We start from the raw sequence: 44,823 nt of genomic DNA, 5'->3' as shown, positions 1-44,823 counted from the left end.
AAACCAGTTACCCGGTGAGTCGACACATCGAGTGATCCTTTGAATCAGAAACAATCAAACTGACTTGAATCAAAAATAACTTCAAAGGAATCCGACACAGAACAACAGACAACCACCCACCCAAACCTCGAAGAGATCCAGGCAGAAAAGGTCACCCAATGCCTGTGTACGGGGATACTACTAATTTCGGCATTGACTTTCGGCACGCTGTTGAGTTCTCAAGAATCGGACGCACACCGCGTCATGGCCTCTCAGCCAGGACTCCGGGGCAACCTGCGTTACTCTACCGGACCAGATCCACCGAGTCAAGACTCGATTTTTCTGACCATCCACCCGCGAGGGAGCTACCGGCCCGAGTCAGACGACGCGGTTCGGCTCAGCTAGCCTTGGGGGGTTCGGAGCGACCGGCCGCTTTCGCGTCCCGCGCCTCGCTCCAACAAGAAGAACATTACGTGGCTTCCAGGTAGCCGGTCAAATCGGTTCCCGGTGGGCAGGATCACACGGTTGTAATTTGCCCTCGTCGTGCAGTTTGTGGGAGTGGACCGAAGCCGTCGACCCACGCGATCAGCTGCCCGTCGGCGACGCCAGAACCCCTGCAAACGAACGCTTTCCGCGGCGCAGCACCAGCACTCCACCCGGCAGCAGGTCGTCGGACCCCGGCACGTACTCGGCGTCCTTCACCTTCTCGTTGTTGAGGTAGCCACCGCCTTCGGCCACCGTCCTGCGCGCGGCCGACTTGCTGGCCACCAGGCCGGACTTCACGAGCAGGTCGCCGTACGTCGGCATCGGTTCGCCGGCGCCTAGTTCGACATGGGGTGCTTCGCGGAGTGCGGCGACCAGTGTGGAGCCGTCGAGTGAGGCGAGTTCGCCCTGGCCGAAGAGCGCCTTGGACGCCTCTTGCACTCTCCTGGTCTCCTCCTCGCTGTGTACCAGCGTGGTGATGTCCTCGGCGAGCAGTCGCTGGGCCTCACGTGCGTGTGGTCGTTCCGCGGTTGCCTGCTCGAGTGCGGCGATCTCCTCTGGTGTGCGGAACGTGTAGAACCGCACCAGCTGCATGACGTCGCGGTCGTCAGTGTTGAACCAGAACTGGTAGAACGCGTACGGCGATGTCAGCTCCCGGTCCAGCCACACCGTGCCGGACTCCGTCTTGCCGAACTTGGTGCCGTCCGCCTTGGTCACCAGTGGTGTGGCCAGTGCGTGTGCTTTGCCGGCCTCGGTACGACGGATGAGCTCGACGCCGGCCGTCAGGTTGCCCCACTGGTCACTGCCACCCGTCTGCAGAGTGCAATTGTGACGGCGGTAGAGCTCTAGGTAGTCCAGCGACTGCAGCAACACGTAGCTGAACTCCGTGTAGCTGATCCCCTGCTCCAGCCGCGCCTTCACCACCTCGCGCCCGAGCATCCGGTTCACCGGGAAGTGCTTGCCGATGTCACGGAGGAAGTCGAGGGTGTTGAGGTCCTTGGTCCAGTCGTAGTTGTTGACGATGCGACCGGGGTTCGGCAGGGCCGGGTCGAAGTCGATGAACTTCTCCACCTGGCCGCGGACCCTCTCGACCCACTGCTGGACGACGTCCTTCGGGTTCAGCACCCGCTCGGAGCTCTCCTTGGGGTCGCCGATCAGACCGGTGGCGCCACCGACGAGGCCGATGGGGTTGTGGCCGGCCAGCTGGAGGCGGCGGAGCGTCAGCAACTGCAGCAGGTTGCCCATGTGCAGGCTGGGCGCAGTGGGGTCGAAGCCGACATAGGAGGTGATCGGTCCCGCCGCCATCGAAGCCCGCAGAGCGTCTGGATCGGTGGAGTGCGCGATCAGGCCACGGCTCTCCAGGTCGTCGAGTACCTGGGTGCGGCGTTCGGTCCCGCTGTCGGTCACTTGTCTCTCCTCGAGTACGTCGGTCAGCTACAAGTGTCCTGTATGTGACCTACGTGGGGTCTGGGCGGGTCAGGACCGCTTGGAGCTGGGGGCGAAGCGCATGGCCGTCGGGAGCGTGGACTGTCGCGGCGGTGGGGCGGTGCGGGTCGTGGGCGCCCGGGTCCGGGTTGGGGACCGGCAGACCGTGAGACAGCACCTGCTCGGCCGGGGTGAGCTGGCGGATACCGATGGCCCGTACGTGGTCCGGGTGGGTCTGTGCGAAGTCGCCGTACAGCTGGGGGTCATGCTGACCGTCGTCACCGATCAGTACCCACCGGACGTTCGGGAACTCGGCAGCGAGGCGGCGTAGCGCCGTGCGCTTGTGCTCCTGCCCGCTGCGAAACCACCCGGTGTTGGTCGGCCCCCAGTCCGTGAGCAGCAACGGCCCAGCCGGGTACCCGTGCCGCGCCAGGAAGCGGGTCAGCGTAGGTGCGGTGTTCCAGGCCCCTGTGGAGAGGTAGAAGATCGGCGCACCCGGGTGGTCCTCCAGTAGCTCGGCGTACATCTCTGCCATGCCTGGTACGACGCGACGCGCCTGCTCGTCGCGGAGGAACGTGTTCCACGCGGCGATCAGTGGACGCGGCAGCATCGTCAGCATCACCGTGTCGTCGATGTCGCTGACCAGTCCGAGAGTGGCGTCCGGGTCGGGGACGTAAACGCGGGCACGGGCCTCTCGCTCGCCGTGCACACCCAGGTTGACCTCGTGCCAGCCCGGCGGCAGCACCACCGGCACACTGAGGTCGACGAAGCCGCCGCGGTCGGTCATGGCCTCGAACGTCTGCCCGCTCACGGTGACCGTCACCTTGACCTTGGTCGCCGGTGCGGTGACGAAAACGCGCCAACCGCGCACGACCTGGTCCTCGTCGTACCTGGGCTGGTTGCGGGGGTCCCTACTGAGTACGACGCGTGCCAGCACCCGGACGAACTGTGTGGTGCCGTAGCCGACGTGCGGGATGATCCGTTCCCGCCAGCCGCGACGCCGCAGGATCGCCTGCACCCCGATGTTGAACCAGTCCTCGAGACGGGACGCGTAGTGCGGACGGGCCATAGTCCGAAACCTACCCGGAGCAGGGGCCGCTACGCCTGCTGCCCCCACGCCCTGGGACGACCTTTACCGAACTGCCGGAAGTCCTTTCGAGATCTGCGGGAACTCCTTTGAGAACTGTCGGCGGCGCCCTCTACGGTCTTCGCATGACACAGACCTCCGCCGCTCTCGGGATGTGCTTCCCGCGCACCTACCCCGCCGCCCTGGTGACCGACGTGGCCCGCCGCCTGGACCAAGGCGGCGCGGACGAGTTGTGGATCATCGAGGACTGCTTCTACACCGCCGGACCGTCGCTCGTGTCCGCCGCCCTCACCTCCACCGAGCGACTCACGGTCGGCCTCGGCATCCTGCCTGCGGTCGCCCGGACCGCGGCCGTCACCGCGATGGAGCTCGCCACCCTGGACGCGCTCGCGCCCGGCCGGTTCCTGCCCGGTATCGGTCACGGCGTGCAGGAGTGGATGGGCCAGATGGGTGTCCGGCCCAAGTCGCCGCTCACTGCACTGGAGGAGGTCACCACCGCAGTCACCAGACTGCTCGCCGGCGAGACCGTGAGCTTCGAGGGCAAGACGGTCTACCTGCAGGACGTGAAGCTGGACGCGCCACCGGTCGAGCCGCCGCCGATCCTGCTCGGGGTGATGGGCCCGAAGTCGATGGCGTTGGCCGGGCGGGTCGGGGGTGGGCTGGTCCTCGCCGAGCCGGCCACGCCGTCGTACGTGCGGCAGTCGGTCGAGTACGCCGGATCGCCGGAGGGCTTCGTGGTCGCGGTGTTCAGCGCGTTCTGCGTGCGGAGCGACCGCAAGACGGCGTACGAGTGGACCGCGCCGTGGCTCGGGTCGCGGATCGAGGACAACCACCCGGGGCTGAAGGCGATGCCGTTCTTCGACGACCTGAAGAAGCTGTACGACGAGTCCGGTACGGCGGGCCTGGTCGGGATGCCGGTCGACTGGTGGACCGAGATCGGCGCGGTCGGGACGCTCGACGACGCAGCCGCGCACATCGAGGCGCTGGAGGCGGCCGGAGTGCACCACATCGGCCTGTTCCCGGACCCAGAGGTCGAGCACGGGCTCCCCCAGCTCGACCACGTCCTGGAGCTGGCCAAGCGCTGATCGATTCAGCCGCCGCGGCGGGGCTCAGGCGGCAGCCTCCCCCGCAGCGGTGCGGCTCAGCTGGCGGCTGGACCGCGGCGTTTGGGGACGTGGGGCCGGTACGGCGAGACCGTGGGGTCACCCGGGATCCAGAAGCGCCACGGGCGGTCGGCGGCTTGGCGGAGGCCGACCCGTGGCCCGGTGGACGGTTCGCCGTCGAAGCCCGGGCCGGGGAGCAGTTGGACGTGGGAGGTCTTGGAGAGCAGGTCGGCGCCGTTGTCGTCCCGGCCGATGCCGAGAGCAACGCACATGCGGGCCGGACCGCGAGCGAGATCGCGGTCCGGGTTCCCGTTCGACCGCTTGCCCACCGGCCCCGGCAGCACGCCATTCGACCGAACACCGGTCACGCCAGGCGACCGCGCGGGTTCCAGACCGTTCGACTGGTTGAACTTGCCCGGTGGGGTGATGGGTAGGCGGCGGGCGCGGGCCAGGTCGAGGCCTTCGACGATCTCACCGGCCCGGAGCAGGATGGCCGACGGCTGTCCGTCCGGCCCGGCGCTGATGTTCATGCAGAAGTGCATGCCGTAGGTGAAGTACACGTACAGAAATCCGGGCGGCCCGAACATCACCGAGTTGCGGGGCGTCTGGCCGCGGTACGCGTGTGACCCGGGATCGTTCGGCCCGTCGTACGCCTCGACCTCGGTCAGCCGGACCGCGACCGTGCCCTCGTCCGTGGTGCTGCGCAGGACCATGCCGAGAAGCTTCGGGGCCACGTCGAGGACGGGGCCCGCGAGCAGCGAGCGGCGGACAGGCATGCGCAGCACCCTAAGCGACGCCCCGTATCAGGCGAGGCGTTCGGCGTGAGCGGTGGCGCGACCCCGGAGTTCGGTGAGTTGCTCGGCCACGCGCTCCCCCGCCGTACCACCGCGGGTGTTGCGGGACGCCAGCGAACCCTCGACCGTCAGCACCGAGCGGACCTCAGGAGTCAGCGAGGGCGAGATCGCGGCCAGGTCGGAGTCGGTGAGGTCCCACAGCTCGATGCCGCGCTTCTCGCACTCCTGGACACAGGCGCCGGCCACCTCGTGCGCGACTCGGAACGGCACCTTCTGCCGGACCAGCCACTCTGCGATGTCGGTGGCGAGCGAGAACCCCTGCGGCGCCAGCTCCTCCAGACGCGCCGTGTTGAAGCGCAGCGTCCGGATCATCCCGGTGAACGCGGGCAGCAGCACCTCGAGAGTGTCGATGGAGTCGAAGACCGGCTCCTTGTCCTCCTGCAGGTCCCGGTTGTACGCGAGCGGCTGGGCCTTCAGCGTGGCCAGCAGGCCGCTCAGGTTGCCGATCAGCCGGCCGGCCTTGCCGCGGGCGAGCTCGGCGATGTCCGGGTTCTTCTTCTGCGGCATGATGCTCGACCCGGTCGAGAACGCGTCGTCCAGCTCGACGAAACCGAACTCCTTCGTCGCCCAGATGATCACCTCCTCAGCCTGCCGGGACAGGTCGACACCGATCTGCGCGGTGACGAACGCGAACTCCGCCACGAAGTCGCGCGCGGCGGTCCCGTCGATCGAGTTCGCCGACGAATCCGTGAAGCCGAGCTCGAGAGCGACGTACTGCGGGTCCAGGCCGAGCGAGCTGCCGGCCAGGGCACCCGATCCGTACGGCGAGTCAGCGGCGACGCGGGCGTCCCAGTCGGCGAGCCGGTCGAGATCGCGGATCAGCGGCCACGCGTGAGCGAGCAGGTGGTGAGAGAGCAGCACCGGCTGCGCGTGCTGCAGGTGGGTGCGCCCGGGCATCGCGACGCCGAGGTGCTTCTCCGCCTGCTTGGCCAGGGCGTTCACCTGGTCCAGCACCAGCCGACTGACGATGCGGCCGTGCTCACGCAGGTACCCCTTGAACAGCGTGGCGACCTGGTCGTTGCGGGACCGGCCGGCCCGGAGACGTCCGCCGAGCTCAGTGCCGAGCCTGTCGAGCAGACCGCGCTCCAGCGCCGTGTGCACGTCCTCGTCGTCCTCGGCGGGGAGGAACTTCCCAGTCAGTACGTCGTCCAGCAGCCCGTCCAGCCCGGCCAACATCGCAGAAAGGTCCTCGTCGGTCAGCAGCCCCGCTCGGTGCAGCACCTTCGCATGCGCCTTCGAGCCGGCGATGTCGTACGGCGCCAGCCGCCAATCGAACTGTGTCGACTTGCTCAGCGCCGCCAGGGCATCCGCCGGCCCGCCCGCGAACCGGCCGCCCCACAGGGCCGCACTCTCACCAGAACTCACACCAACATCCTCTCAGTCACTTGCTCAGTAGCTTTCGCCAGGTCGCGGCATCGTCCGGGGTGTAGGCACGGCTGAAGCCACATCCCCAGGCGTACGCGTCCTTCAACGGGTTCGTGCCGCCCCATTGCGGCTCACCGGTGATCAGCAGCCGGGTGCCGACGGTGTAGTCGGGGAAGTCGACTGACACGTCATAGCCAGATCCCTCCGGTGGGGTGATGGTTCGCACCGTCACGGTGTCGCCGCCACCGATCGGCTTGAACCACTCGTGGACCTGGAGCGTCAGCAGGTAGCCCCGCATCGGCCCACCCGGATCCGCGACGATCTTCAGGACCGTGCCGTCGAACGCGAAGCCGCGCTTCTTCAGCTCTGCCGGGGTGTACCCGGACACGCAGGAGGCGGCGACTCTGTCGGTGGGTGTGCCGCGAGGCGCGGGGGTGGATCCGATTCCGCTGGGCGGGACTGCCGGCCCAGGAGTCGCGGTGGGGCCGGAGCTAGTTTGGATGACGGCGACGGCGCCCACTACTACAGCCGTGCTGCTCACTGCGGCGACAACGGGAGCCAGCACGCGGAGCACGGTCCGGCGACGGCGAGCGGCTGATCGCAGTTGGCGGTTGGCGTGGGCGAGGACTTCCGGGGAAGGCGGTGGGACCTCGCCAGCGGTCTTCAGGGCTGTCCAGTGGTCGGTCATCGGTCGGCCTCCTGTCGAGTGGGTTCGTCCTGTATTTGGGGCGAACCGGAGAGGCGTTCGTCCATGCGTTGTCTTGCTCGGTGGAGCCGGGAGCGGGCGGTTCCGGCCGGGATGCCGAGGACCTGGGCTGCTTCCGTCGGGCTGAGGTTCTCCCAGGCGACCAGCAGGAGCAGTTCCCGCTCGACGGCCGCCAGCTCGCGGAGTGCCTGGCGGAGCTGCGGTGCGAGTGCCGTCGCGTCCAGCCGGGCGTCGACCGCGGCGGTCTCGTCGATCGGGCGATCACTCCGGAAGGCCCGCGCGATCGTCGTACGCACCCTGTTCTTGCGGTAGTGGCCGTGCAGGACGTGGCGTGCGATGCCGAAGAGCCAGCCGCGGGCCGAGCCCAGGTCGGGGTCGAAGCCGGACCGGCCCGCGTAGGCGGCCAGCCAGACGTCGGCCAGCAGGTCGTCCGCGACCCCGTCCACCGTCCGCCGGCTCAGGTACGCGTGGATGTCAGCGCCGTGCTGCTCCACTTGTGCCACGAACCAGTCGTCCATGCCCGCTCCCCTCCCACGCCCCAGTGCCTTCGCTGAGTACTTGGCACATCAGGGCGCGAGCGTTCGCGCTACTTCGGCTCGGAGCGGGCGGCCAGGGACAGGAAGCGGGTGGCCAGGGCGGGGCCGCCGGTCGGGTTCCGGGAGACGACCATGACGGTGTCGTCGCCGGCGATGGTGCCGAGTACGTCGTCCAGTCCCACGTGGTCGATCGCCGACGCGAAGTACTGGGCCGCACCCGGCGGGGTTCGCAGGATCACCAGGTTGGCACTGCCTTCCGCCGAAACCAGGAGCTCGGACGCCACCCGCGCCAGCCGGGCCTCGAAGGCAGCCGCCTCACCGGCTCGCGGCGTACGGTCACCGCCTTCACCTGGTACGGCGTACACCAGCTGGCCACTCGAGTCGCGTACCTTCACCGCACCGATCTCGACCAGATCCCGTGACAGCGTCGCCTGGCCGACGACCAGCCCGGAGTCTGCAAGCAGGTCAGCAAGCTCCGTCTGTGACCGCACCGGCTGCCGCCCGAGCAGATCCACGATCCGCTGCTGCCGCGCAGTCTTCGTTGTCGGTACGGCGATACTCATGCCTCGAAGCTCCTCGCCAGCAGCCACGACAGCAGCGCCTTCTGGGCGTGCAGCCGGTTCTCCGCCTCGTCCCAGACGACCGACTGCGGACCGTCGATCACGGCCGCCTCGATCTCCTTGCCCCGGTACGCCGGCAGGCAGTGCAGCACGATCGCGTCGGCGCTTGCCTTCGACATCAGTTGCTCGGTCACCGCATACGGAACGAACGGCGCCTCCCGCGACGACGCCTCGGCCTCCTGCCCCATCGACACCCAGGTGTCGGTGGCAACGACATCCGCACCGTCGACGGCGGCGTAAGGATCCGCGGTCCAGCTCGCGGATCCACCAGTCGTCAAAGCGATCTCGGCCGCGCGCGCCAGTACGGCGGGATCCGGCTGGTACTCGGCGGGCGACCCCACGACCACATGCATCCCGGCCGTGACTCCGCCGAGCAGATACGAGTGCGCCATGTTGTTCGCACCGTCTCCGAGGTAGACCAGCTTCAGCCCGGCCGTCGACCCCTTGTGCTGCCGCACCGTGAGCAGGTCGGCCAGGATCTGGCACGGGTGGAACTCGTCGGTCAGCGCGTTCACAACCGGCACCCGGGACGCCGCGGCCATCTCCTCGATCCGGGTCTGCGCGAACGTCCGCCACACGATTGCCGCGACCTGCCGGTCGAGCACCCGCGCGGTGTCCGCGATCGGCTCGCCACGACCCATCTGCGACGTCTGCGCGTCGATGATCAGCGGTACGCCGCCCAGCTCGGCGATCCCGACCGCGAACGAGATCCGGGTCCGGGTCGACGTCTTGTCGAAGATCACCGCAACGGTCTTCGGCCCGGCCAACGGCTGATGCCCGAACCGGTCCCCGGCCAACTGCAGCCCGAGCGTCAGAACCTCGTCCTGCTCGACCGGACTCAGGTCGTCATCCCGCAGAAAGTGTCTGGTCATCCCGCCTCCACCTGGTCCAGCAAGCCCGGGAGGGCCGCGACGAAACTGTCGGCATCAGCCTTGCTCAGGATGTACGGCGGCGCCAGCCGCAACGCGTTGGGGATCGGGTTGTTGATCACGAACCCGGCCTCCAGCGCGAGGGCGGCCACCTGGTCGGACACCGGCTGGGTGAGCTCGATCGCGAGCAGCAACCCGCGACCCCGCACGCCGGCGATCAGCGGATGGTCGAGCGCGATGATCGACGACGCGAGGTGGTTGCCGACAGCATTCACGTTGGCCAGCAGCCCGTCCCGCTCGATCACGGTCAGCACCGCGAGCCCGGCGATCGCGGCGACCGGGTTGCCGCCGAACGTGGTCCCGTGATTGCCCGGCTGCAGCAGGTCCGCGGCCGCGCCCAGCCCGATGCACGCGCCGATCGGGATCCCCGCGCCGAGGCCCTTCGCCACCGTCACCAGGTCCGGCGTGATCCCGTCGGCCTCGAACGCGAACCAGCTCCCGGTCCGCCCGACCCCGGTCTGGATCTCGTCGATCCACAGCAGCGCGCCGTGCTCGGAGGTGATCCGCCGGGCCGCCTGCAGGTACCCGGCCGGCGGTACGACGACGCCGTTCTCCCCCTGGATCGGCTCGAGTACGACGGCCGCCGTCTCGTCGTCGACCGCGGCGGCCAGCGCCTCGGCATCGCCGTACGGGACGAACTCCACGTCTCCGGGCAGGGGCGCGAACGCTTCCCGGTACGCCGGCTTCCAGGTCACCGCGAGGGCGCCCATGGACCGGCCGTGGAACGCGCCGACAGCGGAGACGATCTTGGTCCGGCCGGTACGGCGGGTGATCTTGAACGCGGCTTCGTTGGCCTCGGTGCCGGAGTTGGTGAAGAACACCTTGCCCGGGGCATCGAAGAGCCCGAGCAGTTTCTCGGCCAGCGCGATCTGCGGTGCGGAGGCGAAGAAGTTCGAGACGTGGCCGAGGGTGGCGAGCTGCGAGGTCACCGCGGACACCACGAACGGGTGCGCGTGGCCGAGGCAGTTGACCGCGAGCCCGCCGAGCAGGTCGAGGTACTTGTTGCCGTCGGCATCCCACAGGTACGCACCCTCGCCACGGACGAGCACCCGCTTCGGTGCGCCGAACGTGTTCATCAGCGCATTCGAGTACCGCTCAGTGAGCGCACTCTGCGTCCCGTCGACGGTGAGCAGTTCGGTCATGACGGAATCACCTGGGTTCCACTTCCGGCGTCGGTGAAGATCTCGAGCAGCAGCGAGTGCGGCACCCGACCGTCGATCACGGTCGCCCGGGAGACGCCCGATTCGACCGCGCGCAGGCAGGCCTCCATCTTCGGCACCATGCCGGACGCCAGCGACGGCAGCAGCTCGGCCAGTTCGGCGGCGTCGATCTGGGTGATGATCTCGTCGCTGTCCGGCCAGTTCCGGTAGAGCCCGGCCACGTCGGTCAGCACGACGAGCTTCTCCGCACCGAGCGCGACGGCCAACGCCGCGGCGGCAGTGTCGGCGTTGACGTTGTGCGCCAGGCCGTCCTCGTCCGGCGCGATCGTCGACACGACCGGGATCCGACCCGCGTCGATCAGGTCGACGACCGCCTCCGGCCGTACGTCGACCACGTCACCGACCAGCCCGATGTCGACCGACTCCCCGTCCACCATCGCCGTACGACGCTCAGCGGTGAACAGACCGGCGTCCTCGCCGGACATGCCGACCGCGAACGGGCCATGCGCGTTCAGCAGGCCGACCAACTCACGGCCGACCTTGCCGACCAGGACCATGCCGACGACGTCCATCGCCTCCGGGGTGGTGACCCGCAGCCCGCCGCGGAACTCGCTGTCGATGCCGAGCCGGTGGAGCATGTCGCTGATCTGCGGACCGCCGCCGTGCACGACGACGACCCGGACCCCGGCGTACCGGAGAAAGACGATGTCCTCGGCGAAGGCCCGCTTGAGCTTGTCGTCGACCATCGCGTTGCCGCCGTACTTGACCACGATGGTCTTGCCGTGGAACTGCTTCAGCCACGGCAGGGCCTCGGTCAGGACGGCAGCCTTCTCCACCGCATCCGCGTGACTAGTGCTCATGACGAGTACGCCGAGTTCTCTTCGACGTACGCGTGTGACAGGTCGGTCGTGAGCACGGTCGCCGATGCCGGGCCGGCGTGCAGGTCGATGACCACGTCGATCTCGAGACCGCTCAGGTCGGCCTCGGAGCGGTCGACGCCCTTGCCGCCGGCCACGCAGATCGGGGCCCCGTTCAAGGTGATGTCGAGCAGCGACGGGTCGAACGCGGTGGGTGCGTTGCCGACCGCCATCGCGATCCGGCCCCAGTTCGGGTCGGAGGCGAAGAACGCGGTCTTGCAGAGGTTGTCCTCAGCAACGATCTTCGCGGCCGCGATCGCTTCCGCCTCGGTGGCCGCGCCCTGCACCGTGATGCTGACGTGCTTGGTCACGCCCTCGGCGTCAGCCTGCAACTGCTTGACCAGGTCGCCGGCCAGAACCGTCAACGCGGCCTCGAAGTCGTCCGCACTCACGGCCACACCGGACGCGCCCGAGCTGAGCAGGAGCACCGTGTCGTTGGTCGACGTACCGCCGTCGACGTCGAGCCGGTTGAACGTCTTGCCGACCGCGTTCCGCAGCGCGTGGTCGAGATGCGGCTGATCCAGTACGGCGTCGGTCGTGATGACGCTGAGCATCGTTGCCATGTTCGGCGCGCACATGCCGGCGCCCTTGGCGAACCCGCCGATGCTCCAGCCGTCCTGGTGCTTGAGCACAGCCTGCTTCGGCACGTTGTCGGTCGTCATGACCGCCGTGGCCGCGGCCAATCCAGCCTCAGGGCCATCACTGAGAGCGTCCACGGCCGCGTCGATGCCCGGGATCAGCTTGTTCATCGGCAGCCGTTCGCCGATCAGGCCGGTCGAGCAGACCCCGATCTCGGCCGCGCCGACGCCCAGCACCTCGGCCAGTTTCTCGGCGGTCTTGTGGGTGTCCTGGAAGCCTTCCGGACCGGTGCAGGCGTTGGCACCGCCGGAGTTCAGCACGACGGCCTTCAACTTACCGGCGGTAAGTACCTGCTGCGACCACAGGACCGGGGCGGCCTTCACCTTGTTGGTGGTGAAGACACCGGCGGCGACGTCGTGCGGGCCGTCGTTCACGACGACGGTGAGGTCCGGCGTGCCGGCCGGTTTGATCCCGGCGATCACCCCCGCCGCACGGAAGCCGGCCGGCGCGGTGACCCCGGCGCTCCGATCGACTTGGGTGCTGGGGGTGACTGCGACGGTCACGGTGCGACTCCATTGAGGGGAAGGGCCAGGGTCTCGTCGAGCCCGGTGGCCAGGTTCATGCACTGCACGGCTCCGCCGGCGGTGCCCTTGGTGAGGTTGTCCATCGCGGCCACGATGACGGCGCGGCCGGTGCGCTGGTCGAGAGCGAGCTGCAGCTGCACGGTGTTCGCACCGAGGGTGGCCTGCGTCTGCGGCCACTGCCCCTCGGGCAGCACATGCACGAACGGCTCGTTGCGGTACGCGTCCTCGTAGGCCTGCCGCAGCGCCGCCAGGTCGGTGCCTTCGGCAATCGGTGCGCTGCAGGTGGCGAGGATGCCGCGGGACATCGGCACGAGTACCGGGGTGAATGAGACGCTCACCGGCCCTTCGGCGTACGGCGTGAGGTTCTGCTCGATCTCCGGGGTGTGCCGGTGGACGCCGCCGACGCCGTACGCGGTGGCCGAACCCATCACCTCGGCGCCGAGCAGGTGCGGCTTCGGTGCCTTGCCGGCGCCCGACGTACCGCTGACCGCGACCACCACCAGTTCGCCGGGATCAACGAGGCCGCTCTGTACGGCGGGCAGCAGGGCGAGCGTGGAGACGGTGGGGTAACAGCCCGGTACGGCGACCCGGTTCGTACCACGGAGCTTCTCGCGTTGACCGGGGAGCTCCGGGAGCCCGTACGGCCAGGAGCCCGCGTGCTCGCCGCCGTAGAACTCGGTCCACACCTCGGCCTCGGTCAGCCGGAAGTCCGCGCCGCAGTCGATCACGGTGACGTCCTCGCCGAGCTGCTCGGCGATTCCGGCGGACTGTCCGTGCGGAAGGGCCAGGAACACCACGTCGTGACCGGCGAGATTCTCCGCCGTGGTCTCGACCAGGGTGCGCCCGGCCAGTGGCACGAGGTGTGGATGGTGCTGCCCGAGCGCCGTACCGGCGTTCCCTCCGGCGGTGAGCGCGCCGACCTCGACCTCGGGATGCGCACTCAGCAGCCGAAGCAGCTCACCCCCCGCATATCCGCTGGCTCCGGCCACCGCCACCTTCACACTCATATGAATGAGTATGCCATGGGTTGGAAAAATATCCAAGATCCGCCAGCGCCGCGGGGATCAACTACCCACCCTCGTCAGGTAGAACCATGTGACCCAGGTCATGTCACAAGAGTGCTCCCGGGGCGTGTCCGGAAGGGTGACGACGAACTCTAGGAGGTTGTGATGGCCCGGATCGCGCTGGAGCACAAGCGGACCTGGTTTGTCCGGTTGGCGGAGTGGGGCAGCCGGCGGAAGTTCGGGAAGGTGCTGGACCCTGGGCAGGCGGCGCTGCACAACCGGCGGGTGCTGGTGTCGATGCTGCTGATGGAGGGGTCTGCCGGCCGCTGGAACAAGCTCGACCCGACGCTCAAGGCACTCGCGGTGATGGTGTCCTCGGCGCAGATCGGGTGCAGTTGGTGCGTGGACTTCGGCTACTGGGAGTTCCACCACCAGGGGGTCGATCCGAGGAAGCTGCGCGATGTGCCAGGGTGGCGGGACAGCGACGCCTACACGGATCTGGAGCGCGCGGTAATGGAGTACACCGAGGCCATGACGGCGACCCCGCCGCAGGTCACCGACGAGCACGTCGAGCGGCTGCGGCGGGACCTCACCGACGAGCAGGTGGTCGAGCTGACCGCGTGGGTGTCGTTGGAGAACTACCGCTCGCGCACCAACGCCGCGCTCGGTCTCACCAGTCAAGGCTTCAAGGAGCTGTGCGAGCTGAGGCCGGCGTGACCGATGAGGAGCTGGCACGGGAGTTCGACACACACCGGGCGGTTCTCGTCGGTGCGGCGTACCGGGTGGTCGGGAGTGTGAGCGACGCCGAGGACGTGGTCCAGGAGGCGTGGCTGCGCTGGGCCGCGGTCGACCATGAAGAGGTGCGGGACACGCGCGCGTACCTGATCCGGATCACCACCCGGCTCGCACTCAACCGGCTGCGCCAGCAGAAGGCACGACGGGAGGAGTACGTCGGTCCCTGGCTGCCTGAGCCGATCGCGTCCGACGACGACCCGGCCGCCGCGGTGGAGATGGCGGACTCGGTGAGTATGGCGATGCTCGTCGTACTCGAGACGCTGTCACCGCTCGAGCGGGCCACGTTCGTCCTGCGAGAGGTGTTCGATCTGCCGTACGACGAGATCGCGGAAACGCTCGGCCGGTCGGAGAGCGCCGTACGGCAACTGGCGCACCGGGCCCGCGGGCATGTGCATGCGCGGCAGCCGCGGCATCAGGTGGACAAGGAGCGGCACAACGAGCTGACCATGCGGTTCATGGCGGCGGCCGGGTCCGGCGACTTCGACCAGGTCGTCGCGCTGCTGGCACCGGACGCGGTCCTGATCAGCGACGGCGGCGGCAAGAAGCAGGCGGCGCTGCGCCCGATCCACGGATCCGAGAAGATCGCCCGCTGGCTGTCCGCGGTGACGGCGAAGAACCCGAACTTCGAGATCCGGATGGCCACCCTCAACGGCGAGACCGCCTTCATCATGTACTTCGACGACGAGCCCGACACGGTCGCCTTCCTGGAGACCACCGACGGCCTGGTCACCAGCCTCTACATGATCCGCAACCCGGACAAACTCACCACGGTCCCGAACCGGCACGAACTCGACTGAGGAACGGCCGGATCCGGGCGACCACCTGGTCGAGGTGCGTCTCGAGCAACCAGTGACCACCGTCCTCGAACAGGTGCAGCTCGGCATCCGGCACGTCGGCCAGGTACGCGCGGGCCGACTGCGCCGGCATGTACCCGTCCTGCGGGCCCCACACGATCAGGGTCGGCGGCCGGTGTTCGCGCAGGTACGCCTGGTACTGCGGGAATCGCCGGACGCTGTCCGCGATCTCGGCGAAGAAGCCGACCATGATCTCGCGGTGCTCCCGCATCAGCGGCCAGGCCAGGTGCCACAGATCCGGGCTGATCCGCTCGGCGTCCTCGACTTCGCCGAGAATCTCCTCACGGAGCCCGTCGAACGGTATCCGTGCGGCAGCAGTACGACGGGTGCGTCGGGCGGGCCGGCTTCACGGTAGAAGATCTCGACGCCGCCCACGTCGATGGTTCGGTGTCTGACGGTAGCCATGCTGCACGCAGTACCCAGTTGACTCCGTCCGTAGACTATCTGCAACTCAGTCGCATCTGGAGGTGGCGTGAAGTACCTGGTGGCGGAGCCGGACGAGGCACTCGAGCCGGGATTGCGGGCTGATCTGCTGGACACGTGGATCGCGGTGACGGACGCGGGTGGTGCGGTCGGGTTCACAGCGCCGGCTCCGGTGGAGTTGATCGCGGAGACGCTGGACGAGGCGCTGGGGCGGGTCGCGGCCGGGCTGGATCTGCTCGGGGTGCTGCACAACGGCGAGCGGTATGTCGGCATGGGCCTGCTCGTGACTCGCGGCAGCGCGTTGCAGCCGCACTGGCGCACGGTGCTGCGGGTGATGGTCCATCCGCAGCACCAGGGCAGCGGCGCCGGCCGGATGCTGATGGAGGGTTTGCGCGGTTCGGCGGTCGACCTCGGCCTGCAGCAGTTGCAGCTCACGATCCGCGATGGTCTCGGCCTGGAGAGGTTCTACGAGTCGCTCGGCTACCGGATCGTCGGTCGTCATCCCCGGGCGATCCTCGTCGCGGCGGACGATTACCGCGACGAGGTCATGCTGGTGCGGGATCTCTAGCGGGACCGCCGCGAGATCGCGGCGAGTGTCGCACCCAGCGCCGTGAGCAGCGCACCGAGGGTCAACAGCACCGGCGGCGGACCACCCGTCGCCGGGATCTCGGCCCGATTGACCGAGCGCAGATCCGCGGCCGGCGGGGCGCCGATCGTGAACTTCACCGGCGCCGCAACAGTGGAGCCGGTCGCGTCGGTCTGCTCGTAGGTCGCCTTCGCGTTCCCGGTGAACCCGGCGGCCGGAGCGAGACTGATCGTCCCGTCGGACGCGACGGACCAGGTGCCCGACGCATCCGTGACCCGCTTCGAGCAGGTCGCCGGTCCCGTCCGCAGGCAGACCGTGGACGGATCGGGTGCGCCACCGTCGTTGAGCAACGGATTCACGGCGACCGGGCTCCCCGGAGTGCCGGTCGCTGTGTCGGTGGTCGCCTTGGCCAGGATCGGAGCGGCGACGGTGACCTCCAGCAGCGCGGCGTTGGAGGTGCCGTTCGCATCGGTGATCCGGTAGGCGACGGTTCGCGTCGTACCGATGAAGTCCTTGGCCGGGGTGAACGTGATCGCGCCGTCCGCACCGACCACGAAACCGCCCTCGCCCGGAACTGTCACCGACTTCTTGTCCTTGCCGTCCGCCGGATCCCGCAGTACGACGGAACCCGGGACCAGCGGCGCGGACGGGTCACCCGCCCTGTCGTTGCCGAGCACGGCCACGACGACCGGCTTGCCGAAGCCCGTCCGGGCGCTGTCGTCGACAGTGACCGGACGCACCGGCGCTACCGTCACGGTGATCGTCGCGCGGGCCGCGTTCCGGTTGCTGTCCTTCACCACGTACGCCGCCGGCCGGGCGGTCCCGGTGAACGTCGCCACCGGACTGAACGTCACCTTGCCCTTGGCAACGACCCAGTCGCCTTCGCCCGCGATTGTCACCTGGTCGACCAGCGCCGCGTCCGGACCGATCAGCAGCAGGGTCTCCGGATCGAGGGTCGCGCCCGGACCCGGCTTGTCGTTCACCAACGGGTCCACCGCCACCGGCACGTGCTGCTTGGTCTGCGCCGCATCCGGTGCCGCCACCGGTCGCGCCTGGACCGTCACCGTCACCGTGGCCGCCCCGATCGTCCCGTTGCGATCGGCAACCTGATACCCGACCGGAATCGCAGTTCCGACAAACCCGTCGACCGGCGCGAACCGAATCCCGCCATCAGGCTGGAGCGTGTAAGCGCTCTGCCCCGGCACGTCCAGCGACGCGACAGCGTCACCGGTCGCCGAATCGACCAGCCGCACGTCGCCCAGCGGCGCCGACGCATCACCCGGCTTGTCGTTCTTCAGCACGGCGACGGTGACAGCGGTGTCGTACGGCGTGGCGATCGTGTCATCCGCCGCCACCGGGACGATCGGCTGGACCGTCACCGCGACCGTCGAAGCGGCCGTGTTCCGGCTCGTGTCGGTCACCCGGTAGGCGATCGAGGCGACCCCGCGGTACGTCGGCGCCGGGTCGAACGTGATCCGCCCGGTCACCTCGTTCACCGTGAACACGCCCTGGCCGGCGATCGTTGCCTTCCGCCCCCAGTTCCGCGCGGTCACGCCGTACAACTGGACCGTCGCCTTGTCGAGTTCCGCGTCGGTCCCCGGTGCGTCGTTGGCCAGTGGATCCACCGTCGCGGTGACGTTCTGCTTCGTCGTGGCTGTGTCGACGGCGGCCTGCGGTCCCTTGCCGACGGTCAGGAAGAGCAGCCCCTCGGCGGTCGACCCGTTGTCGTCGGTGATCCGGTACGTCGCCGGCGTCGTCACCCCCTGGTAGTCCTTGACCGGCGTGAACGTGATCGATCCGTCGTCCGCGGCGGTGTAGGTGCCTTCACTGGGTTGCGTGACCGTCTTGCGGTATCCGCCGGCCGGATCCTTCAGCACCAGACTCGACCAGACCAGCGGCGCGGACGGATCACCGGCCTTGTCGTTGGCCAGCACGTTCACCGTGATCGCCTGGTTGTACGGCGTGATGTCCGAGTCGTCCACGGTGACCGGCCAGACCGGCGTCACGTTCATGGTCAGCGTCGAGGCGGCAAGGTTCTGGTTCGAGTCGGCGACGCGGTAGTTGATCGCCAGCGCCTTCCCGCGGAAGGCCGGCAGCGGATCGAACACGACGGCACCACTCGGCTGGACCGTGTACGTGCCCTGACCCGCGACCGTCACCTTCTTCACGTAGCCCGTCGTCCGGGCCGCAGGATCGAGCAGGCCGACCGACGACGGGTCGAGCTTCGCATCGGTCCCCGGGCTGTCGTTCGACAGCAGGTTCACGGAGACGGCGACGTCCTGCAGCGTGGATGCGGTGTCGGCCACCGCGATCGGCGGCAGCCCGACCGTGATCCACAGCTTGGCCGTGGTCAGCGTTCCGTTGCTGTCGGCCACTTGATAGGTCAGCTGCGTGCCCGGGCCACGGAACGTCGCGCCCGGATCGAAGGTGACCACTCCCCCGGCGGCGGTGTAGACACCCTCGTTCGGGATGGTGACCGTTGCCTTGAGCAATCCGTCGGCCGGGTCGGTGAGCAGCAGGCTGCCCGGCATCAGCGGCGCCGACTCGTCCCCCGGCTTGTCGTTCGTGAGCACCTTCACCGCGACGGTCTTCTCGTACGGCGTCTTCGCGGTGTCGTCGGCCGCGACCGGCGTGATCGGCGTGATCGTGACGGTGATGGTCGACCGTGTCGCCTGGTCGAACCAGTCCGACACCCGGTAGGTCAGCGTGGTCGCCGTACCCGTGAAGCCCGGCAGCGGGTCGAAGAGGACCGTGCCCTCGGGGTTCACCTGGTAGCTGCCCTGGCCGGGGATCTTCACCAGTTTCTTCATCGATCCGTCGGCCGGGTCGATCAGCACCAGGCTGACGGGATCGAGCCCAGTGCCCTGGCCGGCTGTGTCGTTGGCGAGCGGGTCAAGCAGGAGCCGTACGTTCTGCTTGCTCGTCCCCGTGTCGGGCTTGGCGGTCGGTGCCGGCGGCTTCGCGATGGTGACGGTCAGCGTCGCAGTGGCGAGAGTGCCGTTCACGTCGGACACGCTGTAGGTGATCGGCGCGGCGACTCCGGTGTACGTCGGCAGCGGGTCGACCTCGATCTTTCCGTCCGGTGTCACCGTGTACGACGCCTCACCGTCGACGACGACTGTGGTCTTGGGCTCGTGCGTCTTCGGGTCGAGCACTCGGACGCTGCTCGGCACCAGCGGAACCGCCGGGTCACCCGCGCTGTCGTTCGTCAACACGGCCACGGTTACGTTCGCGTCATACGCCGTACTGGCTGTGTCGTCCGTCGCGTCCGGCTGCACCTTGGTCACCTTGACCACGAGCGCCGACTTGCCGATCGCGCCATTGCCATCGGCAACCTGGTAGGTGATCGGCTTCGCCGTACCGCTGAAGGCCGGTACCGGTTCGAACAGGATCTTGCCGTCCGGTTTCGCCGTGTACTTGCCCTGACCCGCGATGATCAGCGTCGTCACCGGCTCACCTCGCGTCGGCGGGATCAGCCGCACGCTGTCCGGAACCAGCGCCGACCCGGTCGGCCCCGCCTTGTCATTGTCGAGTACGGCGACCACGACCGAAGCACCCTGCAGTGTCGTGATCAGGTCCGGATTCGCCACCGGCGGACCGGGCGCGTCGACGGACACCGTGAGCTCCGCCCGCGCGGGCGTCCCGTTCTTGTCGAGCACCTGGTAGGTCAGCGGCGTACCAACGCCTTGGAACCTCGGGACCGGCTGGAAGGTGACCTTGCCGCCGGCCACCAAGTACGACCCCTGTCGCGCGACGGTCACCTTGTCGACGAGCTTCTGGCTGACCGGATCGACCAGCCGGAGACTGGCAGGATCCAGCGGCGCATCCGGTGACCCGGGCAGGTCGTTCTCGAGCACCGGTACGACGACATCGGTGCCGAACGCGGTCGACACGGAGTCCCCGTTCGCCGTCGGCGTGACCGGCGTGACCGTGACAGTCAGCGTGGACTCGGCGGTCTGTTTGGTGCTGTCGGTGACGCGGTAGCCGAGTTGGGTTCCGACGCCGGTGAAGCGCGGCAACGGTACGAAGTCCACGCCGCCGTTCGGCTTCACGACGTACTCACCCTGGCCGGCGATGACGACCTTCTTCTTGAAGGTGGTGTCGGCCGGGTCGCGGAGGACAACCGACGCCGGGACCAGGTTCACGCCGGGCGCTGCGCGGTCGTTGCCGAGCGGCTTGAGCGCGATGCTGACGTTCTGCGGGGTGGTCGCGGTGTCGGGGGTCGCGACCGGCCGAGCGGGCAGGGCGACTGTGAGGGTGAGCTTCGCGGTCGCCGTGGTGCCGTTGCTGTCGGCCACGCGGTAGGTGACCGGTTTGGCCGGGCCGACGAAGCCGGGCACCGGTTCGATGTCGATCTGGCCGTCCGGTTTGGCGACGTACTTGGCCTGGCCGACGACATTTACCATCACGACACACTTGTCGCCGTCGACGAGACACAGCGAACCAGGTTTGAGGGGCGTGTCCGGATCACCCGGCTTGTCGTTGCCGAGCACGTCGACCGTGAGACCGGTATTGAACGCGGCCGTCGCTTTGTCGTCCAGCAGGACGGGCGGAGGCGGCGGCGCGATCAGGATCGGGTGGTCCTCGACCTCACCGGAGTCGGTCGCACCGGTCGGTTTGTCGAGCTGCGCGTTGTTGTAGCCGACCCGCACCCGGGCGTACGACGCGCCGGCGGTCGGGCGCGCGTACTTGGTCCAGTTGAGGGCGACGGCACTCTGACCCGAGGCGAACGTGGCACATGCGCGTTCGGCCGGCGCGAAGGCTCCGTCGCGATCGAGGTCGATCCAGGCACAGGCCCGGCCGGCCTTCGAGGCGCCGGTCAGGGCGAGCTCGGCCGAGTACGCCGTGGAGTTGGTGCGCAGCGGTTTGAAGGTGACGCCATCGTCGGCCTGGTCGGGCGTGGACGGGCCGGTGGTGCCGTTGGCAACGGTCGCGTTGTCCTCGGTCACGTCCTTGCCGAGTCGCACGTCGCTGAGCACGGACCACGCCGCGCCGTACGACGCCGGGGCATCGCCGAAGTCTTCGCCGGTGGACGCGAGGACGGAGAAGGCGTCACCGGAGGACGAGGTGTTGAACGCCGGGAGCTTCGGGTGTTTGGTGAAGAGCGCGGTGAGGTCGAAGGTGATCTTGGTGGCGACGCCGTTGACCCGAACCGATCCACAGGCCGCCGTCGCGGAGGCGTCCGGGCCGGTGCCGGTCTTGTTGTTGATGCAGTTCGGACCGGCGTCGTGGTTGGTGGCGGTGATCGTGTCGCTGGTGACGGCCAGGTTGTTGCCCTGGCCGACCTTGCTGAGGCTGAGGCCGGCGGTGGTGAGCTTGAGGACCGAGTGAAACTCGGACTGAGCGGTCGGTTTGCCGCTGACGGTCTGGGTGACGGCACCACCGATGCCGGCGAAGTGCAGGACCGGGTTGCGCACTGGCTGGCTGAACGCGATCGTCACCGTGCCGCGGTCGCCGCAACTGCCGGTCGACGCGCAGGTCCCGGTGTTGACCAGGAGATCCTGCGCGGGCGTCGTACGCGCGATCGGCGGTGCATAGGTCGTCGGGCCGGTACCGCGGACGCCCGCGGTGGTTGCGTCGAGCAACTCGGTCTGCCCGGTCACGGTGATGGTCTGCTGGAGCCCGGACCCGGGCATGGTCGCCGTCGCGGAGTCGCCCTGGGTGAAAGGTGCCGCGGGCACCTGGTACGCGGCGGCATCGATGGCGGTGAGATCGATCGTGGTGAGGGAGAGGAGGCCGGAGGCCAGCACGATGGACAGGCCCGGTCGTGTTGCCCGCATGTAGCCGCCCTCCCGAGCATTCACGTCGTGCGCGTGCGTCGGCCACAGGGCGGGCGGCCAGCGTAGAGGTAACGGTCTACGCCGACTCGATGTTACGGGGTAATCACTCTCCGAGGTCGTAGATCCGGACCTTGCCGACGCTGTGTCGCAGCACGGCCAGCCGGTCCAGCGCCGGTGACACGGTCCCGTCGCGTGCGTCGGCGTACAGCCAGCGCACCTGGTACTCCTCGCGCAGCCGCCGCAGCAGGTCCGGCGTCGGCGCGGCGAGGGCCTGATTCGTCAGCGCGACCCGCTCCGGCCACGGCGACGGCTGCTCGGTGTACCGCCGGCCGCCGACTCCCTGCTCGGCCATCGCCTCGTTCGTGTAGGCCCAGCCCTCGATCAAGGTCCGGCGACCGGCGATCCCACTCACGATGTAGCCGCGCGCGTCACACCCCGGCGTCTGCTTGCCGGCCGGGCGGCACCACGTGTTCGCGGCGACGACATCGGTCGGCGCGGAGACCTTCCCCAACCACAGCGCCGCCGACTCCTCGTCCGGATACACCCACCACCTGGCCGCGGTGAAGGTCTGCGCCCGCTCGGAGTCACCGTGTACGGCGCTCTGCGCGAACGACTTGATCGGCCCAACAGCCAGCAGAGCCAGTACGACGACCAGCTCGGCACCCGACCGTCGTCGCAGCAACCACCAGAGCCCGGCCAGCACAGGAATGACCAGTAGCGGTCGGGCGACCAGGAGCAGTTGGTGTCCCGGCGAGCCGACCGGTTTCGCATCGGCTGCCAGCAGCATCCCGGCGCAGACCGTGCCGAGCACCAGGGAGCTTGCCGCGACAGTGATGAGTGAACGCCGCCTCGTGCGCGCCGGGAAGTCGCGGGCAAGCGTCGCGGCCAGCCACCCGGCCGCGGCGAGGCTGAATGGGATCGCGGTGTGGATGAAGTACGACTCGCTCACCGAGGGATGGTCGATCAGCAGGTACCCGGCCCAGCCGGCGATCAACGCACCGACCAGGAACCACGCCATCGGGTCCCGCTTCCTGAGGACCCCGAACCCGACCACCGCGGTTGCCTGATTGATCAGCAGTAGACAGAGCAGCACGAGTGTCCCGACGACCGCTCCCTGCGTCAGCGCCGGCAGGATCAGTCCGCCCTCCCCCGCCGGCGTCATGTCCCCGGTCGCCGCTGCGTAGTCACCACTCGACTTCAGTACGGCGAGAAACTGCAGCCCCGACCCGCTAGTGCTCCCGGCAACCGTCAGCATCGTCCCGACCCCGGTCGCCACCAGCAGGACCCCGGCCACAACCGCCCGCACCGGCACCCGCCGCGTCTGCACCAGCAACACCACAGCCGCCAGCCCCACCGCCCCGACCAGGATCGGCAACACAGTCGGCTTCGACCCGCCGCCCAGCACCGCCACAGCGAACGTGACCACCCACAGTCCGCCCGGTCCACCCCGGAACAGCAACTCGATCAAGAAGACCGCCGCCGCGACGCACGCGACCATGCCGAAGGTCTGCGACGGGCTCAGGAAACTCAGTGGCGAGGAGAGGTTCACACTCGTGTCGAGGAACAGGTACAGCTGCGGCGCGGCCAACGCGAGAGCTGCGAGTACGCCGGTCCACCAGGTGCGACTCACAGTCCGCGCCAGCGTCGCGCACACCAGCAACGCGACCACGAGCCACGGCAGCAGCCACAGCCGGAACAACACAATGACCGGCGTCAGCCGCGTGATGTCGACCGCCGCAGCCATGTCCGCGTTGGCGAACCAGTGGTACTCCAGCCGCTCCCCCGCCACCTGCGGCAGCTCCGGCGGCACCGCCCGCATCAACTCGTTCACCATCGACAGGTGGTAGAGCAAGTCCTGGTAGTACGCCGACCCCTGCGGCGGCACCTCGTGAAACGCCATCACGCCCAGCGTGGTCGCGCCCAGCACCACCGCCGACGCGACCGCCAACCCCCAGGTCCACAGCGTCGGCAATGGCATCGGCTGTGTGATGCGCCAATGCACGCGCAGACGTCGTACCGATGCAAAGGCGAGGAGCACCAGCGCGGGCCAGATGATGAGCCAGCGTTGCCAGCCGAGCGCGGTGAACACGGCCCAGCCGATCAGCTGCCAGGTCGCACCGACGACGGCACCGAGGCCGAGGTCTTCAGCCCAGTTGCCCGTACTACGCCAGGCCGCGCGCAGCAGGAGCGTGCCCGGGAGCGCGATCGCCAGCGCGAAGTAGACGCAGTACTTGACGATGGGTCCGGGCGGTACGTCGATCGCAGCGAGCCCCGTAACCGCCACCACAAAAGGCAGCAGCCATGGAAGGGACCGCTTCATCTCTGGTGTACCGGTTCCTGGTGTCCTTGGTCTTCGAGGCTGTCGTAGCCGACGAGGAACTGCGGCCGGCGCTGACTCGATTGGAACAGCCTGGCCACGTACTCACCCAGCAGGCCGAGACACAGCAGTTGGATCGCGCCGATCACGCTCACCGCAAGCACGGTCGAGGTCCAGCCGGGGATGCTGCGGCCGGTCAGCTTGATGATCAGCGCACCCACGACGAACAGCCCTGACATCACGCCACCGAGCAGCCCGAGCCAGGTCGCCAGCCGGAGCGGCGCGGCCGAGAACGCGGTCACGCTGTCGAAGGCGAGCCGCAGCATCTTGGACAGGTTGTACTTCGTCGTGCCCGCGGCCCGCTCGGCCCGGACATAGGCGACCTCCGTGCTCGGGAAGCCCAGCCACGGGATCACGAGCCGGAACACCCGGCCGTCCTCCGGCAACGCGTTCACCGCATCGACGACCCGCCGCGACACCAGCCGGAAGTCGGCGGCGTCGAACGGGATGTCCTTGCCGACCAGCCGGCACATCAACCGGTAGTAGAGCCGGGCTGTCGTCCGCTTCGCCCACGAATCGCTCGACCGGTCCGACCGCACGCCGTACACGACATCGACATCCTGCTCCCGCGCCGCCGTCAGGAACTGCTCGATGACCTCCGGCGGGTCCTGCAGGTCGGCGTCGATCGTGACGACATACCGTCCGCGGGCCCGGCGGAAGCCGGCCGACTGTGCGGCCTGGTGACCGCTGTTCCGCAGCAGTCGCACGACGCGCAACTGCGGCCAGTCCTTCGCAGCCTCGAGCAGCAGCGCGGCCGTCTTGTCCCGGCTACCGTCGTCGACGACCACCAACTCGTAGGTGATCCCGAGGCCGTCGAGCAGCGGATGCATCCGGTCGAAGAAGATCGGCAGCACTTCCTCCTCGTCGTACATCGGTACGACGACGGAGAGCTCGGGGTCCGTGTCCCGCATGCTGCAGACCTTCCAGTCAGGTGTCGAAGGGATGACCTTACTAACGACCAAGTCGGGTGATGGGCACGATCAGAGTGGCGGCGAGATCGCGACGGCACCGGTACGGCGTGGGTCGCCGACCGCGACCAGGCCGTCGGCGGGATCCCAGAAGGCAGCCGCGACTCCGCCGAAGTACATCGAGTGCGGCGGCATCGGCCGGGTCGGCAGCGCGGTCGAGCCGGAGACCGGCAGCTCGTCCTCGTAGTCGACCACCACGTCCTGCCGGACCCGGACGTGCAGCCGCGGATGGTCGACCGCCTCCGCCAGCGGTAGCCCGCCGTGCGTGTAGAGCGCGTAGACCTGCGCCAACGCGGTCGGGATCCGGTCCGAACCAGGCGAACTGATCGCGAGCACCGCGCCGTCGCTCTCCCGGCGGGCGACACTCGGCGCCATGTTCGAGGTCAGCCGTGTCCCCGGCGCCAGGCTGTGCGGCCCGCCGTGCAGCAGCTCCTGCTCGCCGAGCGCGTTGTTCAACCAGATCCCGGTGCCCGGAGTCAGCACACCCGAGCCGTACCCGGACGACACGGTGATCGCGCACGCGTCGCCCTCGTCGTCCACCACCGAGACAGTCGCCGTACTGGGCGAGCTCAACGCCCTCAGGTCACCGGACGCGGCGAGGTCGAGCAGCCGCTTGCCCTCCAGCTGCCGCTGATCCTCCTCGTCCAGCTCCGCCAACCGCTGGCCGAGTACGGCGTGCTGCACCTCGATGAGCCGCTCCAACTCGGACTGAGTCCAACTGCCGTCAGCCGGTACGCCGTCCAGCAGCGCGAGCATCGCGGCCACGGCAACGCCCCCGACCGCGGGCGGCGGGTTGGTCGCGAGGCGCCACCCGTTCTGCCGGACGATCAGGGCCGGGCGTACGACGGCCTCGTACGCGGCCAGGTCCTCCGCGGTGAGAATGCCTTCGTTCTCGGCCATGTCGCGGACCAGCAACTCGGCCAGCTGGCCGGTGTACATCGTCTCTGCGCCGTCGCGGGCGATCAGCTCGAGTGCCTCGGCCAGCTCGGGGATGACGATCGTGGTGCCGGCCTTGATCACCGAGCCGTCGTCGCTGTGCACGACCCGATGGCTCGGCTGATGCCAACCGAAGATGATCTCGTGGGTGTACCCGAGGTAGTAGCCCGACGTCCGGCTGAGCGGGAAACCGCGCCGGGCGACGTCGATCGCGGGCTGGACGACCTCGTGCCACGGCGCCTTCCCGGATCGCCGGTGGGCGAGGTCGAGCGCCTTCATCCCGCCGGGGGTGGCGACGGATCCGTGGCCGACCGTGGTCGTCGTACCGCCGCCGTAGTCGGTCGTGATGTCCCAGACGCCGCGGCCGAACCGATCGGTCGACAGGCCGCGGCCGGGCATCTCCACCCAGCCGTCGATGGTGACCGCCTCGCCGCCGGCCACCTGCAAGGTGACGAAACCGCCCGAGGCGGGCGACACCACGCCGATCTCGTTCACCATCGTCACCAGCGTGGCCGCGATCGCGGCATCCACCGCGTTCCCGCCCTCGGCCGCAACCCGAACGCCAGCCTCAGCCGCCGCGGCGTTCGGAGCAGCAACCGCCACCCGCGGATGACCGCCGGTCATGACGTCCGGCCTCGCCGGCTCGAGCCGACTGCCAAACCGTCGCGCGGGCGTAGCCTGGCCGAACCCGCCCCGCCCCGGCTCATGATTGTCAGCCGACCCGTTGGACGGCGCCGAAGCGGTCGACCGCGACCTGGACCGCGGCCTGCCGTACGTCCGCGACCTCGTTCTCCTTCAAGGTGCGGTCCGGCGCCCGGAAGCGGAGCGCGAACGCGAGCGACTTCTTGCCCTCGCCGATCTGCTCGCCGGTGTAGAGGTCGAACAGCCGGATCGACTCCAGCAGCTCGCCCGCACCCTCGACCAGCGCCGCCTCGACCTCCGCCGCGGCCACCTCGGCCGGGACGATCAGCGCCACGTCCTCCTTGGCCACCGGGTACGACGAGAACGGCTTGGCCGCGATCGACGACGGACCGGCCGCGATCAGCGCGTCCAGGTCGAGCTCGACCGCACCCGATCGCGCGGGCAACCCGAACGCCTGGCACACCTTCGGATGCAGCTCACCGGCGTGACCGACGACCTTGCCGTCGACCGAGAACTCCGCACACCGACCCGGGTGCCACGGCGCCAGCTCGACGTTCCGCAGGACCGGCTCGACGCCGACCGCGTTCGCCACGGTCCGGGCGATCTGCACGGCATCCGACCAACTGGTCGGCTGGCCCTTGCCCCACCAGCCCGTCGGCGTGCGCGCCCCGGTCAGCACAGCACCAAGGTGTAGCGGCTGGTCGGGCAGCGCGTCGTACAAGGACTGGATCTCGGCGTCGCTCGGGCGCTGCGCGACTGACGGCAACGGCGCGGGCTTCGACTCAGCCTTCGGCAGGAAGACCAGGCCGGTCTGGAAGATCGCCAGGTCGGTGTTGCCGCGGCCGACGTTGCGCTCGGCCGTCCGGAGCAGGGTCGCCAGCAGAGTGGTCTGCATCGACGGCTCTTCGTCGGACAGCGGGTTGACGAGCTTGACCGTCATACGGCGTGGGTCGTCGGCGGGCAGGCCCATCGCGTCGAAGTCCGCGACACCGGTGAACGGGTACGAGACGACCTCGGTCAGGCCGGCGCCGACGAGCGCGGTCGCCACCCGGCGACGGCGCGTCTGCGACACGGTCAAGCCCTGACCGCCTGGCGCCGACGGCAGGATCGACGGCACGTTGTCGAACCCGAACAGCCGGATGACCTCTTCGGCGAAGTCGTTGGGGTCACGCAGATCCGGTCGCCACGACGGCGGCGTCACGGTCAGCAGGTCGTCGCCGGCCAGAGCCGCGACACCATGCGGCATGTGGTCGCCTCCGACTGGCGCGCCGCCCCGAGCTGCTGCCTCGGCCGCCGTACCAGTGCCGGCTGCGCCCGGGCGGGGCTCGACGACGAGCGCCGGTGCGTGAACGCCCGCGGCCAGCGGCGCCGGGCGGGCACCCGGCTCAGCCGGAACCACCGCGCAGCCGACCGACTGGAGGTGACGGACGGTCTCCTCGATCGAGATCGGCGCACCCGCGACCCGAGCCGCATGATCGGCCCGGAACGTCACCGGCTCCGGCAACGAGTGGGTGTCGACGACGGTCTCGTCGGACTCGATCGTGCCGCCGGCCAGCTCGGCCAGCAGGTCGGCGACGCGCTGAGCAGCGCGGCGCGGGAGCAGCGGGTCCACCTCGCGCTCGAACCGCCGGGACGCCTCGGACGACAGCCTGTGCCGCCGCGACGCCCGGGCGATCACGATCGGGTGGAAGTGCGCGGCCTCGATCACCACGTCGGTGGTCGAGTCCGAGATCTCGGTCGTCGCGCCACCCATCACACCCGCGATACCGATCGGACCCGAGTCGTCGGTGATCAGCAGATCCTCGGCGTCCAGTTCCCGGGTCTGGTCGTCCAGCGTCATCAGCTTCTCGCCGGCGTTGGCACGGCGTACCACGATGTCTCCGGACAGCCGGGCCTTGTCGTAGCCGTGGATCGGCTGACCGAGCTCGAGCATCACGTAGTTGGTGACGTCGACGCCGATCGAGATCGGCCGCATCCCGGCCGCGAGCAGCCGCTTCTGCAGCCAGCGCGGCGACAGCGCCTTCGGGTCGATCCCGGTCACCGTGCGAGTGACGAACACACTGCACGCCTCGGCGTCGTCCACGCGGACCGGGTAACCGCCCTGCCCCGCACCGGTGAGCTCCAACCCGGCCGGGTCCTTGAGCGGTACGCCGTACGCCGTCGAAGCCTCCCGCGCGACACCCCGGATGGACAGGCAGTAGCCCCGATCCGGCGTGACCGCGATGTCGAGTACGTCGTCCTGCAGCGAGAGCAGCTCGATCGCGTCGTCACCCGGCACGGCCTCACCCGGCTCGAGTACGACGATGCCGTGCGTACCGTCGTCACCGAGGCCGAGCTCCGAGCTGGAGCAGATCATGCCGTTGGAGACATGCCCGTAGGTCTTCCGCGCCGAGATCGCGAACCCGCCCGGCAGGACCGCACCCGGCAGCACGACGACGACCAGGTCGCCGACCTCGAAGTTGTGCGCACCGCAGACGACCCACTGCGGCTCGTCGTTGCCGATGTCGACCGAGCACCAGCGGACGGTCTTGCCGTTCTTCTGCGGCTCGTTCTCGTACGTGAGCACTTTGCCGACCACCAGCGGGCCGGTCAGGTCCGACTCCTCGACGGTCTCCACCTCGAGCCCGGCCCGGATCAGCTTCTCCGCGACGTCGCGACCGGTCACACCGGCCGGGAGGTCGACGTACTCACGAAGCCATGACAGTGGGACTCGCATCAGATCTCCATCCCGAACTGGCGGCTGAACCGCACGTCACCCTCGACCATGTCCCGCATGTCCTCAACCCCGTTGCGGAACATCAGCGTCCGCTCCAGGCCCATGCCGAAGGCGAAGCCGGAGTACCGGTCGGTGTCGATGCCGCAGGCCTGCAGGACGCGCGGGTTCACCACGCCGCAGCCGCCCCACTCGATCCAGCCCTCGCTGCCACAGGTGCGGCACGGGCGGTCCGGGTTGCCGACGGACGCGCCGCGGCAGACGAAGCACTTGAGGTCGACCTCGGCCGACGGCTCGGTGAACGGGAAGAAGTTCGGCCGCAGCCGCGCCTCCAGGCCCTCGCCGAACATCGAGACGACGAAGTGGTCGAGGGTGCCCTTCAGGTGCGCGAGCGTGATGCCTTCGTCCACGACCAGGCCCTCGACCTGGTAGAAGACCGGCGTGTGGGTCGCGTCCAGCTCGTCGGTGCGGAACACGCGGCCCGGGCAGATCACGTAGATCGGCGGCTTGCGGGTCAGCATCGAGCGCGCCTGCACCGGCGAGGTGTGGGTCCGCAGCACGGTGCCGGAACCGGCCGGCTCGACGAAGAAGGTGTCCTGCATCTGCCGGGCCGGGTGGTCCGGCTGGAAGTTCAGGGCGTCGAAGTTCAGCCACTCGGCCTCGATCTCGGGGCCCTCGGCGACGTCCCAGCCGAGCGCGGTGAACACGTCCGCGATCTGCTCGGAGATCAGCGACAGCGGGTGCCGGGCGCCGAGCTCGGGGGTCGGCCACGGCAGCGTCACGTCGACCTGCTCGGTGGCCAGCATCCGCTCCTCGTGCTCGGCCTCGAGCACCGCAAGCCGGGCCGCGAAGGCCTCGCTGATCGCCTTCCGGGCCGCGCCGATCCGCTGACCCGCCTCCTTGCGGCCCTGCGGTGGCAGCGCCCCGATCTCGCGGTTGGCGAGCGCGATCGGCGACTTCTCCCCGAGATGCGCGACCTTCGCCTCCTGCAGGGCAGCCAGATCGGCCGCCTCGGCAAAGGCCTTCAGCGCCTCGTCCCGGGTCCGCTCCACCTCTTCGGCGTGCAACGGCGTCACTTCGACCGGGTCGTAATCAGTGTTGGGACCGGACATGGCTCGCTCTCGGGTTCGGAACTTCTGCGGAAGCAGTCTAGGAACCTCAGCCCGTCAAGCGTGAATCGGCCGTCCACAGCCCCACCGACTTTTGAGGGGTCAACCCCCCAGTTGGTGGGTTGCGGAGGCGAATTCTCCTTCCGCAACCCACAACATGCGGGGTTGACCCCTCAAATGGGGCAGGGGGTGGGGCAAGGGTGGTCAGCGGGCGGGGGTCTCTGCCAGGGCCGGGTCCTGGGGCGTGCTGTCTGCCTTGCGGCGGGGTAGGGCGACCAGGGCGACGACCGCTCCGGCCAGGGCGCCGATCAGGCCGGCGGTCATGGCGATGGACATGGCGTCGGTGAACGCGTTGCGGGCGGCGGCGACGAAGTCCGGGCCGAGGGCGAGAGTCTCGGCGATGGACTTGCGGGCGGCCTCCGGGACCGAGTCAGGCAGTGACGATGAGTAGGCAGCGGCCAGGACACTGCCCAGGACAGCCACCGACAGAGCGGCACCGGTCTGCTGGACGGTGTCGTTCATGGCCGACCCGACACCTCGGTGCTCGGCCGGCACCGACTGCATCAACAAGGTGTACGCCGCTGGCCCAGCCAGACCACCGCCGACACCCATCACCAGCAGCCCGACGATCAGCAGCCCGTAGCCGGACGTCGTACTGACCTGAGTCAGGATCGCGAAGCCGGCCGCGATCACCACCAACCCGGTCGCGATCAACGTCCGATCGGCCAACTTCTTCCCCAGCGTGGCACCGAGACCGTTGAACAGCATCGCCGAAGCCGCGTACGGGATCAGCGCCAGACCGGCCTTCAACGGGGTGTACCCGAGGACGAACTGGAGGTACTGCGTCAGCGCCAGCAGCAACCCACCGGCGGTGAACGACAACAGCACGATCGAGAAACTCGTCCCGCTGAAGTTCCGGTCCCGGAACAACGCGAGCGGCACCATCGGGTGCGCACTCCGCTTCTCCCACAACGCGAACCCGGTCAGCGCGACCACACCGGCGGCCAGACCACCGAGCACCTTCGCGGAGCCGAACCCGTCGGCGGGGATGGAGATGATCGCCCACACCACCGCGGTCATCCCGACCATCGACAGCACCGCACCACCCGGGTCGACGGCACGCGCCGGCCCACGGGACTCCGGGATCAGCGCGACCGCACCGACGATCGCCAGCACCGCGATCGGCACGTTCAGCAGGAAGATCGAGCCCCACCAGTAGTGCTCCAGCAGTACGCCGCCGACCGTCGGACCGGCGACCACACCGACCATCGCGACAGTCGACCAGCCGGCCATCGCCTTGCGCTGCTCCTCCGGCGGGAACACCGTGAACAGCAGCGACAGCGTGCTCGGCATCAGCAGCGATCCGCCGACGCCCATCAGGAACCGGCAGCCGATCAGCTGCCACGGCGTCTCGGCCAGCGTCGCCAGCAGCGAGGCGAGCCCGAACAGCACCAGCCCGAGGATCAGCATCTTCCGCCGGCCGAACCGGTCGGACAGGCTTCCCGCGGTCAGCAGCAGCCCGGCGAACGCCAGGATGTAGGCGTCGATGATCCACTGCACGTCGGCAGGAGTGGCATCCAGGTCGCGCATCAGCGACGGGATGGCCAGGTTGAGCACGGTGTTGTCGACGACCAGCACCATCAGGGCCAGGCACAGGATCAACAGAATCCACCAGCGTCGCGGGTGACCGGTCGCGGTGGACTCGAACGGTGTACTAGTCACTCGCACACTGTACGACAAACTCGTACGATGTGCGAGCCCCGGCTAGGATGGGCCCGTGAAGGAATCGATCTGGACCCGGACGCGAGCTGCCGCACCCACCCGGGAGACGCTCAGCCGGGAGCAGATCGTGCAGGCCGCGATGGAGACCCTGGACTCCGAGGGCGTGGCCGGGCTGAGCATTCGCAAACTGGCCGCCAAGCTGGGTGCGGGTGCGACCAGCCTCTACTGGCACGTGCCGACCAAGGACGACCTGGTCGACCTGCTGATCGACGAGATCTGGGGCGAGATCGACGTACCGAGCCCGGAGCTGGCCGGCTGGCGGAACGGGGCGATGCTCTTCGCCCACAGCCTGCGCGCGACCGTCCTCCGGCACCCCTGGCTCCCCGAGGTCATGTACACCAGGCCGAGCATGGGACCGAACGCGTTGACGCTCGGCTCCCGCGGCCTGGTGCTGTTCGGCGCGGCCGGGTTCGCCGGCAACGAGGTCGACTATGCGATGGGCAGCGTGATGTCCTACGTGCTCGGCACCTCGAGCGCCGAGGTCGCGACCCGCGAGATGGTCCGAAAGTCTGGCCAGTCCCCGGAGGAATGGGCCGACGAGATGCTCACCCAGGCCGAAGAAGCCTCCGCCGACCACCCCGAGATGCGCGCCTCAGTACGACGCCGTTCGCACCAGGACCTGAACACAGCCCTGACCGAACACTTCGTCTTCGGCCTAGAAGCCCTCCTCGACGGCCTTGAGGCCAGACTCAAGAAGTAGCGCTCGGCTGGGGTGGTAGGTGGATCGGGTTGGTCCAGGCGCGGGCGCCGGTGGGGTCTTCGATGGTGATGCGGCAGTGGGTGCCGTGGAACAGGCGCAGCGGGAGCGAGCACTCGGTGAGATCTGTGCCCTGGGCAACCTCTGCGCCTGGGTGGCCGCCGGTCAGCAGGATCTTCGTGGCGGGCGAGCAGCGGACGACGACCACGTCGCCTTCGATGCGTACGTCGTACAGCTCGGGGCCTGTGCTGGAGTAGAAGTGGCCGGCCTTGAGGGCGGTCAGGAGGGCGTCCGGTTCGAGTGCTTCGGCGCGGACCTGGACCCATGCCTGGCACGGGGGCGGGTCCTGGGGTTGCAGGTGCGCGTCGTCGGCGGCGTACGTCGTCAGCCGGTGACCGCGGTTCAGCAGGACATCGGTGAGGTGCCAACTGTCGCCACGGTTCTCCCGGTCGGCGAGCGCGTTGTAGACCTCGACCGAGTGCGCCGCGTCCAGGCTCTCGGCATCGACCGCCGTCAGTAGCGACGCCGCCGGATGGGCCATCCCGACGAACGCCCCCACCGCCCGCGCCCGCCGTGCCAGCTCAGGCCCGGTCTCCGTCTCCCCCGGCGGCGCGAAATCCAGCGGCAACCCCACCGCCACGATGTGCCACGACTGTCCTGCCTCGGTGCGCGGGGCATGCAACTCGGCGCCGACCAACGTGGTGAACCCGTCTGAGCGCAGCTCCCGTGTGTCCGTCACCGGGAAGCCGTACTCCGGCCGGAAGTGGTCGGTGATCGACACGAAGTCGTAGCCGGCCTCGCGATATATCCGGGCGGTCTCCGAAGGCGACAACGCTCCGTCCGAGCAGTTCGAGTGCGTGTGCAGATTCCCTCGCCAGAACCGCCCCGGCAGGTCGAACGGCAGGCCCGTCATCGTCGCTGCGCGCGCGCCGACGCGTACAGGCAGATGGCTGCGGCAGTGGCCAGATTGAGGGACTCGGCCCGGCCGTAGATCGGGACTTTGACCGAGCGGTCGACGATGGCGTCGTACCCGTCGGGCAGACCGTGGGCCTCGTTGCCGAAGAGCCAGACCGTGGGCTTGGCGAGAGTGCCGTCGTCGATGCAGGTGTCGAGGTCGGAAGAGCCGTAGCCGTCTGCCGCGAGCACCTGCAGGCCTTGGTCGCGCCACGACTTGGCGGCCGCGGCGACGTCCACATCGACCGTGATCGGGACGTGGAAGATGCTGCCGACGCTGGCCCGGACCGCCTTCGGGTTGTGCGGGTCGACAGACTCCGACGACAGTACGACGGCATCCGCGCCGGCCGCGTCCGCCGTACGGATCAATGTCCCGACGTTGCCGGGATCGCGGACCTGGACACCGACCGCGACGAGCCGGGCAGTACGTCGTACCGCTTCGTCCAACGGGACGTCGACGAGGGAGCAGACGGCGACTACGCCTTGAGAGGTGACGGTCTCGCTCAACGCCTCCACGGCGGCGCGGTTGACCTCGAACCAGGGCACCCCGGCCGCGCGGGCCAGGTCGCGGAGATCGCGATGACGGGTGGCGACGTCGGGTTCGCCGTACACCTCGAGGACGAGTTCGCGGTGCTCGAGGGCTTCCCGGACGGCCTGTGGGCCCTCGACCAGGAACCGCCCGGTCTTGCGCCGGAACGCACGAGTGGCGAGCCGCCGGGCCTGCTTGATCCGCACGGACTGCGGGGTCAGCAGATCAGGGCTCGCCACTACTGCGCTAACTGAGGTCTTGCTCAGGCCGCGGAAGCGTCGCTCTTGGGCGCGTTCACGTCGGCCGGCAGCGCCGCCTTCGCGACCTGGACCAGCGCGGAGAACGCGGCCGGGTCGTTGACCGCCAGGTCGGCGAGGATCTTGCGGTCGACCTCGACCTCGGCCAGCCGCAGACCCTGGATGAACCGGTTGTAGGTCAGGTCCTCGGCGCGGACCGCAGCGTTGATCCGCTGGATCCACAGCTTGCGGAAGTCGCCTTTGCGCGCCTTGCGGTCCCGGTAGGCGTAGACGAGCGAGTGGGTGACCTGCTCCTTGGCCTTGCGGTACAGCCGCGAGCGCTGGCCGCGGTAACCGCTGGCCTGCTCGAGTACGACCCGGCGCTTCTTGTGGGCGTTGACTGCCCGCTTCACGCGTGCCATGAGGTGTTACTCCTTGTATTTCTGCGCCGGAGACAGAGGGTGCCCACTCGGCGGGGGTGTTCGGGGGGTGGTGGTGCTCAGATGCCGAGAAGCTTCTTGGCCTTCTTCGCGTACGACGGGGCGACCTCGACGGTGCCGCTCAGACGGCGCTTGCGCCGGGACGACTTCGCCTCGGCAAGGTGACGAATGCCGGTCTGCTCACGGCGGACCTTGCCCGAGCCGGTGATCCGGACGCGCTTCTTCATCCCCGAGTGGGTCTTCATCTTCGGCATGGCTGTTGTGCTCCTGATTATCTTTCGTTGACTCGATCTTCGGTTGACGGTGCTCCGGCCTCACGACCGGAGCGATTCGTCACTCCGGGTCGAGGTTGTCTGCCGGACCCTTCGGCTTCTTCGTGGCGCCGGCGGCGCGCTCGGCCTCGTGGGCCTGAGCCTGCTCGGCACGCTCCGCGCGCTCTGCCTGCTCCTCGGCCTCGCGTTCGGCCTTCCGCTTCGCCTTCTCGGCCTCCACGTCCACGCGCGCCTCGGACTTCTTCTTGTGCGGTCCGAGCACCATGATCATGTTCCGGCCGTCCTGCCGCGGCGAGGACTCGACGAAGCCGAGCTCGCTGACATCCTCGGCCAGCCGCTGCAGCAGCCGGAAGCCGAGCTCCGGCCGGGACTGCTCGCGACCACGGAACATGATGGTGATCTTGACCTTGTCCCCGGCACGCAGGAACCGAACGACGTGACCCTTCTTGGTCTCGTAGTCGTGCGGGTCGATCTTCGGCCGCAGCTTCATCTCTTTGATGACCGTGTTGGTCTGGTTCCGGCGGGACTCGCGCGCCTTCTGCGCGGTCTCGTACTTGTACTTGCCGAAATCCATCAGCTTGCAGACCGGAGGGCGGGCTGTTGCTGCGACCTCGACCAGGTCGAGATCGGCCTCCTGTGCCAGCCGAAGTGCGTCCTCGATCCGGACGATGCCTACCTGCTCACCGTTCGGTCCGACCAGTCGCACCTCGGGAACGCGGATGCGCTCGTTGACGCGCAGTTCAATGGTGATGGGTCCTCCTGGGTTGTGCTCGTTTTCGTGCCACCTCGTGACCGCCGCGAACCCCCGGAAACGACGAAGGCCCTCGTGCGATCACACGAAGGCCCAATTCCCAGATCGACGGCGCTCCAACCCTTGCGGGAGGTACGCCGTACGATCGCCGACATCACCGGAAAGGCTCCGGAACCTCGGCGTGACCGGGACCCGCCGACTGTTCATCGACTGGGTGGGAGGTGGCCCTCCGCTTAGACCAGAACCGCTGGATCGCCTCGAGTATTCCACTCAGGGGTCACCACCAGACCGGGTCGGTCGCCATGCAAGAGTAGCAGCATGAGCGATTCAGGTGCCACTTCGCAGCCAGACCCCTACTCGACGGTGTCCCGCGACATCGCCGACGTACCCAGTGTGGAGATCATCTCGACGGCGGCACTGCACCTGATGAGCGCGGCCGCGGTCAACCTCGGCCTGGCCGAAGACCTGCCCGAACACAAGGACCTGGACGAGGCCCGCTCCCTCATCGACGCCCTGGCCGGCCTCCTCGACGCCTCCGCCGCCTCCCTCGGCCACCACCACGCAGCCCCCCTCCGCGACGGCCTCCGCTCCCTCCAACTCGCCTTCAAAGAAGCCTCCACCATCCCGGACGAGCCAGGCCAGGGTCCCGGCGAGAAGTACACCGGCGAAGTCCACCCCACCGCCGCGCGCCGCTGAACCCGGGGGCGGACCGCCAGGCCATCACAATCGCCGGCCCGCAACGCCGCCCAGCAGGCGGCAGGGCAAGGCCGCGTCATTGTGATGGCGTAGCGGTCCGGACCTCGGTCAGGAGAGTTTGGGCGGTGGTGAGGTAGAGCTTGGCGCCGGTTTGTTGCTGGATCTCGACCGCGCGGACCGCGGTCGCCTCCGCCTCCTCTGATCGGCCGGCGGCGTGTTGGACCGCGGCGAGCGTGGTGAGCACGTGGCCTCGGAGCACTGCCATCTGCAGGGTCTCGACCTCGCGGAGTGCCGACTCGGCGTCGGCAAGGGCGAGTTCCAGGTCGCCGAGCGCCAACCGGGCCATCGCCAGCCCTCGTAGCGCCCGAACCTCCACCTCGCGAGCGCCCACCTGCCGCGCCAGCGACAACGCGAGATGGAAGTGGTCGATCGCATCGTCCTGACGCCCCAGTCCGGACAGCGCGTCGCCGAGTGTCGCCTCCACGTGGCACTCGACCCGTACGTCGCCCAGTCCCCGAGCTAACTCGAGTGCGTCCAGCGCCGCCTGCTCGGCCAGCTCGAACTCACCCCGGTCACGGTGGATCGTCGACAGCGCCTCGCACGACATCGCCTCCCCCGGTCGCCGGCCAGACCGCCGTACCGCGGCGATCTCCTCGGTGATCAATGTCAGCGCCTCGTCCAGCTCGCCGAGGTCCTGGTGGATGACGGCCCGGACGTGCCGCGTGGTGTGCTGTCCGGGGCCGTCGCCGAGCGCGTCGTGCTGGGCCTGAGCCTCGATCGCCATCGGGAGCGCTTCGTCGACTCGGCCGAGCTCGTGCAGGATCGCGGCCAGGTTGTCGGTGGCAATGACCAGCCCGCGGTGGTTCGACGAGCGCCGGGCCGCGTCGGCCGTCTGCCGGAACCAGTCCAGTGCCGCCGTACTGTCGCCGAGGTACGCGGCCGCGATGCCCAGCAGGTTGGTGACGCTGTGCTCGCCCCGGAGGTCACCGGCCTCGCGGTAGAACCGCAGGGCATCGAGCAGGATGTCACGTCCCTCGGCGATCCGGCCGACGTTCTTCAGGCTCAGTCCTCGCGCTCGGAGCATCGCGGCCGTGGCCTGCGCGTCGCCGGCACGTTGGGCGGCCCGCAGGCCTGCATCGATGACGGCGTGCCAGTCCGACTGGTGGCCTCGCTCGGAGAAGTACCCCCCGAGTTGGTCGGCGAGGCGCCAGGTCGCCTCGAGCTCGCCGTGCGCCTCGGCGTCGAGCACCGCGGCGACCAGGTTCGACCGCTCGGCATCGAGCCACTCCTGCGCCGCGGCGGCATCCAGGTCGGTTGGCGGCTCGACCACCTCCTTCGCCGGCAGCCGCAGCTTCGTCGGTCCGAACACCTGGACCGCCGCCATCGTCTGCCGCAGGCAGGCGTCGAACCAGCGCGCGCGAGCCGCCGCCCGGTCCGGATCCGCGGCCGCAAGCTCGGCTGCGTACAGACGCAACAGATCGTGGAACTGGAACCGCCCCGGCCGATACCGCTGGACCAGGTTCGCCTCCGCCAGCAGCTCCAATTGCCGCTCGGTCTCGGCGTACGGCGCCTCCGTCAGCGCAGCGGCCACCGACGCCGTGAAGTCCGGCCCCGGAATCACCCCGAGCAACCGGAACAGTCGCGCCGTACCTGCGTCGAGCGCGTGGTACGAACGCTCGAAAGCATTCCGTACGGCGGCATCGGGATCGCCGGCCACGGCCAGCTTCGCCAACCGGTCCCCCGCCCGCAGCTCAGCGAGATAGTGCTCCCACACCATCCCCGGCCGGACCGCCAGGTTCGACGCGGCGATCCGCAAGGCGAGCGGCAGATGCCCGCACAACTCGGCCAACTCGTCTGCCTCGTCGCCGGGCCGGTCACCCAGCAACCGGGCCAGCAGCAGTCCGGACTCCTCGGGCTCGAGTTGGCCGATGACCAACCGATGAGCGCCTGCCAGCGCCGTCAACCCACCCAGCGCACTCCGACTGGTCACGAGTACGGCGCTCTGCGGTGCGCCGGGGAGCAACGGCCGGACCTGCTCCGCCTTCTCCGCATCATCCAGTACGACGAGCACCTGCCGGCCGGCCAATCGCGAACGGAGCAAGGCCGACCGCGCATCCAGTCCGTCCGGCACCTCGGACCGGGGAACCCCGGACGTGACCAACAGTTCAGCGAGGACGGCCTCCGGGTCACGCGGCCGATCACTCGCACCCGCCAGGTGCACATACCACTGCCCGTCCGGGAACGCCGTACCGATCCGATGAGCCACATGAATCGCCAACGCCGATTTGCCGGCTCCAGGTGGACCCGAGACAGCCACGATCGGCACGCCCTCGGCCGGATCGGTGAGCAGCTTCTCGATCTGACTCACCAGCTCTTCGCGTCCGGTGAAGTACGGCGCCTCGAGCGGCAACTGATGGTGGACAGGCCAGCGCGGCTCGGGCGCTTGCTCCTGCTCCGGCGGCGCCAGCCGTGGTTCGCCGACCAGGACCGCTTGGCGCAGTTCGCGGAGCTCCGGGCCTGGGTCCAGGCCGAGTTCGGCGGCGAGCATCCGTCGTACCGACTCATAAGCGGATAGGGCGTCCGCCTGCCGGCCGCAGCGGTACAGGGCGATCATCAGCTGCGCCCAGAGGCGTTCCCGCAATGGGTGTTCGGCAGTGAGGGCACGGAGCTCCGGCACGAGGCGGGTGTGCAGGCCGAGGCGGAGGTCGACGTCGATGCGCCGTTCGAGAACAGTCATCCGCGTCTCGACCAGTGCGGTGAGGTCATGGCTGCTCAGGGAGCCCGGCACATCACTCCACAGCGCGAGCGCCTGGTGCAGCAGTGCTGCCTCGGTCTGGTCGTGACCGGCCTCGGCATCGGCTCGGGCGACCAGCTCCCGGAAGGCGGCGAGATCGAGCTGCTCGGCATCCGCCTGGATCAGATAGCCGCCGGGGACGGTCTGGACGAGGCTGCCGTCGTCTCCGAGTGCAGAGCGCAGACGGGTGACGTAGGTCTGCAACGACCCACGCACCCTGACCGGCGGCTCCTCACCCCAGAGTCGGTCGGCCAGCACGTGCAGCGGCACCGGCTGACCTGCCCGGACCAGCAACGTGGCCAGCAAGGTGCGCAGCTTGGTGGCCAGCTCCACCGGCGCTCCGTCCCGCAGGACGGTCAACGGCCCCAGCACGATGAATCGCAACGCCACGGTGGCTACCCCTCAGCTCGCCGAGCCACCATCGTAGTGGTCCAGGCGGCCCAGCGGGGCCGGGCCGCCCAGGGTCGAAACAGTGGTCAGCCCTTGACGGCGCCCTCCTCGACTCCCTTGAAGAAGAACCGTTGCAGGGTGGCGAAAACGATGACGATCGGGACGAACGCGATCATCGTGCCCGCGGCGATCAGGCGGGGGTTGTTGCTGAAGGTGCCGGACAGGTACTGCAGGCCGACGGTCAGCGTGTACTTGTCCGGGTCGGTCAGCACGATCAACGGCCAGAGGAAGTCGTCCCACGCACCGATGAACGCGAAGATCGCCACCACACTGATGGTCCCCCGCACCGACGGCAGACCGATGTACACGAACCGCTGCCACGCGTTCGCACCGTCCACGATCGCGGCCTGGTCGACTTCGATCGGCAGTGCCCTGAACGCGTTGTACATCAGCAGCACGTTCAGTGCACCGATCATGCCCGGCAACGCGACGCCGAACAGCGTGTTCGCCAGACCGAACTCCCGCACCGTCACGTACTGCGAGATGATCGTGACCTCACCCGGCAGCACCAGCGTGGCCAGGAACAGCCCGAGCACGAGCTTGCGGCCCTTGAACTGCAGCCGGGACAACGCGAACCCGGCCAGCGACGCCCCGAGGACGTTGCCACCGACAACCAGTACGGCGACCACCAGCGAGTTCTTCGCGTAGTCCCAGACCGGGATCGTGTCGGCCACCGCGCCGTAGTGCTCGAACGTCGGCTGGGCCGGCAGCAACCGCGGGATCCGGGTGTAGATGTCCTCCCCGGATCCCTTCAGCGAGGTGGACAGCTGCCACAGGAACGGCCCGATGGTGATCAGCAGCACGAGCACCAGCAGCACGTACCGGACCACCTTCTCCCGCGTGGAGATGGTGTTGAACCCGAACGATCCCCTTCGACGACCAGGCGTCGTACCAGGCTCTGAAGGTACGGCGACCGGCCGCGCCGGATCGGTCACAGTGGTCATGCTTCGGCCCCTCTCCGGTTGAGCCTGGCCAGGATCAGCATCGGTACGACGGTGACGAAGAACAGCACGATCGACAGTGCCGACGCGTACCCGAGATTGCCCTCGAAACCCTGGCTGTACTGCTGGATCAGCATCACGACCGAGTTGTCCCGGCCACCGGGACCACCCTTGCCGCCGCTGAGGATGAACAGCTCGGAGAAGACCCGCAGCGCCGACACCGAGATCAGGATCGAGATCAGGATCATCGTCCCGCGGACCCCCGGCACGGTGATGTGCACGAACCGCCGGAACGGCCCGGCCCCGTCGACCGCGGCCGCCTCGTGCAGCTCGCGGCCGACGTTCCCGAGGGCGGCCAGGTAGATGATCATGTAGTACCCGAGCCCCTTCCAGATCGTCAGACTGATTGCACTGAGCAACAACAGCCACTGGTCGCTGAGGAATGGCAGCGGCCCGGAGATGACGCCGAGCTTCTCGGCCAGACCGTTGACCAGACCGCGGTCGTCCAGGATCCACTGCCAGATCAGCGCCACCACCACGGCCGAGGCGACCACCGGCGTGTAGAACGCCGTACGGAAGAAGGTGATGCCCGGCAACTTCTTCTCCACCAGTACGGCGAGCAGCAGCGGCAGGACGGTCAGGAACGGCAGGCAGACCACCATGTAGATGACGCTGTTCAGCAACGCCCAGCGCAACTGCTCGTCGTGCAGCAGGGTCTCGAAGTTCTTCAGCCCGACGAAGGTACCGCCGCCGATCGGCCTGGCGTTGGTGAACGACAGGATGACGGTGTTGATCGACGGCCACAGGTTGAACACCAACAACCACGTGAGTGCTGGAATGACCAGCACCCACGGGGTGAACCAGCGTTGGTGGCGCATTACTGGGTCAGCAGCTGGTTGGCCTTCGCCACCGCGGCGTCGAGGGCTGCCTGGGACGAGATCTTGCCGGCGATCGCGAGCGAGATCTGCTGCCCGATGAAGTCGTTGGTGGCACCGCTGATGATCGGCGGGGTCAGCACCTTCGCCTTGGCCAGCGACTCGAAGGCGAGCACCTTCGCGTCACTTTCCGGCGTACCGTCGCTCTTGGAGAAGTACGGGTCGCTCGCGGACGCCTTGGTGGACGGGAAGATGTTGACGATCTTCGCGAACGCGGCCTGGTTCTCCGCGTTGGTGACGAACCGGGCCAGAGCGATCGCGGCCGCCTGGTTCTTCGTCTTCGCCGACACCGACAGACCCTGTACGTACAGCGGCGGGGTGTCCAGCGCGGGCGACGGGACGACCTTGCCCTTCAGCGACGGGTTGTCCTTGACGAAGTCCTGGATCGCGTTGCCGCCGCCGGTGGTCCAGGCGACCTTGCTCTGGGTGAAGAGCTTGGAGTTGCCCAGGTACTCCTGGGTCAGGATGTCGCGCGGCAGGTAGCCGGCCTTGTACGCGTCGCGGTACTTGTCCAGCAGCGCGGCGGCCTCGGGGGTGTTGAAGGTGAACTTCTTGCCGTCGTCGGACAGGATCTTCACGCCGGCGTTGGTGAAGTCACCGATCCCCGGCAGCCGGCTCATCAGGTATTCCTTGCCGCCGGTCTTGTCGTGCATCACCTTGGCGGCCGCGAGCAGCTCGTCGAACGTCTTCGGCGGGTTCTTCACATCCAGACCGGCCGCGGCGAACTTGTCCGCGTTCCAGTAGTCGATGTCGGTGTTCAGGTACCACGGGTAGCCGAACGTGCCGTTGAGGCCCTGGTACTGATACGCCTGTACGCCGCCCTCGACGTACTCCTCGTTGATCTTCGGGTCGGCCGCACCGACGTCGAGCAGCATGCTCTGCTTGGCCAGCGAGAGGGCGAAGTCCGGCGGCAGGTTCACCACGTCGGGCAGCTGGCCGGCCGAGGCCTGGCTCAGCACCTTCTTGTCGTACCCGTCGCCCGGCTGGTCCAGCCAGGTCACCTTGGTCCCCGGGTACTTCGCCTCGAAGGCCTTGATCACGCCCTCGACGTACGAGGTGAACTTCGGCTTCAGCGCCCAGGTCTGGAAGCTGACCTCACCGGTCACCTGCGCATTCGCGTCGACGGTCGGCGTGGCGGCGCTGCCAGGATCCTCGGTCGATCCGAGGCCGCAACCAGCAAGGGTGAGAGCCGCGGCGGCCAGAGCTGCCACCGCTGCCGGACGACGTCTACGCATGAAATCTCCTGGGTTTGATAAACCGGTATAGCTCCTGCACTATCCGGGATCGTAGAATCCGCTGTCAAGGGTGGAGGAGGTACCACGTGGCTAGACCGACGATCGCGGACATCGCGACCCGGGCCGGTGTGTCCAAGGGCGCGGTGTCGTTCGCGCTGAACGGACGGCCTGGTGTCAGCGACGCGACCCGGGAGCGGATCCTGCGGATCGCCGAGCAGATGAGCTGGCGACCCCACAGCGCCGCCCGCGCGCTCGGCGCGTCACGGGTCGACTCGGTCGGGATGGTGATCGCCCGGCCGGCCCGCACCCTCGGCGTCGAACCGTTCTTCGCCCACCTGCTGTCCGGCGTGCAGTCCGGGCTCTCCGCGGAGTCGATCTCGCTGCAACTCCTCATCGTCGAGGACACCGCGGCCGAGATCGAGGTCTACCGCCGGTGGGCCTCCGAACACCGGGTCGACGGCGTGATCCTCGTCGACCTCACCGTGAAGGACGCCCGGGTCGACGAACTGCGGGCGCTCGAGCTGCCGGCCGTGATGATCGGCGGCCGCGGCGGCAAGGGCGCGCTACCCTCGGTCTGGGCCGACGACCGCGAGGCGATGCTGTCGATCGTCGAGTACCTGGCCGCCCTGGGTCACCGTCGGATCGCCCACGTCGCCGGTACGCCGAACTTCCAGCACACCCAGCGCCGTATCCGGGCCGTCCGCGACGCGGCACCCCGGCTCGGCCTGGTCGACGCGCCGTCACTCACCACCGACTTCAGCGACGCGGAGGGCGCCGCGATCACCCGCAAACTGCTCTCCCAGTCGCAACGGCCGACCGCGATCGTCTACGACAGCGACGTGATGGCGGTGGCCGGGCTCGGGGTCGCGATGGAAATGGGCGTCTCAGTACCAGGCGACCTGTCGATCGTCGCCTTCGACGACTCGATCCTGACCCAACTCATGCACCCGGCCCTGACCGCCCTGTCCCGCGACACCTTCGACTTCGGCCGCCAAGCCGCCGAAGTCCTCCTAGAAACCATCGCCGACCCCACCACAGTCATCAACCGCCGAACCCCCGACCCAGTCCTAACAGTCCGAGAATCCACCGCACCCCCCACCTAACCCACCCCAAACACTCCCAACCCACCCCACCCAATCCCGCCCGCCCGCCCGCCCGCCGTCATCCAACCCCGCCGCTCTCGGACTCTCAGCCTGCCCCACCTGGCTCCGCCCACCCCGCGGCCCCGGGCCTTCCCCTCCGCCCCCGCCCTGTGGGCGCGCGAGGGGATATCCCCTCGCGTCATGCCTTCTCTCCTGGCGTACGAGGGGAGAAGCCACCCCGCCCGGGGATGTCCCCTCGCGTCGGCCCGGGCCCCCGGCGGATCCGCGCGACCACCCTGCCCTGGGTGCATTTGAGGGGATAACCCCTCGCATGCACCCTTCTCCCCTCGTTCTCCGGGGCAAGAAGGGGCAACCTGCGGGGTTATCCCCTCAAATTCCGCCGGGCCGGGCCGGGCCGGGCCGAGCCGAGCGGGTGGGGCTGGGCGGGTCGGGGCGCCCACCGAGCCGAGGTTCCGCCGAGGTGAGGGGTTGGCCGCCGACCTGGGAGGTTGCCC

General features: G+C 68.8%; 36 protein-coding genes. 7 read left to right on the top strand and 29 right to left on the bottom strand.

What is annotated here, in order from left to right; translation table 11 throughout:
- Positions 1-564 precede the first annotated feature (564 nt).
- Both tyrS and V9K99_RS36165 read right to left on the bottom strand, forming a co-directional pair.
- Positions 565-1,869 (bottom strand): tyrosine--tRNA ligase, encoded by a 1,305-nt coding sequence (gene tyrS / locus V9K99_RS36170; protein ID WP_337011629.1) that lies wholly within the window; start codon positions 1,867-1,869, stop codon positions 565-567.
- Between the two features lie 49 nt (positions 1,870-1,918).
- Positions 1,919-2,956: an App1 family protein gene (locus V9K99_RS36165; RefSeq protein ID WP_337011627.1), complete on the bottom strand. Its 1,038-nt coding sequence runs from the start codon at positions 2,954-2,956 to the stop codon at positions 1,919-1,921.
- A 143-nt stretch (positions 2,957-3,099) separates the two neighbouring features.
- Here V9K99_RS36165 and V9K99_RS36160 point away from each other — a divergent pair, with 143 nt between their 5' ends.
- Entirely contained in the window at positions 3,100-4,059 is a 960-nt protein-coding gene (locus V9K99_RS36160; protein ID WP_337011625.1) for an LLM class flavin-dependent oxidoreductase, read from the top strand.
- Positions 4,060-4,115: 56 nt separating this feature from the next.
- Here the strand turns inward: V9K99_RS36160 and V9K99_RS36155 are convergent, their stop codons facing one another.
- The 10 genes from V9K99_RS36155 to argC form a co-directional block, all read right to left on the bottom strand.
- Positions 4,116-4,853 carry a DNA-3-methyladenine glycosylase gene (locus tag V9K99_RS36155; RefSeq protein WP_337011624.1) on the bottom strand — a complete coding sequence of 246 codons (738 nt, stop codon included), beginning with the start codon at positions 4,851-4,853 and terminating at the stop codon, positions 4,116-4,118.
- A 27-nt stretch (positions 4,854-4,880) separates the two neighbouring features.
- Complete coding sequence (argH, locus tag V9K99_RS36150; protein ID WP_337011623.1) at positions 4,881-6,296, bottom strand: argininosuccinate lyase; 1,416 nt, start codon at positions 6,294-6,296, stop codon at positions 4,881-4,883.
- 16 nt (positions 6,297-6,312) lie between these two features.
- Positions 6,313-6,984 (bottom strand): hypothetical protein, encoded by a 672-nt coding sequence (locus tag V9K99_RS36145; RefSeq protein ID WP_337011621.1) that lies wholly within the window; start codon positions 6,982-6,984, stop codon positions 6,313-6,315.
- On the bottom strand, positions 6,981-7,520 hold the full coding sequence (locus tag V9K99_RS36140) for an RNA polymerase sigma factor (protein ID WP_337011620.1): 540 nt from the start codon (positions 7,518-7,520) through the stop codon (positions 6,981-6,983). The genes V9K99_RS36145 and V9K99_RS36140 overlap by 4 nt, the downstream gene beginning before the upstream one ends.
- 68 nt (positions 7,521-7,588) lie before the next feature.
- Complete coding sequence (locus V9K99_RS36135) at positions 7,589-8,101, bottom strand: arginine repressor (RefSeq protein ID WP_337011619.1); 513 nt, start codon at positions 8,099-8,101, stop codon at positions 7,589-7,591.
- Positions 8,098-9,030: an ornithine carbamoyltransferase gene (argF, locus tag V9K99_RS36130; RefSeq protein WP_337011618.1), complete on the bottom strand. Its 933-nt coding sequence runs from the start codon at positions 9,028-9,030 to the stop codon at positions 8,098-8,100. Before argF ends, V9K99_RS36135 begins: the two co-directional genes overlap by 4 nt.
- Positions 9,027-10,229, bottom strand: coding sequence for an acetylornithine transaminase (locus V9K99_RS36125; RefSeq protein WP_337011617.1), 1,203 nt, complete (start codon positions 10,227-10,229; stop codon positions 9,027-9,029). Before V9K99_RS36125 ends, argF begins: the two co-directional genes overlap by 4 nt.
- Positions 10,226-11,107, bottom strand: coding sequence for an acetylglutamate kinase (gene argB / locus V9K99_RS36120; protein ID WP_337011615.1), 882 nt, complete (start codon positions 11,105-11,107; stop codon positions 10,226-10,228). The genes V9K99_RS36125 and argB overlap by 4 nt, the downstream gene beginning before the upstream one ends.
- Positions 11,104-12,306 carry a bifunctional glutamate N-acetyltransferase/amino-acid acetyltransferase ArgJ gene (argJ, locus tag V9K99_RS36115; protein WP_337011613.1) on the bottom strand — a complete coding sequence of 401 codons (1,203 nt, stop codon included), beginning with the start codon at positions 12,304-12,306 and terminating at the stop codon, positions 11,104-11,106. Before argJ ends, argB begins: the two co-directional genes overlap by 4 nt.
- Positions 12,303-13,334: an N-acetyl-gamma-glutamyl-phosphate reductase gene (gene argC, locus V9K99_RS36110; RefSeq protein WP_337011611.1), complete on the bottom strand. Its 1,032-nt coding sequence runs from the start codon at positions 13,332-13,334 to the stop codon at positions 12,303-12,305. Before argC ends, argJ begins: the two co-directional genes overlap by 4 nt.
- Before the next feature lie 162 nt (positions 13,335-13,496).
- Here argC and V9K99_RS36105 point away from each other — a divergent pair, with 162 nt between their 5' ends.
- The gene (locus V9K99_RS36105) at positions 13,497-14,048 is read left to right on the top strand and encodes a carboxymuconolactone decarboxylase family protein (RefSeq protein ID WP_337011610.1); all 552 of its coding nucleotides are present in this window, start codon (positions 13,497-13,499) and stop codon (positions 14,046-14,048) included.
- The gene (locus V9K99_RS36100; RefSeq protein WP_337011608.1) at positions 14,027-14,923 is read left to right on the top strand and encodes an RNA polymerase sigma-70 factor; all 897 of its coding nucleotides are present in this window, start codon (positions 14,027-14,029) and stop codon (positions 14,921-14,923) included. The genes V9K99_RS36105 and V9K99_RS36100 overlap by 22 nt, the downstream gene beginning before the upstream one ends.
- On the opposite strand, the gene V9K99_RS36095 is transcribed toward V9K99_RS36100, so the two are convergent.
- Entirely contained in the window at positions 14,889-15,191 is a 303-nt protein-coding gene (locus V9K99_RS36095) for an alpha/beta fold hydrolase (RefSeq protein ID WP_337011607.1), read from the bottom strand. The two genes, V9K99_RS36100 and V9K99_RS36095, sit on opposite strands and share 35 nt — an antisense overlap.
- 261 nt (positions 15,192-15,452) lie before the next feature.
- On the opposite strand from V9K99_RS36095, the gene V9K99_RS36090 reads away from it, so the two are divergent.
- Positions 15,453-15,971: a GNAT family N-acetyltransferase gene (locus tag V9K99_RS36090; RefSeq protein WP_337011606.1), complete on the top strand. Its 519-nt coding sequence runs from the start codon at positions 15,453-15,455 to the stop codon at positions 15,969-15,971.
- On the opposite strand, the gene V9K99_RS36085 is transcribed toward V9K99_RS36090, so the two are convergent.
- The 7 genes from V9K99_RS36085 to V9K99_RS36055 form a co-directional block, all read right to left on the bottom strand.
- On the bottom strand, positions 15,968-21,769 hold the full coding sequence (locus V9K99_RS36085) for an Ig-like domain-containing protein (RefSeq protein WP_337011605.1): 5,802 nt from the start codon (positions 21,767-21,769) through the stop codon (positions 15,968-15,970). The genes V9K99_RS36090 and V9K99_RS36085 overlap by 4 nt on opposite strands.
- Before the next feature lie 103 nt (positions 21,770-21,872).
- Positions 21,873-24,053: a hypothetical protein gene (locus V9K99_RS36080; RefSeq protein WP_337011604.1), complete on the bottom strand. Its 2,181-nt coding sequence runs from the start codon at positions 24,051-24,053 to the stop codon at positions 21,873-21,875.
- A 32-nt stretch (positions 24,054-24,085) separates the two neighbouring features.
- A complete protein-coding gene (locus V9K99_RS36075; protein ID WP_337011603.1) occupies positions 24,086-25,057 on the bottom strand; it encodes a glycosyltransferase family 2 protein in 972 nt (323 codons plus the stop codon).
- 69 nt (positions 25,058-25,126) lie between these two features.
- On the bottom strand, positions 25,127-26,674 hold the full coding sequence (locus tag V9K99_RS36070; RefSeq protein WP_337011601.1) for a gamma-glutamyltransferase: 1,548 nt from the start codon (positions 26,672-26,674) through the stop codon (positions 25,127-25,129).
- Between the two features lie 88 nt (positions 26,675-26,762).
- Positions 26,763-29,408, bottom strand: coding sequence for a phenylalanine--tRNA ligase subunit beta (locus V9K99_RS36065; protein WP_337011599.1), 2,646 nt, complete (start codon positions 29,406-29,408; stop codon positions 26,763-26,765).
- Complete coding sequence (gene pheS, locus V9K99_RS36060) at positions 29,408-30,517, bottom strand: phenylalanine--tRNA ligase subunit alpha (protein ID WP_337011597.1); 1,110 nt, start codon at positions 30,515-30,517, stop codon at positions 29,408-29,410. The genes V9K99_RS36065 and pheS overlap by 1 nt, the downstream gene beginning before the upstream one ends.
- Positions 30,518-30,718: 201 nt before the next feature.
- Complete coding sequence (locus tag V9K99_RS36055) at positions 30,719-32,236, bottom strand: MFS transporter (RefSeq protein ID WP_337011595.1); 1,518 nt, start codon at positions 32,234-32,236, stop codon at positions 30,719-30,721.
- A gap of 55 nt (positions 32,237-32,291) precedes the next feature.
- Between V9K99_RS36055 and V9K99_RS36050 the strand changes: the two genes are divergently transcribed.
- Positions 32,292-32,996 carry a TetR/AcrR family transcriptional regulator C-terminal domain-containing protein gene (locus tag V9K99_RS36050; protein WP_337011593.1) on the top strand — a complete coding sequence of 235 codons (705 nt, stop codon included), beginning with the start codon at positions 32,292-32,294 and terminating at the stop codon, positions 32,994-32,996.
- Here V9K99_RS36050 and V9K99_RS36045 read toward each other — a convergent pair.
- The 5 genes from V9K99_RS36045 to infC all read right to left on the bottom strand — a co-directional run bounded on the left by V9K99_RS36045 (position 32,986) and on the right by infC (position 36,175).
- Entirely contained in the window at positions 32,986-33,906 is a 921-nt protein-coding gene (locus tag V9K99_RS36045; RefSeq protein WP_337011591.1) for a CehA/McbA family metallohydrolase, read from the bottom strand. The genes V9K99_RS36050 and V9K99_RS36045 overlap by 11 nt on opposite strands.
- Positions 33,903-34,715, bottom strand: a complete 813-nt coding sequence (locus V9K99_RS36040) for a TrmH family RNA methyltransferase (protein ID WP_337011589.1) — start codon at positions 34,713-34,715, stop codon at positions 33,903-33,905. Before V9K99_RS36040 ends, V9K99_RS36045 begins: the two co-directional genes overlap by 4 nt.
- A gap of 23 nt (positions 34,716-34,738) precedes the next feature.
- Positions 34,739-35,134 (bottom strand): 50S ribosomal protein L20, encoded by a 396-nt coding sequence (gene rplT / locus V9K99_RS36035; RefSeq protein WP_337011588.1) that lies wholly within the window; start codon positions 35,132-35,134, stop codon positions 34,739-34,741.
- Positions 35,135-35,211: 77 nt separating this feature from the next.
- Positions 35,212-35,406, bottom strand: a complete 195-nt coding sequence (gene rpmI, locus V9K99_RS36030; protein ID WP_337011587.1) for a 50S ribosomal protein L35 — start codon at positions 35,404-35,406, stop codon at positions 35,212-35,214.
- 79 nt (positions 35,407-35,485) lie between these two features.
- Complete coding sequence (gene infC / locus V9K99_RS36025) at positions 35,486-36,175, bottom strand: translation initiation factor IF-3 (RefSeq protein WP_337011633.1); 690 nt, start codon at positions 36,173-36,175, stop codon at positions 35,486-35,488.
- 318 nt (positions 36,176-36,493) lie between these two features.
- Here infC and V9K99_RS36020 point away from each other — a divergent pair, with 318 nt between their 5' ends.
- Entirely contained in the window at positions 36,494-36,871 is a 378-nt protein-coding gene (locus tag V9K99_RS36020; RefSeq protein ID WP_337011586.1) for a DUF1844 domain-containing protein, read from the top strand.
- Between the two features lie 76 nt (positions 36,872-36,947).
- Here the strand turns inward: V9K99_RS36020 and V9K99_RS36015 are convergent, their stop codons facing one another.
- The 4 genes from V9K99_RS36015 to V9K99_RS36000 form a co-directional block, all read right to left on the bottom strand.
- A complete protein-coding gene (locus tag V9K99_RS36015; RefSeq protein WP_337011584.1) occupies positions 36,948-40,055 on the bottom strand; it encodes an AfsR/SARP family transcriptional regulator in 3,108 nt (1,035 codons plus the stop codon).
- 86 nt (positions 40,056-40,141) lie between these two features.
- A complete protein-coding gene (locus V9K99_RS36010; RefSeq protein WP_337011582.1) occupies positions 40,142-41,059 on the bottom strand; it encodes a carbohydrate ABC transporter permease in 918 nt (305 codons plus the stop codon).
- Entirely contained in the window at positions 41,056-41,934 is an 879-nt protein-coding gene (locus tag V9K99_RS36005) for a carbohydrate ABC transporter permease (protein WP_337011580.1), read from the bottom strand. The genes V9K99_RS36010 and V9K99_RS36005 overlap by 4 nt, the downstream gene beginning before the upstream one ends.
- A complete protein-coding gene (locus V9K99_RS36000) occupies positions 41,934-43,226 on the bottom strand; it encodes an ABC transporter substrate-binding protein (RefSeq protein WP_337011578.1) in 1,293 nt (430 codons plus the stop codon). Before V9K99_RS36000 ends, V9K99_RS36005 begins: the two co-directional genes overlap by 1 nt.
- An 86-nt stretch (positions 43,227-43,312) precedes the next feature.
- On the opposite strand from V9K99_RS36000, the gene V9K99_RS35995 reads away from it, so the two are divergent.
- Positions 43,313-44,329: a LacI family DNA-binding transcriptional regulator gene (locus V9K99_RS35995; RefSeq protein WP_337011576.1), complete on the top strand. Its 1,017-nt coding sequence runs from the start codon at positions 43,313-43,315 to the stop codon at positions 44,327-44,329.
- Positions 44,330-44,823 lie beyond the last annotated feature (494 nt).

It is taken from the genome of Kribbella sp. CCNWLW201, assembly GCF_037203805.1.
In the GTDB taxonomy this organism is placed as follows: Bacteria; Actinomycetota; Actinomycetes; order Propionibacteriales; family Kribbellaceae; genus Kribbella.
The sequence above is the reverse complement of the archived record's forward strand: the minus strand, read 5'-3'. Positions and strand labels throughout refer to the sequence as shown.

Coding starts and splice junctions, on each gene's coding strand:
- V9K99_RS36165 (WP_337011627.1), bottom strand. CDS start 2,956: ATGGCCCGTCCGCACTACGCGTCCCGTCTCGAGGACTGGTTCAACATC.
- V9K99_RS36160 (WP_337011625.1), top strand. CDS start 3,100: ATGACACAGACCTCCGCCGCTCTCGGGATGTGCTTCCCGCGCACCTAC.
- V9K99_RS36155 (WP_337011624.1), bottom strand. CDS start 4,853: ATGCCTGTCCGCCGCTCGCTGCTCGCGGGCCCCGTCCTCGACGTGGCC.
- V9K99_RS36145 (WP_337011621.1), bottom strand. CDS start 6,984: ATGACCGACCACTGGACAGCCCTGAAGACCGCTGGCGAGGTCCCACCG.
- V9K99_RS36140 (WP_337011620.1), bottom strand. CDS start 7,520: ATGGACGACTGGTTCGTGGCACAAGTGGAGCAGCACGGCGCTGACATC.
- V9K99_RS36135 (WP_337011619.1), bottom strand. CDS start 8,101: ATGAGTATCGCCGTACCGACAACGAAGACTGCGCGGCAGCAGCGGATC.
- argF (WP_337011618.1), bottom strand. CDS start 9,030: ATGACCAGACACTTTCTGCGGGATGACGACCTGAGTCCGGTCGAGCAG.
- V9K99_RS36125 (WP_337011617.1), bottom strand. CDS start 10,229: ATGACCGAACTGCTCACCGTCGACGGGACGCAGAGTGCGCTCACTGAG.
- argB (WP_337011615.1), bottom strand. CDS start 11,107: ATGAGCACTAGTCACGCGGATGCGGTGGAGAAGGCTGCCGTCCTGACC.
- argC (WP_337011611.1), bottom strand. CDS start 13,334: ATGAGTGTGAAGGTGGCGGTGGCCGGAGCCAGCGGATATGCGGGGGGT.
- V9K99_RS36105 (WP_337011610.1), top strand. CDS start 13,497: ATGGCCCGGATCGCGCTGGAGCACAAGCGGACCTGGTTTGTCCGGTTG.
- V9K99_RS36095 (WP_337011607.1), bottom strand. CDS start 15,191: ATGCGGGAGCACCGCGAGATCATGGTCGGCTTCTTCGCCGAGATCGCG.
- V9K99_RS36085 (WP_337011605.1), bottom strand. CDS start 21,769: ATGCGGGCAACACGACCGGGCCTGTCCATCGTGCTGGCCTCCGGCCTC.
- V9K99_RS36075 (WP_337011603.1), bottom strand. CDS start 25,057: ATGCGGGACACGGACCCCGAGCTCTCCGTCGTCGTACCGATGTACGAC.
- V9K99_RS36070 (WP_337011601.1), bottom strand. CDS start 26,674: ATGACCGGCGGTCATCCGCGGGTGGCGGTTGCTGCTCCGAACGCCGCG.
- V9K99_RS36065 (WP_337011599.1), bottom strand. CDS start 29,408: ATGCGAGTCCCACTGTCATGGCTTCGTGAGTACGTCGACCTCCCGGCC.
- pheS (WP_337011597.1), bottom strand. CDS start 30,517: ATGTCCGGTCCCAACACTGATTACGACCCGGTCGAAGTGACGCCGTTG.
- V9K99_RS36045 (WP_337011591.1), bottom strand. CDS start 33,906: ATGACGGGCCTGCCGTTCGACCTGCCGGGGCGGTTCTGGCGAGGGAAT.
- rplT (WP_337011588.1), bottom strand. CDS start 35,134: ATGGCACGCGTGAAGCGGGCAGTCAACGCCCACAAGAAGCGCCGGGTC.
- rpmI (WP_337011587.1), bottom strand. CDS start 35,406: ATGCCGAAGATGAAGACCCACTCGGGGATGAAGAAGCGCGTCCGGATC.
- V9K99_RS36020 (WP_337011586.1), top strand. CDS start 36,494: ATGAGCGATTCAGGTGCCACTTCGCAGCCAGACCCCTACTCGACGGTG.
- V9K99_RS36010 (WP_337011582.1), bottom strand. CDS start 41,059: ATGACCACTGTGACCGATCCGGCGCGGCCGGTCGCCGTACCTTCAGAG.
- V9K99_RS36005 (WP_337011580.1), bottom strand. CDS start 41,934: ATGCGCCACCAACGCTGGTTCACCCCGTGGGTGCTGGTCATTCCAGCA.
- V9K99_RS36000 (WP_337011578.1), bottom strand. CDS start 43,226: ATGCGTAGACGTCGTCCGGCAGCGGTGGCAGCTCTGGCCGCCGCGGCT.